Origin of the sequence: Streptomyces sp. Sge12 (assembly GCF_002080455.1) — a bacterium.
Lineage (GTDB): Bacteria > Actinomycetota > Actinomycetes > Streptomycetales > Streptomycetaceae > Streptomyces.
The window spans coordinates 2970758-3027962 of the sequence record NZ_CP020555.1 but is presented as its reverse complement, the minus strand read 5'-3'; the positions used below and the strand labels follow the sequence as shown (position 1 = coordinate 3027962).

General features: G+C 71.5%; 53 protein-coding genes and 1 pseudogene (2 of these 54 cut by a window edge). 38 read left to right on the top strand and 16 right to left on the bottom strand.

The window, feature by feature from the left end; all coding sequences use genetic code 11:
* The 3 genes from B6R96_RS13115 to B6R96_RS13105 form a co-directional block, all read right to left on the bottom strand.
* Positions 1-693 carry the 5' portion of an EamA family transporter gene (locus tag B6R96_RS13115; protein ID WP_081522534.1) on the bottom strand. The gene continues 255 nt to the left of window position 1, outside the view, so only the first 693 of its 948 coding nucleotides appear in the window; its start codon is at positions 691-693; its stop codon lies beyond the left edge, outside the window.
* Positions 694-737: 44 nt separating this feature from the next.
* Positions 738-1571 carry an isocitrate lyase/PEP mutase family protein gene (locus B6R96_RS13110; protein WP_081522533.1) on the bottom strand — a complete coding sequence of 278 codons (834 nt, stop codon included), beginning with the start codon at positions 1569-1571 and terminating at the stop codon, positions 738-740.
* A 188-nt stretch (positions 1572-1759) separates the two neighbouring features.
* Positions 1760-2887, bottom strand: coding sequence for a threonine synthase (locus B6R96_RS13105; protein WP_081522532.1), 1128 nt, complete (start codon positions 2885-2887; stop codon positions 1760-1762).
* Between the two features lie 196 nt (positions 2888-3083).
* Between B6R96_RS13105 and B6R96_RS13100 the strand changes: the two genes are divergently transcribed.
* The 7 genes from B6R96_RS13100 (at position 3084) to B6R96_RS13070 (ending at position 11361) form a co-directional block, all read left to right on the top strand.
* Positions 3084-4655, top strand: a complete 1572-nt coding sequence (locus B6R96_RS13100; protein WP_081522531.1) for a S8 family peptidase — start codon at positions 3084-3086, stop codon at positions 4653-4655.
* A gap of 156 nt (positions 4656-4811) precedes the next feature.
* Entirely contained in the window at positions 4812-5981 is a 1170-nt protein-coding gene (locus tag B6R96_RS13095) for a DUF4190 domain-containing protein (protein WP_159396321.1), read from the top strand.
* Positions 5982-6118: 137 nt separating this feature from the next.
* Positions 6119-6871 (top strand): GntR family transcriptional regulator, encoded by a 753-nt coding sequence (locus B6R96_RS13090; protein ID WP_052873914.1) that lies wholly within the window; start codon positions 6119-6121, stop codon positions 6869-6871.
* A 441-nt stretch (positions 6872-7312) separates the two neighbouring features.
* A complete protein-coding gene (locus B6R96_RS13085) occupies positions 7313-7498 on the top strand; it encodes an SPOR domain-containing protein (protein ID WP_030385841.1) in 186 nt (61 codons plus the stop codon).
* 39 nt (positions 7499-7537) lie between these two features.
* Entirely contained in the window at positions 7538-7960 is a 423-nt protein-coding gene (locus B6R96_RS13080; protein ID WP_030385842.1) for a (deoxy)nucleoside triphosphate pyrophosphohydrolase, read from the top strand.
* 154 nt (positions 7961-8114) lie between these two features.
* Entirely contained in the window at positions 8115-8543 is a 429-nt protein-coding gene (locus B6R96_RS13075) for an ATP-binding protein (protein ID WP_081522529.1), read from the top strand.
* 208 nt (positions 8544-8751) lie between these two features.
* Positions 8752-11361 carry a SpoIIE family protein phosphatase gene (locus B6R96_RS13070; RefSeq protein ID WP_384684838.1) on the top strand — a complete coding sequence of 870 codons (2610 nt, stop codon included), beginning with the start codon at positions 8752-8754 and terminating at the stop codon, positions 11359-11361.
* 92 nt (positions 11362-11453) lie between these two features.
* On the opposite strand, the gene B6R96_RS13065 is transcribed toward B6R96_RS13070, so the two are convergent.
* The 6 genes from B6R96_RS13065 to B6R96_RS13040 all read right to left on the bottom strand — a co-directional run bounded on the left by B6R96_RS13065 (position 11454) and on the right by B6R96_RS13040 (position 18292).
* Positions 11454-12173: a PspA/IM30 family protein gene (locus B6R96_RS13065; RefSeq protein ID WP_053168816.1), complete on the bottom strand. Its 720-nt coding sequence runs from the start codon at positions 12171-12173 to the stop codon at positions 11454-11456.
* A 40-nt stretch (positions 12174-12213) separates the two neighbouring features.
* Entirely contained in the window at positions 12214-14403 is a 2190-nt protein-coding gene (locus B6R96_RS13060; protein ID WP_081522528.1) for a TPM domain-containing protein, read from the bottom strand.
* 70 nt (positions 14404-14473) lie between these two features.
* Positions 14474-15244: a succinate dehydrogenase/fumarate reductase iron-sulfur subunit gene (locus B6R96_RS13055; RefSeq protein WP_030385848.1), complete on the bottom strand. Its 771-nt coding sequence runs from the start codon at positions 15242-15244 to the stop codon at positions 14474-14476.
* Positions 15241-17139: a fumarate reductase/succinate dehydrogenase flavoprotein subunit gene (locus tag B6R96_RS13050; protein ID WP_081522527.1), complete on the bottom strand. Its 1899-nt coding sequence runs from the start codon at positions 17137-17139 to the stop codon at positions 15241-15243. The genes B6R96_RS13055 and B6R96_RS13050 overlap by 4 nt, the downstream gene beginning before the upstream one ends.
* Position 17140: 1 nt before the next feature.
* Positions 17141-17965, bottom strand: a complete 825-nt coding sequence (locus tag B6R96_RS13045; protein ID WP_053167964.1) for a hypothetical protein — start codon at positions 17963-17965, stop codon at positions 17141-17143.
* A 102-nt stretch (positions 17966-18067) separates the two neighbouring features.
* The gene (locus B6R96_RS13040; RefSeq protein WP_030385851.1) at positions 18068-18292 is read right to left on the bottom strand and encodes a hypothetical protein; all 225 of its coding nucleotides are present in this window, start codon (positions 18290-18292) and stop codon (positions 18068-18070) included.
* A 347-nt stretch (positions 18293-18639) separates the two neighbouring features.
* Between B6R96_RS13040 and B6R96_RS13035 the strand changes: the two genes are divergently transcribed.
* The 21 genes and pseudogenes from B6R96_RS13035 (at position 18640) to B6R96_RS12925 (ending at position 44109) form a co-directional block, all read left to right on the top strand.
* Entirely contained in the window at positions 18640-20955 is a 2316-nt protein-coding gene (locus B6R96_RS13035; RefSeq protein WP_030385852.1) for an ABC transporter family substrate-binding protein, read from the top strand.
* 346 nt (positions 20956-21301) lie between these two features.
* Positions 21302-23208, top strand: a pseudogene (gene typA / locus B6R96_RS13030) (translational GTPase TypA).
* A 472-nt stretch (positions 23209-23680) separates the two neighbouring features.
* Entirely contained in the window at positions 23681-25336 is a 1656-nt protein-coding gene (locus B6R96_RS13025) for a peptide ABC transporter substrate-binding protein (protein ID WP_237291408.1), read from the top strand.
* A gap of 231 nt (positions 25337-25567) precedes the next feature.
* On the top strand, positions 25568-26461 hold the full coding sequence (locus tag B6R96_RS13020) for an ABC transporter permease (RefSeq protein WP_234431721.1): 894 nt from the start codon (positions 25568-25570) through the stop codon (positions 26459-26461).
* A 23-nt stretch (positions 26462-26484) separates the two neighbouring features.
* The gene (locus tag B6R96_RS13015) at positions 26485-27408 is read left to right on the top strand and encodes an ABC transporter permease (protein ID WP_030385856.1); all 924 of its coding nucleotides are present in this window, start codon (positions 26485-26487) and stop codon (positions 27406-27408) included.
* A 51-nt stretch (positions 27409-27459) separates the two neighbouring features.
* Entirely contained in the window at positions 27460-28509 is a 1050-nt protein-coding gene (locus B6R96_RS13010; RefSeq protein WP_030385857.1) for an ABC transporter ATP-binding protein, read from the top strand.
* On the top strand, positions 28502-29554 hold the full coding sequence (locus B6R96_RS13005; RefSeq protein WP_079406017.1) for an ABC transporter ATP-binding protein: 1053 nt from the start codon (positions 28502-28504) through the stop codon (positions 29552-29554). The genes B6R96_RS13010 and B6R96_RS13005 overlap by 8 nt, the downstream gene beginning before the upstream one ends.
* Before the next feature lie 162 nt (positions 29555-29716).
* Positions 29717-30643, top strand: a complete 927-nt coding sequence (locus B6R96_RS12995) for a GNAT family N-acetyltransferase (protein WP_053703038.1) — start codon at positions 29717-29719, stop codon at positions 30641-30643.
* Positions 30644-30750: 107 nt separating this feature from the next.
* Positions 30751-32388, top strand: a complete 1638-nt coding sequence (locus tag B6R96_RS12990; protein ID WP_081522524.1) for a peptide ABC transporter substrate-binding protein — start codon at positions 30751-30753, stop codon at positions 32386-32388.
* A 31-nt stretch (positions 32389-32419) separates the two neighbouring features.
* On the top strand, positions 32420-33343 hold the full coding sequence (locus B6R96_RS12985) for an ABC transporter permease (RefSeq protein WP_030385861.1): 924 nt from the start codon (positions 32420-32422) through the stop codon (positions 33341-33343).
* Entirely contained in the window at positions 33336-34358 is a 1023-nt protein-coding gene (locus B6R96_RS12980; protein WP_081522523.1) for an ABC transporter permease, read from the top strand. Before B6R96_RS12985 ends, B6R96_RS12980 begins: the two co-directional genes overlap by 8 nt.
* A 12-nt stretch (positions 34359-34370) precedes the next feature.
* Positions 34371-35354, top strand: coding sequence for an ABC transporter ATP-binding protein (locus B6R96_RS12975; protein ID WP_030385863.1), 984 nt, complete (start codon positions 34371-34373; stop codon positions 35352-35354).
* Positions 35347-36447 (top strand): ABC transporter ATP-binding protein, encoded by a 1101-nt coding sequence (locus B6R96_RS12970; RefSeq protein WP_081522522.1) that lies wholly within the window; start codon positions 35347-35349, stop codon positions 36445-36447. The genes B6R96_RS12975 and B6R96_RS12970 overlap by 8 nt, the downstream gene beginning before the upstream one ends.
* Before the next feature lie 351 nt (positions 36448-36798).
* The gene (locus B6R96_RS12965; RefSeq protein WP_030012369.1) at positions 36799-36993 is read left to right on the top strand and encodes a hypothetical protein; all 195 of its coding nucleotides are present in this window, start codon (positions 36799-36801) and stop codon (positions 36991-36993) included.
* A 24-nt stretch (positions 36994-37017) separates the two neighbouring features.
* A complete protein-coding gene (mshB, locus tag B6R96_RS12960) occupies positions 37018-37911 on the top strand; it encodes an N-acetyl-1-D-myo-inositol-2-amino-2-deoxy-alpha-D-glucopyranoside deacetylase (protein WP_030385864.1) in 894 nt (297 codons plus the stop codon).
* Positions 37908-38291 (top strand): DUF6113 family protein, encoded by a 384-nt coding sequence (locus B6R96_RS12955; RefSeq protein ID WP_037859919.1) that lies wholly within the window; start codon positions 37908-37910, stop codon positions 38289-38291. Before mshB ends, B6R96_RS12955 begins: the two co-directional genes overlap by 4 nt.
* A gap of 205 nt (positions 38292-38496) precedes the next feature.
* A complete protein-coding gene (locus B6R96_RS37680; protein ID WP_203351622.1) occupies positions 38497-40509 on the top strand; it encodes a peptidoglycan binding domain-containing protein in 2013 nt (670 codons plus the stop codon).
* Positions 40510-40639: 130 nt separating this feature from the next.
* On the top strand, positions 40640-41584 hold the full coding sequence (locus tag B6R96_RS12940) for an ABC transporter ATP-binding protein (protein WP_030385867.1): 945 nt from the start codon (positions 40640-40642) through the stop codon (positions 41582-41584).
* On the top strand, positions 41581-42321 hold the full coding sequence (locus tag B6R96_RS12935; protein ID WP_030385868.1) for an ABC transporter permease: 741 nt from the start codon (positions 41581-41583) through the stop codon (positions 42319-42321). The genes B6R96_RS12940 and B6R96_RS12935 overlap by 4 nt, the downstream gene beginning before the upstream one ends.
* A gap of 79 nt (positions 42322-42400) precedes the next feature.
* Positions 42401-43495, top strand: coding sequence for a sensor histidine kinase (locus B6R96_RS12930; RefSeq protein ID WP_053703079.1), 1095 nt, complete (start codon positions 42401-42403; stop codon positions 43493-43495).
* Positions 43492-44109, top strand: a complete 618-nt coding sequence (locus B6R96_RS12925; protein WP_053167941.1) for a response regulator transcription factor — start codon at positions 43492-43494, stop codon at positions 44107-44109. The genes B6R96_RS12930 and B6R96_RS12925 overlap by 4 nt, the downstream gene beginning before the upstream one ends.
* A 151-nt stretch (positions 44110-44260) precedes the next feature.
* Here B6R96_RS12925 and B6R96_RS12920 read toward each other — a convergent pair whose 3' ends face one another.
* Together B6R96_RS12920 and B6R96_RS12915 are read right to left on the bottom strand one after the other, a co-directional pair.
* Positions 44261-45055 carry a transglutaminase-like domain-containing protein gene (locus B6R96_RS12920; RefSeq protein ID WP_030385871.1) on the bottom strand — a complete coding sequence of 265 codons (795 nt, stop codon included), beginning with the start codon at positions 45053-45055 and terminating at the stop codon, positions 44261-44263.
* Entirely contained in the window at positions 45052-46038 is a 987-nt protein-coding gene (locus B6R96_RS12915; RefSeq protein WP_081522521.1) for a GNAT family N-acetyltransferase, read from the bottom strand. Before B6R96_RS12915 ends, B6R96_RS12920 begins: the two co-directional genes overlap by 4 nt.
* A gap of 117 nt (positions 46039-46155) precedes the next feature.
* Here B6R96_RS12915 and fdxA point away from each other — a divergent pair, with 117 nt between their 5' ends.
* Both fdxA and dapC read left to right on the top strand, forming a co-directional pair.
* Complete coding sequence (fdxA, locus tag B6R96_RS12910; RefSeq protein WP_030011906.1) at positions 46156-46485, top strand: ferredoxin; 330 nt, start codon at positions 46156-46158, stop codon at positions 46483-46485.
* A gap of 108 nt (positions 46486-46593) precedes the next feature.
* The gene (dapC, locus tag B6R96_RS12905; protein ID WP_081522520.1) at positions 46594-47688 is read left to right on the top strand and encodes a succinyldiaminopimelate transaminase; all 1095 of its coding nucleotides are present in this window, start codon (positions 46594-46596) and stop codon (positions 47686-47688) included.
* Positions 47689-47765: 77 nt separating this feature from the next.
* Here the strand turns inward: dapC and B6R96_RS38085 are convergent, their stop codons facing one another.
* Together B6R96_RS38085 and B6R96_RS12895 are read right to left on the bottom strand one after the other, a co-directional pair.
* Entirely contained in the window at positions 47766-48110 is a 345-nt protein-coding gene (locus tag B6R96_RS38085) for a hypothetical protein (protein WP_081522519.1), read from the bottom strand.
* A 250-nt stretch (positions 48111-48360) separates the two neighbouring features.
* On the bottom strand, positions 48361-49350 hold the full coding sequence (locus tag B6R96_RS12895; RefSeq protein ID WP_030385875.1) for a hypothetical protein: 990 nt from the start codon (positions 49348-49350) through the stop codon (positions 48361-48363).
* An 87-nt stretch (positions 49351-49437) separates the two neighbouring features.
* Between B6R96_RS12895 and dapE the strand changes: the two genes are divergently transcribed.
* Positions 49438-50517, top strand: a complete 1080-nt coding sequence (gene dapE, locus B6R96_RS12890; protein WP_081522518.1) for a succinyl-diaminopimelate desuccinylase — start codon at positions 49438-49440, stop codon at positions 50515-50517.
* A gap of 64 nt (positions 50518-50581) precedes the next feature.
* Positions 50582-51349, top strand: coding sequence for a TIGR00730 family Rossman fold protein (locus tag B6R96_RS12885; RefSeq protein ID WP_030385877.1), 768 nt, complete (start codon positions 50582-50584; stop codon positions 51347-51349).
* 91 nt (positions 51350-51440) lie between these two features.
* On the opposite strand, the gene folP is transcribed toward B6R96_RS12885, so the two are convergent.
* A complete protein-coding gene (folP, locus tag B6R96_RS12880) occupies positions 51441-52301 on the bottom strand; it encodes a dihydropteroate synthase (RefSeq protein WP_081522517.1) in 861 nt (286 codons plus the stop codon).
* 76 nt (positions 52302-52377) lie between these two features.
* On the opposite strand from folP, the gene B6R96_RS12875 reads away from it, so the two are divergent.
* Positions 52378-52743, top strand: coding sequence for a DivIVA domain-containing protein (locus B6R96_RS12875; RefSeq protein ID WP_051779183.1), 366 nt, complete (start codon positions 52378-52380; stop codon positions 52741-52743).
* Complete coding sequence (locus B6R96_RS12870) at positions 52740-53318, top strand: DNA-3-methyladenine glycosylase I (RefSeq protein WP_081522516.1); 579 nt, start codon at positions 52740-52742, stop codon at positions 53316-53318. Before B6R96_RS12875 ends, B6R96_RS12870 begins: the two co-directional genes overlap by 4 nt.
* A gap of 56 nt (positions 53319-53374) precedes the next feature.
* Here B6R96_RS12870 and B6R96_RS12865 read toward each other — a convergent pair whose 3' ends face one another.
* Positions 53375-54178: an enoyl-CoA hydratase/isomerase family protein gene (locus B6R96_RS12865; protein WP_081522515.1), complete on the bottom strand. Its 804-nt coding sequence runs from the start codon at positions 54176-54178 to the stop codon at positions 53375-53377.
* Positions 54179-54511: 333 nt separating this feature from the next.
* Between B6R96_RS12865 and B6R96_RS12860 the strand changes: the two genes are divergently transcribed.
* Both B6R96_RS12860 and B6R96_RS12855 read left to right on the top strand, forming a co-directional pair.
* A complete protein-coding gene (locus B6R96_RS12860) occupies positions 54512-54679 on the top strand; it encodes a DUF3117 domain-containing protein (RefSeq protein WP_003966491.1) in 168 nt (55 codons plus the stop codon).
* A 129-nt stretch (positions 54680-54808) separates the two neighbouring features.
* Positions 54809-55426 (top strand): hypothetical protein, encoded by a 618-nt coding sequence (locus tag B6R96_RS12855; RefSeq protein ID WP_030385882.1) that lies wholly within the window; start codon positions 54809-54811, stop codon positions 55424-55426.
* A gap of 29 nt (positions 55427-55455) precedes the next feature.
* On the opposite strand, the gene B6R96_RS12850 is transcribed toward B6R96_RS12855, so the two are convergent.
* Positions 55456-56118, bottom strand: coding sequence for an O-methyltransferase (locus tag B6R96_RS12850; RefSeq protein ID WP_030385883.1), 663 nt, complete (start codon positions 56116-56118; stop codon positions 55456-55458).
* Between the two features lie 178 nt (positions 56119-56296).
* On the opposite strand from B6R96_RS12850, the gene sigE reads away from it, so the two are divergent.
* Positions 56297-57076 carry an RNA polymerase sigma factor SigE gene (gene sigE / locus B6R96_RS12845; RefSeq protein WP_078626255.1) on the top strand — a complete coding sequence of 260 codons (780 nt, stop codon included), beginning with the start codon at positions 56297-56299 and terminating at the stop codon, positions 57074-57076.
* Positions 57073-57205, top strand: the 5' end (the start) of a protein-coding gene (locus B6R96_RS12840) for a zf-HC2 domain-containing protein (protein ID WP_081522514.1). Its footprint extends 524 nt past the window's final position; the window shows 133 of its 657 coding nt (coding positions 1-133); it begins with the start codon at positions 57073-57075; the stop codon falls past the right edge of the window. The genes sigE and B6R96_RS12840 overlap by 4 nt, the downstream gene beginning before the upstream one ends.

Genomic DNA, 57205 nt, shown 5'->3' with positions numbered 1-57205 from the left:
GAACGCCCCCGGGTCCAGGCCGCGGTGCTCGCCGCGCAGCAGGCCGACGATCACGTCGGCGGTCCCGCCCGCGACCATCTGGTAGGCGCTGCCCGTGAACGGATTGGCCGGCAGCGGCAGCCTCGCCGAGGAGAACGAGCCCAGCGACCACAGGACCGAAGCCGCCAGCACCAGCAGCACCCCCGACAGGCGCACCGACCCGCTGAACCCGGGGCCGGTCAGCACCGCGAGCCCGGCGAGTCCCACCAGCACCCCGCCCAGGGTGCTCCGCGGGGGCCGGTCCCCGGTGCTCGCCCGCAGCACCACCACCCACATCGGCACCGCCGCCACCAGCAGCGCGGCGAGACCGGAGGGCACCGAGGTCTCCGCGAGGGCGACCAGGCCGTTCCCGCCGAGGACGAGCATCAGGCCGACCAGGACCGCCGAGCCGAGCTGCGCGCGGGTGGCGCGCAGCGCGGCCGGACCGTACCGCCACGCGACGACGGCGGCCAGCAGCAGGCCGGCGGTGATGAAGCGGGCTCCGGCGGAGAGCAGGGGCGGCATGGTCTCGACGACGATGCGGATGCCGAGGTAGGTCGAGCCCCAGACCACGTAGACGACGGCGAGGGCGGCCCAGACCGCGCCGGATGTCCTGCCGCGCGTGGCGTCGGAGGCCGCGGCGGCCCTGCCGTCCACCGGAGTTGAGGTGCCCATGTTCGGATCCTAGGGTCGTCGGGCCCCGCGGGCCCGCGGGTGTCTCAGCCCTTGAGCAGGCTGTTCAGCTCGCTGTACGGGAGGGAGTGCGCGAGCGCCCCGTACGTGCCGTCGGTGATCAGCTCCTCGGCGGCGCGGCGGACCAGGGCGTACGCGGCCTCGGCGACCCAGGAGCCGAGGCTCACGCGGGACACGCCGAGGGCGCCGAGAGCGGCGACGGTCGGGGCGTCGGGGCCGAGCAGGACGTTGAGGGGCGCGTCGATGCCCTTGGCCAGCTCGGCGACGGTGCCCGGGTCCAGGACGCCGGGCACGAAGATGCCGGTGGCGCCCGCGCGGAGGTAGGCGGAGGCGCGGGCGAGGGTGTCGTCCAGGCGGGTGGCGCTCGCGCCGAAGCCGCGGAGGTAGGTGTCGACGCGGGCGTTGATGTAGAGCGGTACCCCGGCGGCGTCGGCCGCGGCGCGGGCCGCGGCGAGGCGCTCGATCTGCTCGGCGGGGTCGCGGTGGCCGTCCTCGATGTTGATGCCGACCGCGCCGGCGGCGATGACCCCGGTGACGGTCTCGCCCACGGCGGCCGGGTCGGCGCCGAAGCCGCCCTCGATGTCGGCGGTGACGGGGACGGAGACGGCGGAGACCACCCGGGCGACGAGGTCGAGGGCCCGGTCGCGGGCGAGCGCGTCGCCGTCGGGGGACCCGAGGGACCAGGCGACGCCGGCGCTGGTGGTGGCGACGGCGGGGGCGCCGGTGGCCTCGACGATGCGGGCGCTGGCGACGTCCCAGGCGTTGGCGAGGGCGAGGGGGGCGGTGGGGGTGTGCAGGGCCGCGAACGCGGTGGCCTTGGCGGCGGTGGCCTTGGCGGCGGGAGCAACGTTGTTGGTCATGGGGCCAGTTCACCAGACGTGGTCTGCCGGGGGCTCGCGGATTTCGGACATGTAGTGCGGTGTGGGGTGCGGGTGCGGGTGCGGGGGTGGGTGCGGCGCCGTTGCCGGGGGCGCTGCCCCCGGGCCCCCGCGCCTCAAACGCCGGCGGGGCTGGAGGGGTGCCGGTGGGGCTGGAGGGGGCCCGCGCCTCACCCGCTGGAGGGGGTGCCGGTGGGGTCGGATTTGGCGCCTGCGCCGCAGAGGGGGAGGACCGCCGTGCGGCCCTGGAGGGGGTCGCCGGGGGCGGAGGGGCCCACCGCGGCCCAGCAGGCCGCCGCCGTCGGCTCGACGAAGAGGCCGCGGCCGGCCAGATCCTGCTGGGCCTCGCGCAGCCGGGAGTCGGTGACGGTCAGGAAGGTGCCGCCGGACTTGCGGACCGCGGCCAGGATCTGGCGGGCGCGGGGCGGTGCCGGGATGGCGATGCCCTCGGCCACGGTCGGCCGTTGCTCCACCGGGTCGGCGTCCTCGGCGCCCGCCGCGAACGCCCGGGCCAGCGGGGCCACCGCCTCCGCCTGGACGGCGATCAGGGCCGGCGGCCTGACCCCGCGGCGAGCCAGTTCCTCCACGGCCAGCGCCGCCCCGAGCAGCAGGGTGCCGTTGCCGACGGGGACCACCAGCGCCTCCGGGAGCCGGCCGCCCAGCTCCTCCCACACCTCGTACACGTACGTCTTGGTCCCGTGCAGGAAGTACGGGTTGAACACGTGGCTCGCGTAGAAGACCCCGGGCGCGTCCGCCGCCGTACGGGCGGCCTGCGCCGCGGCCTCACGACCGCCCGGGATCACGCGGACCACCGCCCCGTGCGCCCGCATCTGTGCCGTTTTCTTCTCCGACGTGCCCTCGGGGACGAAGACTTCGCACGCCAGCCCGGCCCGCGCGCAGTACGCGGCCACCGACGTCCCGGCGTTGCCGCTGCTGTCCGCGACGACCCGCTCCGGGGCGAGCCGCCGGGCGAGTTCCACGAGCATCACCGCGCCCCGGTCCTTGAAGGACAGGGTGGGCATCAGGAAGTCGAGTTTGGCGTGAATCCGCTCCGCCAGCGAGACCAGCGGAGTGTGTCCCTCCGCCAGTGAGACGCCGAACGCCCCCGGCAGGGGCAGCACGGACCCGTACCGCCAGAGCGAATTCGGCCCCGCGGCCGGTTCCAGCACCGCGGCCGGATCCGGCGTGAAATCGAGGTCCCAGGGCCCGCCGCAGACGGGGCACCCCCAAGGCGCAGTCCGGACGTCCGCGCGTGTACCGTCCTCTGAGCAGACGTAACCGGGGGGTGCGTGCGTCATGTGTGGAGCACCTTCGCTCGATCATGGCCGGTGTATGGCACGGATGTTACGCGTCCGTTCTTCCCTTCTGGACGCTCCGTACGTGGGTCAACCGTTCGGAGTCGGCAGCCCGTTGGGCCGTCCGGGTTGTCATGGCCACGCTTTCGCGGCGCTGCCGCACCCCTCGCATTGCACCACTTAGGAGGAGGACCGTCACATGCCCGTGATGCGTCACACCCGCCGGAGATTCGCCGGCATCAGCGCGACCGCGGTCGTGGCCCTCGCGCTCGGATCGGCTTCCGCGCTTCCCGCGTCCGCGGTCGGCGGCGGTACGGCCGGCGTCGTCCAGAACGCCGGAGCCCCGGGGTCCATACCCGGCAGCTACATCGTGACCCTGAAGGACTCCGCGGCCCGGTCCACCGCCGCGAGCGGACAGGCCGTCGCGAAGCGCTACGGCGCGAAGATCGACAAGACCTACAGCGCCGCCCTCAACGGCTACGCCGTCAAGCTCTCCGAGGCGCAGGCCAAGAAGCTCGCCGCCGACCCGGCGGTCACGTCGGTCGTGCAGAACCGCACCTTCACCGTCAGCACCACCCAGCCCACCCCGCCGTCCTGGGGGCTGGACCGTGTCGACCAGGGCGCGCTGCCGCTGAACCAGAGCTACAGCTACCCGGACAAGGCCGGTGAGGGCGTCACCGCCTACATCATCGACACCGGTGTCCGCATCACCCACCAGGACTTCGGCGGCCGCGCCTCCTACGGCTACGACGCCATCGACAACGACAGCACCGCCCAGGACGGCCACGGCCACGGCACGCACGTCGCCGGCACGGTCGCGGGCGGCTCGTACGGCGTGGCCAAGAAGGCCAAGATCGTCGGCGTCCGCGTCCTCGACAACAGCGGCAACGGTACGACGGCCCAGGTCGTCGCGGGCATCGACTGGGTGACGCGCAACGCCGTCAAGCCGGCCGTGGCCAACATGTCGCTGGGCGGCGGCGCGGACTCCGCGCTCGACGCGGCGGTGCGCAACTCGATCGCCTCCGGCATCACCTACGCGGTGGCCGCGGGCAACGAGTCCTCCAACGCCTCGACCAAGTCCCCGGCCCGCGTCACCGAGGCCATCACGGTCGGCGCCACCACCAGCACCGACGCGCGGGCGAGCTACTCCAACTTCGGCACCGTGCTGGACATCTTCGCGCCGGGCTCCGCCATCACCTCCGCGTGGGGCACCGGGGACACCGCCACCAACACGATCAACGGCACGTCGATGGCCACGCCGCACGTGGCCGGCGCGGCCGCGGTGTACCTCTCGCAGAACCCGGCCAGCACCCCGACCCAGGTGGCCACGGCCCTGGTCGGCTCGTCCACCCCGAACGTGGTGGGCGGCGGCGGTACGGGTTCCCCCAACCGCCTGCTCCGCGTCGTCGCCCAGGGCCCCGTCCCGCCGGGCAAGCGCTTCGAGAACACCGCCGACCAGGCGGTGGGCGACAACGCGACCGCCGAGTCGTCCATCACCGTCAGCGGTGTCGTGGGCAACGCCCCGTCGGCGCTGCAGGTCCCGATCGACATCAAGCACCCGTACATCGGTGACCTCAAGGTGGACCTGGTCGCGCCCGACGGCAGCGTCTACACGCTGCACAACCGTGCCAACGGCGGCGACGACAACATCATCAGGACCTTCACCGTGAACGCCTCGGCGGAGACGGCGAACGGCGTCTGGAAGCTGCGCGTGAACGACAACTCGACCGGCGACACCGGGAAGATCGACTCCTGGGCGCTGCAGTTCTGAGCTCCTGAGCGGCGGGACCCGCGGGCGCCGAACGGGCCGTGGGCAACAGCGGGGGTGACCGGTCGGCCGGTCACCCCCGCTGCGTACTATTTCGCGCATGCGTTCGCGCCCCGCGGGGCGCGCCCCGCGATGCCCCCTGCGATGGAGTCCACGCCCGTGAGCACCCCGCCGACCCCTCCTCCCGGACCGGGCCACTCCTGGCCCCCGCCGTCCCCGTGGCCGGGCTGGGGTCCGCAGCCCGGCCACGGCCAGCATCCGCCCGCGCTCAACGGCTTCGCGCTCGCCTCGCTCCTCTCCGGGCTGCTGTGCTTCCCGCCGCTCGGCGTGGCCTTCGGCATCGCGGCGCTCGTGCAGATCTCGAAGAGGGGGGACCGGGGCAGGGCCATGGCGATCACCGGTCTGGTGGTCTCGGTGCTGATGACCGGTGCCCTGGTCCTCGCGGCGGAGCGGGTCCTCGCGGCCGTCGACGACCGGGTCGCCCCGCTGAGCGAGTACGCCGACGTCGAGGGCGACCTGACGGACCTGAGCGACCTGCGGCCGGGCGACTGCTTCAACGTTCCCGGCGGTGACCTGATCGACGAGCGGCCGGTGACCTACCGGATCGACTGCGCGCAGGTGCACCACGGTGAGGTCACCGCGTCGAAGGTGCTGGAGACGGTGGACGGACCCGAGTCGGCCGACTCCGACCGGGACTCCGAGGACGCGTGCTGGAAGGCCCAGGACGAGTATGCGATGGACACGTGGGCGCTCCCCGAGTACGCGGAGATGTTCTACTACGCGCCCTCGCGCCAGTCCTGGCACCAGGGGGACCGGGTGCTGCTCTGCGTGATCGGGACGACCGACGAGGAGTGGCGGGGCAGCCTGCGCCGGGACGCGGGGATGCTGAAGCCCGAGCAGTCGGCCTTCCTGCGGGCCGTCAACGCCGTCGAGTTCGTGATGAGCCGGCCCCCCGAGGACGACGTGGAGGACGCGCTGCCCGAGTACCAGGCGTGGGCGCGGGCGGTGAGCGCGGCGCTGGGCACCGAGGCCAAGCTCCTCCAGGGCGACGTGGCGCGGGCCGGGCTGGAGAAGGCGGCCCCGGCACAGCTCAAGGAGATCGAGGCGGCGCGCGCGGAGTGGCAGCGGGCCGCGCAGGCGAAGACGGCGCAGGAGTTCGACCGGCAGTGGGACCGGGCGCTCGCCGCGATGTCGGTGGAGACGGAGAAGGAACTGCGCGGTGCGTACGGGCTTTCGACGGTGATCCCGCAGTGGCTGCAGGACGGTCAGGACGACCTGGAGGAAGGGGACGACGGGTCCCTCGACGGCCCCTCGGCCGAGTCGGTGTGACGTCGTCCGGGTAACGCAGGGTAACGGGTTTGAGTGACCTGGCTTCATCACTTCGGGTGAAACTCTGGCCCTTGCTTGCGGTCTTCAACCGTCGGTTGCCAGGGTGTAGCTGTCTGTCAACCTGATGGGAGTGGCCAGTGACTTTCGGTGAGCAGCCGGCCTATCTGCGCGTGGCCGGGGACCTGCGACGGAAGATCGTCGACGGTTCTCTGCCCCCGCACGCCCGGCTCCCCTCTCAGGCACGCATCCGCGAGGAGTACGGGGTCTCCGACACCGTGGCTCTGGAGGCGCGCAAGGTCCTCATGGCGGAGGGGCTGGTCGAGGGCCGGTCCGGATCCGGCACATACGTACGGGAACAGCCGGTCCCGCGGCGGGTCGCCCGCGCCGGGTACCGCACGGGCGGCGCCTCGACGCCGTTCCGGCAGGAACAGGCCGACGCGGGCGCGCGCGGCACCTGGGAGTCGAGCAGCGAGCAGACGGGCGCGCCCACGGAGATCGCCAAGCGGCTCGGCATCGAGCCGGGCGAACGGGTCATGCGCACGCGGTACGTCTTCCGGGACGCGGGGGAGGCCATGATGCTCTCCACCTCCTGGGAGCCGCTCGCCGTGACCGGCCGGACCCCCGTGATGCTGCCGGAGGAAGGGCCGCTGGGCGGCTCCGGCGTGGTCGACCGGATGGCCGCGATCGACGTCGTCGTGGACAACGTGGTGGAGGAGGTCGGCGCGCGGCCCGGACTGGCGGAGGAGATCATGCTCCTCGGCGGGGTCCCGGGGCACGTGGTGCTGGTGATCGGCCGCACCTACTACGCGTCCGGCCGGGCCGTGGAGACGGCCGACGTGGTGGTCCCGGCGGACCGGTACCGCCTCGCGTACCACCTTCCGGTGCGGTAGCCGCACGCGCCGGCGCGTGAACCCCCGGGCGCTGTCCGGGGGTTCACGCGCGCCCGGCGCGACGCCGTCCACCCGGCGGGTTTCGGCGCGATGGTGATCGGCTGCGCCGCCCCGGTCCCCGCGTCCTCGGACCGTTCGGTCCGCATGCCGGGACCCGCGCCCCGCTCCGCACGGCCGGGCCCGTTCCGCACGCCCCGCCGCCTCCTCGGCGCCACCTGCGCGGACGCCCCCGGTGCGGCGGCGCGGTGGCCCCGCCCGGGCCTCCTGTGCGCCCCGTTCGAACCGGCGCGCACGGCCCGCTCGTACGCATGGCCGGATGCGTACGCCTGTGAGGTACCTCTTCGTGAAAAACCGTATCCGCTCCGTAAAGGTCGGGCGTAAGCTCGGGCATATGCGCAATGCGGTTTCCCGGGCAGATACGTCGGCGGAGGGTGAAACGCGATGAACGACAGCGGTGCCCTGCTTCCGTGGCTGGTCATACGTGAGGACGACAACGGCAACCGCTACCGGGTGGGCCGGTACGCCACCCGGGCCGAGGCCCAGAAGGTCGCCGACAGCCTCGACGACCGAGGACACAAGCAGCTCTACTGGGTCGAGCGGATGGGTCGGACCGCCACGATGAACTGAGCGTCGCAGCGCCTGACGACGCTGACATAGGCTCCGCCCATGACGGTACGAGTGGTCGTGGGCGGAGCCCTTTGTCATGAGGGGCGCCTGCTGGCCGCCCGCCGCAGCGCACCGCCCGAGCTCGCCGGACGCTGGGAGCTGCCCGGCGGCAAGGCCGAACCGGGTGAGTCCGTCCCCGAGGCGCTGGTGCGCGAACTGCGCGAGGAGCTCGGCGTGGAGACCGAGCCGCTGGAGCGGATCCCGGGGGAGTGGCCGCTGCGGCCCGGTCTCGTCCTGCACGTGTGGACCGCCCGGCTGCTCTCGGGGGTGCCCGCACCGCTGGAGGACCACGACGAGCTGCGCTGGCTCGGGCCGGAGGAGCTGGAGTCGGTGGACTGGCTCGACCAGGACCGGCCCGCCGTCGCCGAGGCCGGCCGCCGACTGCTCCGGGACGGCGGCCGTGGCAGTGGTGGGGGCGCGTGACGCTCGCGGTCTAGGCCGTCTGCGCCACAGTGCGCCGGTGGGTGGGGGATCGAGTGGTACGACGCCCCGAATATCGGGTATGTCGCTATTAATCCCTATCTCGTCCCCCTTTCGTCCCCGACGAACCGGACTGGGGTCGCAGCTGGCCCGGGAAGTGATCGGCGTGATCGACACAGACGGTGAGTGCGCCGAGTGGGCCTTCCCCGCGGAGCCCGGTGCCGTCCGCACCGCCCGCCACGCCGTGCGCGGCACCCTGCACGCCTGGGGCCTGGAATCCGTCGGCGACGTGACCGTCCTGCTGGTCAGCGAGCTCGTCACCAACTCCCTGCGGTACGCCTCCGGCCCCATCGGCGTCCGCCTGGAACGGCGCAATCCGGCCGCCGACAGCGCCTCGGCCGGGCCCGCCCTCCTCGTGGAGGTTTCCGATCCGCTTCCGGATCCGCCCCGTGAACGGGTCGCGGACCACGACGACGAGGGGGGCCGTGGCCTGCACCTCGTCGCCGTCTCCTCACAGCGCTGGGGAACCCGCCACGGGAAGTCGGGCAAGACTGTGTGGTTCGAGTTGGCTCTTCCTGGTGAGTAACAAGGTGAACGGTGGTGTGTGACCTTCCGGAAACACTTCCCGGCGGCAGTCGGGGCAGGGGTCCGGAGGAGAACGCACGACATGGCTCGAAATCATCGAGACCGTGCTGTGATCGTGAACGCCGTGCCGTCCGGGGCCGTGGTGCTGAATACTTCGGTCATGGCCGGTCCGGTTGCGGTGAGCTGGAGGGGACGGTCGCGTGAGCGAAATACCTGCGCAGGCACATCAGACCGACGTGCCGCGAGAGACATGGCACGACGCCCTGTGGCACAGCAGTCCGCCTGGCTCGATATATGACTACATAAAGGTTGCTTCCTTCTCGATCGGACCCGACGGGTTCATCGACCAATGGAGTCTGCGCGCCGAGGAACTGTTCGGGCTGACGGCCTCCCAGGCCGTGGGACGCGACCCCGTCGACGCCTTCATGCCGCCCGAGCTGCGTCCCGACGCGCACCGCAAGGTCGCCGAGATCCTCGACGGCAAGGAATGGACGGGCCTGATCCCCTTCCGGATCCCGGGCGGGAACGGCGCGCACGGCGTGGCCGAGATCTATGTGATGCCCACTCAGACCGCGACCGCCGAGCGAGCCGCGCTGTGTGTCGTCGTGGACGTACGCGCCCTGCGGCGGATCGAATCCGATCTGGCGGCCTCACAGGCGATATTCGGCCAATCCCCCTTCGGCTTCCTGCTCTTCGGTACCGACCTCACCGTCCAGCGGGCCAACCGCCGGTTCGCCACCGTCTTCGGGGGCGCCGCCGAGGAGCACCGCGGCCGGACCGTGCACGACTACCTGCCCGCGCACGAGGCCGACCGGATGGCCGATGCCCTGCGCCGGGTACTCGACACCGGAGAGTCGGTGACCGATCTGCGGATCACCGGCGCCACCCCCGGCAGCCGGGAGAACCGCCACTGGTCCATCAACCTCTACCGCGTCCACGGCGGGAGCGGCCGCCCCATCGGCGTGGCCGGCATCGGCACCGACGTCACCCGCCGCCACCTCGCCGCCCGTGAGGCCGCCGGGGTCCGGCGCAACCTCGCCCTGCTCAACGAGGCCGGGCACCGCATCGGCAACTCCCTCGACCTGGAGACCACCGCCCGCGAACTCCTCGACGTCACCGTCCCCGGCTTCTGCGACCTGGCCGCCGTCGACCTCTACCAGGGCCTGCTGCTCGGCGACGACGACCGGCCCGCCCGACCACAGGGCCCGGGCGTGCCCAGCCTGCCCGGCCAGGGCCCGGCGCGGACTCCCTCGGCCGCCCTGCGCCGGGTGGCCTTCGCCTCCGCCGTCTCCGACGCCCCGCTGTCCGGTCCGGGCGCGCTGGTCTCCGTCGGCGACATCCACCGCTACCCGGCCGCGTCCCCGGGCGCCCTGGCCCTGCGTACGGCACGGCCGCGGCTGATCGAGGGCGGCGGACCGGAGGACCTCGTCCAGTCCACGCTGGTCGTGCCGATGGTCGCCCACGACACGGTGGTCGGGCTCGCGCAGTTCTCCCGCACCAAGGGCAGCGAACCCTTCGGCGAACGCGACCGGGCGGTGGCCGTGGAACTGGCCGCACGCGCCGCCGTGTGCATAGACAACGCACGCCTGTACCGGCGCGAACACGAGCGGGCGCTGATCCTCCAGCGCAGCCTGCTGCCCCCCGGCGACCCGGAGGCGGCCGGCCTGGACATCGCCTGCCGGTACCTGCCGGGCAACGCCGCCACCGAGGTCGGCGGCGACTGGTTCGACGTCATCGAGCTGCCCGGGCACCGTACGGCGCTCGTCGTCGGCGACGTCATGGGCCGCGGACTGCGGGCCGCCGTCGCCATGGGCGAACTGCGGACCGCCGTACGGACCCTCGCGCTGCTCGACCTCGAACCGGCGGAGGTACTGACCGCACTCGACGAGATCGCCCGCGGGCTCGGCGCCCCCGGCGGCTCCCAGCAGGCCTCCCGGGCGGCCCTGCACTCGCGGGACGCGGACCGCTCCGAGGTCTACCTCGCCACCTGCGTGTACGCCGTCTACGACCCGGTCACGCGGCGCTGCACGATCGCCAACGCGGGCCACATGCCGCCCGTCCTGGTCGAACCCCCGGACGAGGCCGGCGTACCGCGGCCCGCACTGCTCCTGGAGGTACCGCCCGGGATGCCGCTGGGCGTCGGCGGCGAACCCTTCGAGGAGGTCGAGGTCGACCTGCCGGAGGGCGCCCTGCTGGCCCTCTACACGGACGGGCTCGTCGAGTCCCGCGACCATCCCCTGGAGGAGGGCCTGCGGGGGCTGCGCGAGGCCCTCGCGGATCCGGTCCGCCCACTGGAGGACGTCTGCGACCACGTGCTGAACACCCTCGACACCCGGCACGGCGAGGACGACATCGCCCTGCTCATGGCACGGGTCCAGGGCCTGCCGGTGGACGCGGTCGGCGACTGGCAACTGCCGCGCGAGGCCCGCTCGGTGGGCCGCGCCCGGGAACTGGCCCGGGCCAAGCTCCCGGCCTGGGGCCTGGAGGGCCTGCTCGACACGACCGAACTGCTGGTCAGCGAACTGGTCACCAACGCCCTGCGGTACGGCGAGGGCGAGATCCGGCTGCGGCTGCTGCTGGACCGCACGCTGGTCTGCGAGGTCTGGGACGCGAACCTGGTCCAGCCCCGCCGCCGGCGGGCCCGGGACACGGACGAGGGCGGCCGCGGCCTCCAGCTCGTCGGCCTGCTCTCGGCGGGCTGGGGCACCCGGCGCACCCACCGCGGCAAGACCGTGTGGTTCGAACTGCCGCTGCCCGGCGCGGCGGCCGAGGCCGTCGCCGAACTGTCGGCGGAGCAGCTGCTGAGCATGTACGGCTGAGCGGGACCGCGGGTGACGGCCTGCCCCGGACCCGCCCGCCCCGGACCTTCCTGCCCCGGACCCGACGGGTCCGGGGCAGGAAGGTCCGGCCGTCAGGCCGCGCGCCCCTGCTTGAGGGCGGCCAGCCGGGCGTCGACCTCCGAGACCCTGTCGAGGTCGTCCAGGGCCTCGAACTGGGCGTCCAGGGAGGAGGCCGCCAGTTCCTGCTTGCCCAGCGCCATCGCCTCCTCGCGCCGGACCTTCTCCTCGAAGCGGTTCAGGTCGCTGGTCGGGTCCAGGACGTCGATGTTCTTCACCGCGTCCATCATCGTGTTCTGCGCCTGCGCCGTCTTCGCCCGGGCCACCAGCTCGTCGCGCTTCGACTGGAGCTCCGTCAGCTTGTCCCGCATCGAGCCCAGGCCCGACTTGAGCTTCTCCACGACCGACGTCTGGGCGGCGATCGTCGGCTCCGCCACCGCGGCCTCCTTCTCCGACCGGATCTGCCGGCCCAGCGCCACCTTCGCGAGGTTGTCGAACCTGTCGGCGTCCCCCGCCGACCCCGCCGCCCGCAGCTCGTCGGCCTTCCTGCTCGCCGCGAGGGCCTTGCCGCCCCACTCGGCGGCCGCCTCCACGTCCTCCTTGTGGTCCGCCTCCAGCATCCGCAGGTTGCCGATCGTCGTCGCGACGGCCTGCTCCGCCTCCGAGATGTTGTTCGTGTAGTCGCGGATCAGCTGGTCCAGCATCTTCTGCGGGTCCTCCGCCTGGTCCAGCAGGGCGTTGATGTTGGCCTTGGCGAGCTGGGTGACGCGGCCGAGGATCGTCTGCTTGCTCATGGTGGGTCTCTCCTGGTCGGGTCCGATGGGGTGTGCACGTTCAGAAGCGGCCGCCGCCGCCCATGCGGCCACGGGTTCCGCCGCCGCCGAAGGAGCCGGGGCCGCTCCCGCCGCCCCCACCGCCCCCGAAGCCCCCGCCCCCGCCGCCCCCGAAGCCGCCGCCGAAGCCCCCGCCGCCCCGGCCGCCCCGCAGGATCTCGCCGAGGATGATCCCGCCGAGCACCGCGCCGCCCGTACCGCCGCCGGCCCGCCGGCCCCCGTACGGGTCCTGGTACGCGCGGACGTCCTGCTCCGCCAGTTCCTGCGCCTGCCGCGCCAGCATGTCCGCCCGCTGGGCCTCCGCCAGCGCCCCCGCCGGATCGGCCTGCGCCACCGACTCCGCCCGCTCCAGGTGCCGGCCCGCCTCCGCCAGCCGGGTGCGGGCCTGGCTGCCCACCGCACCCCGGGTGGTGGTGATGTAGTCCGTGGCCGCGCCGATCGCACTGCGCGCCGCGAGCACGGCCTGGTCGAGCAGGGCCACCGCCCGCTGCCGCCCCGACTCCCGCTCCCGCGCCCCGGCCAGCGCCTCGTCGAGGGCCGCGTCGGCCTCCTCGACCCGGCGCAGCGCATCGATCGGGTCGTACCGGCCGGCCGCCTCCTCCCGCCGTACGTCGGCGAGTACGGCCTCCGCCCGGCCGATCCGCCCGCGCAGGTCGGCCGTGGAGGTGCCCTCGGCAGTGCCGGTGAGCAGCCCGCGGGCGTCGGCGAGGTCGGTGTCCGTCTCGGTCAGCGCGCCCGGCAGTTTCCCGGCCGCCTCCGCCAGCTCCTGCGCCCGCCGCTCGACCGCGTCCACCAGGGTCGCCGCCTGGTCGACCGCACCCTCGGCGGCCCGTACGTGCACGGCCGCCGTGCCGTTCTCTCCGGCGTCGAGTGCGGCGCGGGCCCGGCCCAGGTTGGTCGTCGCGAACAGCAGCCGGTCCTCGGCCTGTTCGGCGTTGGACACGACGGGTGCGGACGCGGAGTCCGCGTACCGCCCCGCCAGGGCGGTCAGGGTGGCCCGGGCGGTGGCGGTGCGCCCGGTCAGGTCGCCGACGTGCGCCTCCACGGTGGCGAGGGCCTGCGGAGCGTTCTTCTCCAGGTCCCGCAGCCGGTCGAAGTCCGCCGACTCGGCGTCGAGCCGCCGGTTGGCCTCCGTGCAGCGGGCCACGATCTCGTCGAGCATCCGGCGCCGGGTCGCGTCGTCCTCCGGGTAGGCGTCGTCGAGCTGCTGGCGCAGCCGGAAGGCGTGCGTCAGCTCGTCCTTGGCGTACTCCACCGCCGCGACGAAGGGGCGGGTCGCCTCCTCGCCGAACTGGGCGATGGCGAAACCGAGTTCCTCCGTACTGGTGCGGACCGCGTCATCGGTGTCCACCAGCAGGGCCTTGGCCCCGGCGTCCAGCTCCGGCAGCGGGAGCCGGTCCGGCGCTCCCTCCGGCCAGCCCGGCCCGGTGGTCGTACCGCGCCCGCCCCCGGCCGCGACCTTCCGCTTGCGGCGGGTGTACGTGTACGCGGCGAGCGCCCCGGCCGCGCCGACGGCGACCACCGGGAGCACGAAGTCACCCGCCCCGCTCTCGCCGCCCGCCTTGCCGCCGGGATCCGCCGGACCGGGGGTGATGGTGGGTACGGGTACGGGCTGCCCGCCGAGCACGGCGTTGTAGCCGTTGGCCGCACCGATGGCGGCGCCCGCCCAGTCGTTCTGCTTCAGGGCGGGCTCGATCGCGGTCCGTGCCACGGTGGCGAGCTGCTGCTCGGTGAAACCGGAGTCGACATCGGCCGAATAGGCGTACTGACGGGCCCCGGTCGCCACGGCCAGCAGGACGTCGTTCTGGCCGAGGCCGTTGCGCTGCGCGGTGGCGTCCGCCCAGCTCTGGGCGGAGCGCCCGGAGAAGTCCCGTACGTAGGCGACGAAGAGCTGGATCCTCCGGTCGGCGTACAGCTTGTCGAGCGCGGCGGTGACGGCGCCCTGCCGGTCCCCGAGCGCCCCGACACGGTCGGTGATCTGCCCCTGCTGCGACAGGGTGACGGGATCCTCGGCCCGTGCGGCCGGCGCCCCGGCGGTGGCCGCGCCGCCGAGCACCAGCAGCGCGCCGGCGAGGACGGTCGCAGGCGCGAGCGCGGCCCGTACGGATAGGGCGGCGGCGGTGCGTCCCTGCGTCCTGCTCCTCGGCGGCGTCACATTTGGGAGGGTATTTTGACCTTTATCCCCCCGCATCCGGAGCCATCACCCGCGACCGGCCCGCTGCCGGGCCCGGGCCCTCCCGAGGGGGCCCGGGTCCCGGTCGTCAGTCCCGCCGGCGGCCGATCTTGTTGCCCAGCCAGACCAGCGGGTCGTACTTGCGGTCCACCGCCCGCTCCTTCAGCGGGATCAGCGCGTTGTCGGTGATCCTGATGCCCTCGGGGCAGACCTCCGTGCAGCACTTGGTGATGTTGCAGTAGCCCAGCCCGTGCTCCTCCTGCGCGCTGCGCTTGCGGTCCAGGCCCGCCTCCGCCGCCGCGTCCAGCGGGTGCATGTCCAGCTCCGCCACCCGCATCAGGAAGCGCGGACCGGCGAAGGCCCCCTTGTTCTCCTCGTGGTCACGCACCACATGACAGGTGTCCTGGCACAGGAAGCACTCGATGCACTTGCGGAACTCCTGCGAGCGCTCCACATCGACCTGCTGCATCCGGTACGCGCCCGGTGCCACCCCCTCCGGAGGCACGAAGGCCGGGACCTCCCGCGCCTTCGTGTAGTTGAAGGACACGTCCGTCACCAGGTCCCGGACGACCGGGAAGGCGCGCAGCGGGGTGACCGTGATCGTCTCGGACCGCTCGAAGGTGGACATGCGCGTCATGCACATCAGCCGCGGCCGCCCGTTGACCTCCGCACTGCACGAGCCGCACTTGCCCGCCTTGCAGTTCCAGCGGACGGCCAGGTCCGAGGCCTGGGTGGCCTGGAGCCGGTGCACGATGTCCAGGACCACCTCCCCGTCGTGCACCTCGACCGTGAAGTCCCGCAGTTCCCCGCCCTCCGCGTCGCCCCGCCAGATCCGGAAGCTCGCGTCGTACGAACTCATTCGTAAAGCTCCTCTTCGGCGAGGTACTTGACCAGCTCTTCCTTCTCGAAGAGCGCGAGCAGGTCCGGACGGATGGGATCGGTGCGGGTGCGGACCAGCGAGATCCGGTCGGCCGCCGGATCCGCCGGGGGCGGGTCGACCGGCCGGCACAGCAGGTTCACCGGGCGCCAGGAGCGCTCCATCGACGGGCAGTCCTCGCGGGTGTGCCCGCCCCGGCTCTCGGTGCGCTCCAGGGCCGCGCGGGCCACGCACTCGCTGACCAGCAGCATGTTCCGCAGGTCCAGGGCCAGGTGCCAGCCGGGGTTGAACTGCCGGTGCCCCTCGACACCGGCCCGGGAGGCCCGTACGCGCAGGCCCGCCAGCTTCTCCAGGGCCTCGGCCATCTCGCCCTCGCGCCGGATGATGCCGACGAGGTCGTTCATGGTCGTCTGGAGTTCCTGGTGGAGCGTGTACGGGTTCTCCGCGCCCTCCACCGCGTGGAAGGGGGCCAGCGCCTCCGTCGCCGCCGCGTCGATCTCCGACCCGTCCACCGTCGGGCGTCCGGCGGAGGCGGCGTACTGTGCCGCGTGCAGGCCGGCCCGGCGGCCGAAGACCAGCAGGTCGGAGAGGGAGTTGCCGCCCAGCCGGTTCGAGCCGTGCATGCCGCCCGCGACCTCGCCGGCCGCGAAGAGCCCCGGGACCCCGACGGTGGCGGCGGACTCCGAGTCGACCGCGATGCCGCCCATCACGTAGTGGCAGGTCGGGCCCACCTCCATCGGCTCGGCCGTGATGTCCACGTCCGCCAGCTCCTTGAACTGGTGGTACATGGAGGGCAGCCGCCGCTTGATCCTCTCGGCCGGCATCCGCGTGGACACGTCGAGGAAGACACCGCCGTGCGGGGAGCCGCGGCCCGCCTTCACCTCGGAGTTGATCGCCCGCGCCACCTCGTCGCGCGGCAGCAGCTCGGGCGGGCGCCGGTTGTGGTCCGGATCCTCGTACCAGCGGTCGCCCTCCGCCTCCGACTCGGCGTACTTCTCCTTGAAGACGTCGGGGACGTAGTCGAACATGAACCGCTTGCCCTCGGAATTGCGCAGCACCCCGCCGTCACCGCGCACGGACTCGGTGACGAGGATCCCCTTGACCGACGGGGGCCAGACCATGCCGGTCGGGTGGAACTGCACGAACTCCATGTTCAGCAGGGGTGCGCCCGCGAGCAGGGCCAGCGCGTGGCCGTCGCCCGTGTACTCCCAGGAGTTGGAGGTCGTCTTGAAGGACTTGCCGATCCCGCCCGTGGCCAGCACCACCGCCGGGGCCTCCAGGACGAAGAAGCGGCCGGACTCGCGCTCGTAGCAGAAGGCCCCCGAGACCGCCTGCCCGTCCTTCAGGACCCGCGTGACCGTGCACTCCTGGAAGACCTTGAGCCGGGCCCCGTGGTCCCCGAACTCCTTGAAGTCCTCCTGCTGGAGCTGGACGATCTTCTGCTGGAGGGTGCGGATCAACTCCAGGCCGGTGCGGTCGCCGACGTGCGCGAGGCGCGGGTACTCGTGCCCGCCGAAATTGCGCTGGGATATCTTCCCGTCGGGCGTCCGGTCGAAGAGCGCGCCCCAGGTCTCCAGCTCCCAGACCCGGTCCGGCGCCTCCTTCGCGTGGAGTTCTGCCATCCGCCACTGGTTGAGGAACTTGCCCCCGCGCATGGTGTCGCGGAAGTGCACCTGCCAGTTGTCGCCCTCGTTGACGTTGCCCATGGAGGCGGCGATCCCGCCCTCCGCCATCACCGTATGGGCCTTGCCGAACAGGGACTTGCAGATCACGGCCGTACGGGCACCCCGCTCGCGGGCCTCGATCGCGGCGCGCAGCCCGGCACCGCCGGCGCCGACCACGACCACGTCCCACTGCTGCCGTTCCACTTGAGCCATGTCAGAAGAACCTCGGATCGGTGAAGGCGCCGCTCGCCAGCAGGTACACGTAGAAGTCGCACAGGGCCACGCTGATCAGGGAGGCCCACGCCAGCTGCATGTGGCGGGTGTTGAGCCGGCCGATCCAGCCCCAGAGCCGGTAGCGCACCGGGTGCTTGGAGAAGTGCTTGAGGCGGCCGCCCATGATGTGGCGGCAGGAGTGGCAGGACAGGGTGTAGGCCCAGATCAGCGTGATGTTGACCAGGAACAGCAGGGTGCCCAGTCCCATGTGGCCCCAGGCGTACTGCTCGTCGCGGAAGGTCAGCACGGTGTCGTAGGTGAGGATGCCCGCGACCGGGATCGCCGCGTAGAAGAAGTACCGGTGCGCGTTCTGGAGGATCAGCGGGAAGCGGGTCTCACCCGTGTACCTCGTGTGCGGTTCGGCGACGGCGCAGGCGGGCGGTGAGGCCCAGAAGCCCCGGTAGTAGGCCTTGCGGTAGTAGTAGCAGGTCAGCCGGAAGCCGAGCGGGAAGATCAGGATCAGCAGGGCGGGGGAGAGGCCCCACCAGCTGCCGAACACCTCCCAGTTGGGTCCGCCCTTCATCGGGACGCAGTTCTCCGCCAGACACGGGGAGTAGAAGGGGGAGACGTACGGGGCCGCGTAGTAGTCGGCGTTCGCGAAGGCCCTCCAGGTCGAGTAGACGATGAAGGCGAGCAGCCCGGCCGCGGTGCCGGCGGGGGCCAGCCACCACCGGTCGGTCCGCAGGTGCCGGGCCGCGATCGCGGCCCGTGAGGCGTCGTGGACGCCGCCGGGCCGCTGCTGGGGTCGTTCCGTGCCTGTGGCCAAAGAAGACTCCGGGAGGAGTGATGAGGGGTGCACCGGCCGGCCCGGCCGAGGACGGCCGGGCCGGTCGGGGCGTGGGTGGATGCGCGTCCGGGACGGGCGGGCTCAGGGGGCGCGGCGGTCGCGGGCGCCCAGGCCCTCGTCGTCGGAGTCCGTCCACAGGGAGCTGTCGTACGGGGTGTCCGGGACCGTCACCATGCGGGACGGGTCCGGACCGGCCGCCGTCGTCGACGGCTTCTGCCGTGCGGCCTGCTGCTCCAGCCGCTCGACCTTGCGCGTCAGCTCGTCCAGGTTGCGCCGGACGGCACTCAGATCGTCTTGCAGGGACATGATTTGCCCTCACTTCCGCCAGGGTGCGGTGGCAACGCTCATGTGCGCCTGCGAGTGTCGCGCTTCCTGTCCCCGGTTGTGAAGGGACGTGCAGCGATTGCGGGCGCGCAGGCGTGAATCGTGCGCCCCTCCCCGCCCCCCATTCTCATCCCTCTCCCGGGGGAACGCCCGCTGCCGCGCAACCGGGATTGGTCCGCACGGGTGGGGTTCGCGGCGTGGCGAGAGGCGGGTGCGAGGGGTGCGGCGGACCGTCTATTTCAGTGGGTTCCGGCAACCGGTGTGATCAGCTCCATATACCGCCGAACGTGATCATGCTTCCCCCACGCCCCGCCCCGGAGGTACCACCCATGTCCCAGAGAAGGCGCAGGTCATTGGCGCTCCTGACCTCGGGAGTCCTCGCACTGCCGCTGCTCACGGGCTGCGGCGCGGGTGATGACGAGGGCGGTCCGGCCGCCGCAGGGCAGGACATCGCCACGACCACCCGCGACAAGGTCGCGGACGGGGGTGTGCTCCGCTGGGCGGTGGACACGCTCCCCGACACCCTCAACACCTTCCAGGCCGATGCGGACGCCACCACCAACCGCATCGCGGGCGCGGTGCTCCCGCAGCTGTTCGTGCTGGACGCGAAGGGGCGGCCGGTGGCCAATCCGGACTACCTGGAGAAGGCCGAGGTCATCGAGCGGGAGCCGAAGCAGGTCGTCCTGTACAAGCTCAACCAGCAGGCGGTGTGGAGCGACGGCCGCGAGATCGGCGCCGCCGACTTCGTCGCGCAGTGGCGGGCCCTGAACGGCAAGGACTCGGCGTACTGGACGGCGCGCAACGCCGGCTACGACCGGATCGAGAAGATCGAGAAGGGCAAGACCGACCTGGAGGTCAGGGTCACCTTCAACAAGCCGTACGCCGACTGGCGCTCGCTCTTCACCCCGCTCTACCCCAAGCAGGTCACCGGAACCCCCGACGCCTTCAACGAGGGCGCCCGCGGCACGCTGAAGATCACCGCCGGTCCCTTCGCCCTCGGCGCGATCGACAAGAAGACCGGCACCGCCGCCCTGACCCGCAACGCACGCTGGTGGGGCCGTGCGGCCAAGCTGGACACCCTGGTCCTGACCGCGGTTCCGCGGGCCGAGCGCCCTGCGGCACTGGCCGCCGGGAAGCTCGACCTGGCGGAGATCGACCGCGCCGGGGCCGACCGCATCGCACTGGCCCACCGGGACGCCGCCGCCAAGAAGGGCCCGGGCGCGGGCGGCGCACCGGCCCACGGCCCGGGGGCCGCGCTGACCCCGGCGCAGGCCACGCTGTCCTGGGCCGTCGCCTTCGGGGCGGACGAGGACAAGGCCGCGGCGGAGACGGAGAGCCGCCAGAAGCACCTCGCCTCGGTGGAGCGGTACGCCGACGAGCAGAAGGCCCTGCGGGCCTTCGCCGTGCGCAAGTCCCTGGAGCCGGCCTACACGCAGCTCGCGATGAACGGCTCCACCGGCCCGCTGGCGGACGAGCGGGTGCGGCGGGCGGTGGCCCGCGCCCTGGACCGCCGGGCGCTGGCGGAGGTCGTGCTCAAGCCGCTCGGCCTGCCGGCGAAGCCGGTCGGCAGCCACCTGGCCCTGGCCGGGCAGCGGGCGTACGCCGACAACAGCGACGCGCTCGGCGGCCAGGACACCCAGGCGGCCCAGGCCCTGCTCGCGGACGCGGGCTGGCGCAAGGGCGGCAAGATCACTGAGCCGGCGGGTGCCAAGGCCGGCCCGGAGAGCGCGCCGCAGGACGATTCGAAGACCCCGTCCGGCCCGGGGACCGGCAACGACGGGCTCTACATCGTGGGCCAGGACGACGGGAGCAACGGCGATCCGCGGTCGGCGACCGGGACCCGCCCGAAGGCCGGCGCCGCCCCGGCCGCCGCCCAGGACGGGCCGTCCCCGGTGCTCGCCCCGGCCCCCTTCGGGGTCCAGCAGCAGGCGTCCCTGCTCGCCCAGGCCGCCCGGGCCGCGGCGGCCCGGCCCGAGGTGCTCGACGACGGCAAGGGAGCTCCGGCCCGCGACGACGCGGCCGACCCCGACAAGGCCTCCCCGGCTCCGGCCCCGGCCAAGCAGCCCGTCCGGACCTCCGGCAACATGCTCGCCAAGGACGGGAAGGCGCTCAGCCTGCGCTTCGTCCTCCCGGCGGGTCCCGGTTCGGAGTCGCTGCGCGCGGTCGGCGAGCGGATCTCCACGATGCTCCGGAAGATCGGCGTGAACACAGAAACGGTCAAGGTGGCCGACGACAGCTTCTTCAAGGACCACGTGGCCTCGGGCCAGTACGACCTGGCCCTGTACTCGTGGCCCGCGACGGCCTACCCGGCCACCGACGCCCGGCCCATCTTCGCCAAGCCGGAGCCGGCCGCGGACGGTTCCCTGCTCGTCGAACAGAACTACACCCGGGTCGGCACCGACCACATCGACCAGCTCTTCGACCAGGCCGTCGGCGAGCTGGACGAGGAGAAGTCCCGTGAGCTGATGCGCAAGGCGGACGCGCGGATCTGGGCCGCCGCCGGCTCCATCCCCCTCTACCAGCGGCCCGAGCTGGTGGCGGTCAAGCCCGGCCTGGTCAACGCGGGCGCCTTCGGCCTCGGCGCCCCCCGCTACCAGGACATCGGCTGGAAGAAGCCGCCCACCGCGAAGGACAAGAAGAAGTAGCGCGGGAGAAGAAGTGGTGACAAAGCGGTGCCTGTCAGGTTGACCGACGGAGCACAAGCTCAGATGTGACTCAAGTCCCTTGCCCGCCGGATCCCCGGCGGGCAAGGTCGTGACATACCCATTGACCACGCCCGTTGACCCGCATGAATACCGGTAGAACAGCCGCCGAGGCACCCCACGCAGCACTCGGCGGCGCTCATTCGTCCGGCCTCTTGACAGCCCCCCGGCAGGCGGTTCCCGCCACGCGACGTACGATGGGGTAAGGCCGTGGCAGGTTTTCGCCCGGCCGAGGCGCGCGTGCCAGGCCGTACGCGACGCCATCCACGATCCCGGGAGAAGCGCCGAAGTGCCCACGCGCCACGACATCCGTAACGTCGCCATCGTCGCCCACGTCGACCATGGCAAGACGACCATCGTCGATGCCATGCTCAAGCAGGCCGGTGCCTTCGCCGCCCACCAGCACCTCGACGACCGCATGATGGACTCGAACGACCTGGAGCGTGAGAAGGGCATCACGATCCTCGCCAAGAACACGGCGGTGAAGTATCACCCCAAGGACGGCGGGGCCCCGATCACGATCAACATCATCGACACGCCCGGCCACGCCGACTTCGGTGGTGAGGTCGAGCGCGGTCTGTCGATGGTGGACGCCGTCGTTCTGCTGGTGGACGCCTCGGAGGGTCCGCTGCCCCAGACCCGCTTCGTCCTGCGCAAGGCCCTGCAGGCGAAGATGCCGGTCATCCTCTGCATCAACAAGACCGACCGCCCGGACTCCCGGATCGACGCCGTCGTCAACGAGACGTACGACCTCTTCCTGGACCTGGACGCGGACGAGGACCAGATCGAATTCCCGATCGTCTACGCCTGCGGCCGTGACGGCGTGGCCTCGCTGACCAAGCCCGAGGACGGCACCGTCCCCGCGGACAGCGACAGCCTGGAGCCGTTCTTCTCCACCATCCTGGAGCACGTCCCCCGCGCCGGTGTACGACGAGGAGGCCCCCCCTCCAGGCCCACGTCACCAACCTGGACGCCGACAACTTCCTCGGCCGTATCGCGCTGCTCCGCGTCGAGCAGGGCGAGCTGCGCAAGGGCCAGACCGTCACCTGGATCAAGCGTGACGGCACCCAGTCGAACGTCCGCATCACCGAGCTGATGATGACCGAGGCGCTCACCCGCAAGCCGGCCGAGGTGGCGGGCCCGGGTGACATCTGCGCGGTCGCCGGTATCCCCGACATCATGATCGGTGAGACCCTGGCCGACCCGGAGAACCCGATCGCGCTCCCGCTGATCTCGGTCGACGAGCCGGCGATCTCCATGACCATCGGTACGAACACCTCCCCGATGGTCGGCCGCGGCGGCAGCGGCAAGGGCGCGGACGCCAAGTCCGCGGTCAAGGACCGCAAGGTCACCGCCCGCCAGGTCAAGGACCGTCTGGACCGCGAGCTGATCGGTAACGTCTCCCTGCGCGTCCTGGAGACCGAGCGTCCCGACGCCTGGGAGGTCCAGGGCCGTGGTGAGCTCGCGCTCGCCATCCTGGTCGAGCAGATGCGCCGCGAGGGCTTCGAGCTGACCATCGGCAAGCCGCAGGTGGTCACGCAGGAGATCGACGGCAAGGTCCACGAGCCGGTCGAGCGCATGACGATCGACGTGCCCGAGGAGCACATGGGCGCCGTCACGCAGCTCATGGGCGTCCGCAAGGGCCGCATGGACAACATGTCGAACCACGGCTCCGGCTGGGTCCGCATGGAGTTCGTCGTCCCGTCCCGCGGCCTGATCGGCTTCCGCACCGAGTTCCTCACGGGCACGCGCGGTACCGGTATCGCCCACTCGATCCACGAGGGCCACGAGCCGTGGTTCGGCCAGCTGGTGACCCGTAACAACGGCTCCCTGGTCGCCGACCGCGCCGGCTCCGTGACGCCGTTCGCGATGATCAACCTCCAGGAGCGCGGCGTCCTGTTCACCGAGCCCGGCACCGAGGTGTACGAGGGCATGATCGTCGGCGAGAACTCGCGCTCCGACGACATGGACGTGAACATCACCAAGGAGAAGAAGCTCACCAACATGCGTGCGGCTTCCGCGGACAACACGGAGAACGTGGTGCCCCCGCGCAAGCTCTCCCTGGAGCAGTCCCTCGAGTTCTGCCGCGACGACGAGTGCGTCGAGGTGACCCCGGAGGCCGTCCGCATCCGCAAGGTCGTCCTGGACCAGAAGGACCGCTCGCGCACCGCGTCGCGCGCCAAGTCCGGCAAGTAGCAGGAGCCGTACGGCCGTTCGCCCGAGTTTGCTCGGGCGGCCGGCCGCGGTGGCCGCAGTCGGCCGCAGTGCCTTGGTAACGCAGCAGCCCCTCCCTTCACGGACTCCGTGAGGGGAGGGGCTGTTCGCTTCTGTCAAGCGGATTTTTGCGTTCAGGTGTCCGCATACCGACCGTGACACTCCGGATGATGAGCTAACCGTCCGTTTCGCACGTGTCTGTCTCCTATCCGTTTGTCCGGATTTCGGGTTTCTGACGCGGATCGATGTTGTGAAAACGAGACCACTTAAGTGTGGTTTACGGCCTGGCAGTCCCTGAGGATGGCTCCATTGAGCTCGGGTCAATGGGTCACGCGATGTGGGGATCGCGCCGACTCACGAGCACACTATGGGCACAGAAATGCTCGCCGTCAGGGGTGTCGGCGAGGTTTTTTTGCCCCTCAAGTCGATCAGTGGACTCATGAGGAGGAAACCCATGCGCGGTGCCAAGAGCGCCAAGTGGGTCGTGGGCGCGGTTGTCGTCGCCCTGGCCGCTACCGCCTGTGGCGGCGGTGACGGTGACAGCAAGGACAAGGGCAGCGCTGCCAACGGTGGCGTGTTCAGGCTCGGTAGCACCGAGCCGGACACGATCGACCCGGGGCGCGCCCACGAGTCCACCGGCATCCTGCTGGCCAACGCCCTGTTCACCGGCCTGTACGGCAACACGCCGGACGGCCTGGCCGAGCCCGCGCTCGCCGAGTCGGCGACGTCGGACGAGGGTTGCACCTCCTGGACCTTCAAGGTCAAGCCCGACACCAAGTTCTCCAACGGCGAGGCCGTCGACGCCGAGGCGTTCGCCCGTGGTTGGGCCCGTGCCGCGCACAAGGCCGCCGCGTCCGACGTGGCGTACCACTTCGCCGGCATCAAGGGTTACGCCGAGCTGCAGGACGGCTCCGCCAAGACCTTCTCCGGCGTCACCACGCCGGACCCGACCACCATCAAGGTCGACCTGTCGAAGGCGGACTGCGAGTTCGTCCTGAAGACGGCGCACGCTGCCTACAGCCCGGTCCCGAAGGTCGCCAAGGTCGGCGAAGAGGACAAGGCGTTCGGCGAGGCCCCCATCGGTAACGGTCCGTTCAAGATGGACGGCACCTGGGAGCACAACAAGGCGATCAACCTGATCCGCAACGACGGGTACGGTCTCCAGAAGGCCTCCCTCGAGAAGGTCCAGGTCACGCTCCTCAACGACAAGACCGCGCAGCAGCTCGAGTACGACGGCTTCCAGGCCGGCACCTTCGACTACGCGCACATCCCGACGCCGATGCTGAAGACGGCCGAGGCGAAGTACAAGCCGCAGAACAAGTGGTTCGCCAAGGACACCAACGGCATGAACTTCGTTCTGCCGATCGGTGACAACGGTCCGACCAACAACAAGGACGCCCGTCTGGCGATCTCCTACGCGATCGACCGTCAGGCCATCGCCAAGGGTGTCTTCCAGGGCTACCAGACCCCGTCGACGACCATCGTGCCGCCGGCGTTCCCGAAGGCGTACCAGAAGGACCTGTGCGTCTCCTGCGTCAAGCAGGACGTCGCCAAGGCCAAGGAGCACGCCGAGAAGGGCGGCCTGAAGCCGGGTACCGAGATCAAGTTCAGCTTCAACACCGGTGCGGGCCACGAAGAGTGGGTCCAGGCCATCGCGAAGCAGCTCGAAGAGGTCCTGGGCGTCAAGGTCAAGCTCGACGGCAAGGACTTCCCCGGCATGCTCAAGGAGCAGCAGGGTTCCGGCGCGACCGGCATCTACCGCTTCGCGTGGGGCGCGGACTACCCGACCCCGGAGAACTTCCTGTTCCCGCTGCTGCACTCCTCCTCGATGTCGAAGGACGCCGAGGGCAACGTGACCGGTGACAACCGCGTCCGTTACAACAACCCGGAGTTCGACAAGCTGATCGACACGGCTCGTGCCACCAAGGACGAGGCCGCGCGTACGGCGATGTACAAGCAGGCCGAGAAGATGGCCATGGAGGACATGGCCCTCATCCCGACCTTCAACCGTTCCCAGTTCCGCCTGATGGCGACCGACAAGTTCAACGGTCTGGACGACATCAACTTCAACGAGGACCCGATCCTCGAGAAGATCTCGCTCAAGAAGTAATCGGTTCGGACGGTATATCCGTCAGGAGCGAACGTGCCGCGGCCCCCGGGTGACCGGTGGGCCGCGGCCCCGCTCGGCAGGCCGTTATTACTTCGGCACCCCTCACATCCGCGGGCAACCCCCGCAGGCCGAGAGCCGGCCCGTTTCCTTGGGCCGGAGGCCGCTGCTCCCAGAAGCGGCCAGGTAGAGAGGCAAAACATGGGAAGGTACGTCGCCCGTCGCCTCGGGCAGATGGTCATAGTCCTCATCGGCGCGACCATGGTTCTGTTCGCGTGTCTGTTCGTTCTCCCCGGCGATCCCGTGGGCTCGATTGCGGGCAGTGACAAGGCACGTGACCCAGCAGTGGTCGCGGAACTCAAGGCGCGTTACGGGCTCGACAAGTCGCTGCCCGAGCAGTATGTGAACTACGTGGCCAAGGTCGCGACCGGAGACCTCGGCGAGGACTTCGTCCAGCGCCGCGAGGTGTCCGAGATCCTCGCCCCCAAGCTGCAGAACACCGCGAAGCTGGCCCTGCTGGCCATTGCTCTCGTCACGGTGTTCGGTATGGGAGTCGGCATCATCGCCGCCCTCTACAGATACAGCATCTTGGACATGGCCACGACATTTTTTACGACCATGGCCGTCGGATTCCCGACGTTCGTGATCGGCATGCTGCTCATGAAGTACTTCGCCGTGGAACTCCAGTGGTTCCCACAACTCGGCGGCGACAAGCTCGAAGGCATGGTTCTTCCCGCGGTCACCCTCGCCATCACCGACATCGCGTTCGTCGCCCGCCTCACCCGCGGAACGATGCTCGAGGTGCTGCGTGCCGACTACGTGAAGACGGCCGTGGCCAAGGGACTTCCGCGCCGTCGCGTGCTCTTCAAGCACGTGCTGCGCAACTCGTCCATTCCCGTGGTCACCTACCTGGGCATCTCCTTCGGTGCGCTCCTCGGTGGCGCGCTCATCACTGAGGCGATCTTCAACTGGGACGGTGTCGGTCTGGCACTGGTTCAGGCGATTCAGCAGCAGAACAACCCGATCGTGATCGGTGTGGTGACGTACAGCGTCGCCATCTTCGTCGTCCTCAGCCTCATCGTGGACCTGCTGTACGCGGCCCTCGACCCGCGTATCCGCCTCAGCTGACCGCCCCCAAGGAGGATTTCCTCATGTCTGAGCTCGCAACGAGCCCGGCGATCGGGGACGAGAACCCCGTGTCGTCCGCTTCGGCCCCGGCCGAACCCCGACCCAAGCAACTGAGCCAGTGGGGCGAGATCCGCCACCGGTTCGTCCAGAACAAGCTGGCCGTCGTCGGCCTCGTGATCATCACGCTGCTGTTCCTGACGGCCGCGTTCGGCGAGATGCTCGCGCCGTTCGACCCCAGCGCGCAGGACCTCGAGAACACCCTCGCGTCGCCCAACGGCACCCACTGGATGGGTACCGACGCCCTGGGCCGCGACATGTTCTCGCGCCTCATAGCCGGAACCCGCGTGGCCATGTTCGTCGGCCTCGCCTCGATCTTCTTCGCGGTGCTGATCGGTGTCGCCCTGGGCGCCATCGCCGGCTACTTCGCCGGTTTCGCCGACACCCTGGTCATGCGCATCGCGGACGTGTTCCTCGCGTTCCCGCTGATGATCGGTGCCGTCGTCATCATCCTGGTCACCGGCCGCGGCATCACCCCGGTGATCATCTCGCTCGCGATCTTCTCGTGGGCCACCGTCTCCAGGCTGCTGCGCAGCTCGATCCTGTCGGTGCGCGAGATGGACTACGTCCACGCGGCCAAGGCACTCGGCGCGAGCGGCTGGCGGATCGTGCGCACGCACATCCTCCCCAACTCGATGACCGCGGTGCTGGTCTACGCGACCTTCAACGTCGGCACCACCATCGTCGGTGTGGCAGCACTGTCCTTCCTCGGCGCCGGCGTCCCCGTCGACGTGCCGGAGTGGGGCAACATGCTGGCTGCCGGCCAGGGCTTCATCGGCGTCAATGACTACCTGTGGGTGTTCCCGAGCCTGTTCGTCGTCGTCACCGTGCTCGGCTTCGCCTTCGTCGGCGACGGCCTGCGTGACGCGCTCGACCCGAAGCTCCGGTAGGGCCGCCCGATGCCCCGAGACAACATCAGCAAGCAGGACGAAGGTGGCGGCGTGACGACGTCGGAGATTCTCAGCGTTGCGGAGACGGGCGGCGGATCCGCCGTGCCGCTGCTGGAGGTGGACAACCTCCAGGTCGAGTTCAAGACCCGTGACGGGGTCGCCAAGGCCGTCAATGGCGTGAGCTACAGCGTCAGCGCCGGCGAGACCCTCGCCGTGCTCGGCGAGTCCGGCTCCGGCAAGTCCGTGACCGCGCAGGCGATCATGGGCATCCTCGACAGCCCGCCCGGACGCGTCTCCGGCGGCGAGGTGCGCTTCCACGGCAAGGACATCCTCAAGATGTCCGACGAGGAGCGCCGCAAGCTCCGTGGCAACAAGATGGCGATGATCTTCCAGGACGCGCTGTCCTCCCTGAACCCGGTCTACTCGGTGGGCGACCAGCTCGGCGAGATGTTCCGGGTCCACCGGGGCATGTCCCGCAAGGACGCGAAGCTCAAGGCCATCGAGCTCATGGACCGCGTGAAGATCCCCGCCGCCAAGGCGCGCGTGGGTGACTACCCGCACCAGTTCTCCGGCGGTATGCGCCAGCGCATCATGATCGCCATGGCGCTGGCCCTGGAGCCGGACCTGATCATCGCCGACGAGCCGACCACGGCCCTCGACGTGACGGTCCAGGCCCAGGTCATGGACCTGCTCGCGGAGCTCCAGCGCGAGATGAACATGGGTCTGATCCTGATCACCCACGACCTCGGCGTCGTCGCCGACGTCGCGGACAAGATCGCGGTCATGTACGCGGGCCGGATCGTCGAGACCGCTCCGGTCCACGAGATCTACAAGCGTCCGTCCCACCCGTACACCCGTGGCCTGCTCGACTCGATCCCGCGCCTGGACCAGAAGGGCCAGGAGCTCTACGCGATCAAGGGCCTGCCGCCCAACCTGCTCCGCATTCCCGCGGGCTGCGCCTTCAGCCCCCGCTGCCCCAAGGCGCAGGACATCTGCCGCACCGAGATCCCGGTGCTGCACCCGGTCACCGAGCAGGACGGCACCGAACTGCCCGGCCGCGGCAGCGCGTGCCACTTCTGGAAGGAGCAGATCCATGGCTGAGCTCACCAAGAACGCCACCGAGCGCGAGCCGATCCTCCAGGTCCGCAACCTGGTCAAGCACTTCCCGCTGACCCAGGGAATCCTGTTCAAGAAGCAGGTCGGCGCGGTCAAGGCCGTCGACGGGGTCTCCTTCGACCTCTACCAGGGCGAGACCCTCGGCATCGTCGGCGAGTCCGGCTGTGGCAAGTCCACGGTCGCCAAGCTCCTGATGAACCTGGAGCGGGCCACCGCGGGCGAGGTCTTCTACAAGGGCCAGGACATCAGCAAGCTGTCCGGCCGCGCGCTGAAGGCCGTGCGCCGCAACATCCAGATGGTCTTCCAGGACCCGTACACGTCGCTGAACCCGCGCATGACGGTCGGCGACATCATCGGGGAGCCCTACGAGATCCACCCCGAGGTGGCTCCCAAGGGCTCGCGCCGCCAGAAGGTCCAGGAGCTCCTGGACGTCGTCGGCCTGAACCCGGAGTACATCAACCGGTACCCGCACCAGTTCTCCGGCGGTCAGCGCCAGCGCATCGGCATCGCCCGCGGCCTGGCCCTGCAGCCCGAGATCATCATCTGCGACGAGCCGGTCTCCGCGCTCGACGTGTCGGTGCAGGCCCAGGTCATCAACCTGATGGAGAAGCTCCAGGACGAGTTCAACCTCTCCTACCTCTTCATCGCGCACGACCTCTCGATCGTCCGGCACATCTCGGACCGCGTGGGCGTCATGTACCTGGGCAAGATGGCCGAGATCGGCTCCGACGCCGAGATCTACGAGCACCCGACCCACCCGTACACCCAGGCGCTGCTCTCCGCCGTCCCGGTCCCGGACCCGGCCGCGCGCGAGGGCCGCGAGCGGATCATCCTCACCGGTGACGTCCCGTCGCCGGCCAACCCGCCGTCGGGCTGCCGCTTCCGCACCCGCTGCTGGAAGGCCGAGGAGAAGTGCTCCGTCGAGGAGCCGCTGCTGGCCGTTCCCGAGCGCTTCAAGGGTCTGCAGACCCTGGCCGCGCACGAGTCGGCGTGCCACTTCGCCGAGGAGAAGGCCATCCTGGCCGTCTGACCGACGCGTTCCGCCTCGACGGCCGGCCCCCGGCGCCCCACGGCGCCGGGGGCCGGCCGTTTTTCCCGTCATGCGTCCGGGAGCCCACCCCCGGGAGCGGCCGGCGACCGGGGCCGCGGAAACCGGTTGCGGCCCCGGGAGCCGGGGACGGAGAGTGACGGCATGACCCTCACCGTACGGCCCGCCGGGCCCGGGGACGCGGCCGACATCTGCGCCCTGCTCAATGCCGTCGACGTGATCGAGATCGGCCGCCCGGAGACCGACCTCGGCACCGTCGAGTCCGATCTCAACGCCCCCGACGTGGACCTGGCCACCGATTCCTGGCTCGCCCACCAGGACGGCCGGCTCGTGGCCTACGCCCTCGTCTGGGCGGACTCCGGCCCGGGCCGCGTCGACGGGGACCACTACGTACTGCCCGGCCACTCCGAGGCCGCCGACGTGCTGCTGGAGCGCATGGAGACCCGGGCCCGGGAGCTGACCGGCGGTCAGGGGGTCCTGAGACTCCAGCTCAACGTGAAGCCCACCCTCGACCTGTCCCTCCTCACCGGCCGCGGCTACCGCACCATCCGCCGCTACCAGGTCATGACCCGCACGGTGGCCCCGGACGCCGACCCGGCGCCGGCCCCTCCGGCCGGGCTCACCCTGCGCCACTGCGCCGACGACGAGGCCGACCGCCGCCGGGCCCACGCCCTGGTCGAGCGGACCTTCGCCGCGCACTTCGGCCATGTGGATCGCCCGTACGAGACCTGGCTGGACCACATAGACGGCCGCAAGCTCGACTGGTCGCTGGTGTGGATCGCGAGCCTGCCCGGCCACGGTGACGCGGCCGTGCTGCTCACCCGGGACGACCGTACGAGCATGGCCTGGGTCAGCCACATCGGCGTGGCCGAGGAGGCGCGCGGCCGCGGCATCGGCGGTTTCCTGCTGCGCCACTGCTTCGCCGCGTACGCGCGGCGCGGCCGGGACACCGTAGGCCTCGGCGTCGACACGCACAACGCGACCGGCGCGCTCGCGCTGTACGAGGCGCACGGCATGGGCCTGCACTACGCGGTGGACTCATGGGAGCTGGCTTTGCACCCCCAGGGGTGACAGGCGCGTGACGCGCGGGTGCAATCGGTCCAACCATGAGTGCACGGGACCCCACATAGGGTGACATTGGCCCCTAAGCGAGTCTTGGGATCCCTAGGAGGCACTCCATGCGCGGAGCCACCCACGCCACGTGGGCCGCATGTGCGGTGGCCGTCGCCCTCGCGGCGACGGCCTGCGGCGGCGGAAGCGACAGCGGCGGAGGCGGAGGCGGTGGCGAGGCGGGCATCGTCAGCTCCTCGTGGGGTGACCCGCAGAACCCGCTGGAGCCGGCCAACACCAATGAGGTGCAGGGCGGCAAGGTCCTCGACATGCTCTTCCGGGGTCTCAAGCGCTACGACCCGAAGACGGGCGAGGCCCTCGACATGGTCGCCGAGAAGATCGACACGACGGACAGTCAGAACTTCACGATCACCCTGAAGGACGGCTGGAAGTTCAGCAACGACGAGCCGGTCACCGCGCAGTCCTTCGTGGACGCCTGGAACTACGGCGCGGACGTGCGCAACAAGCAGAACAACTCGCCGTTCTTCTCCGACATCGTCGGCTACGCGGACGTTCACCCCGCCTCCGGTGAGCCCAAGGCCAAGACGATGTCCGGACTGGTCGTCAAGGACGCCAAGACCTTCACCGTCGCCCTGAAGAACAAGTTCTCCACCTGGCCCGAGACCCTCGGCTACCAGGCCTTCTCCCCGCTGCCCAAGGCCTTCTTCACGGACCACACCGGCTGGCTGAACAAGCCGATCGGCAACGGCCCGTACACGGTGGACTCGTACACCAAGGGCACCGGCATGAAGCTGCGCAAGTGGGACACCTACCCCGGCCCGGACAAGGCGCAGAACGGCGGCGTGGACCTGAAGGTCTACACCGACAACAACACCGCCTACACCGACCTGATCTCCGGCAACCTCGACCTCGTCGACGACATCCCGGCGCAGCAGCTGAAGAACGTCAAGAACGACCTTGGCGACCGGTACATCAACCAGCCGGCCCTGATCATCCAGACCCTCACCTTCCCGCTGTACGACCCGCAGTGGAGCAAGGAGGGGATGGAGAACGTGCGCCGCGGGATCTCGATGGCGATCAACCGCGACGAGATCACCAAGCAGATCTTCCGCGAGACCCGCACCCCGGCCAAGGACTGGACCTCCCCGGCCCTCGGCGAGGCGGGCGGCTTCTCCTCCACGGCCTGCGGCGACGCCTGCGTCTACGACCCGGCGGCGGCCAAGAAGCTCATCACGGACGCCGGCGGGCTCCCCGGCGGGAAGGTCACGCTGACCTCCAACGTGGACACCGGCTCGCACCGCGACTGGATGGACGCCGTCTGCAACAGCATCAACAACGCGCTCGGCGAGGGCCCGGTCTGCACGGTCAACCCGATCGGCACCTTCGCCGACTTCCGCAACCAGCAGAGCAGCTTCAAGCTGACCGGCCCCTTCCGCTCCGGCTGGCAGGCCGACTACCCGCTGATCCAGAACTTCCTCCAGCCCCTCTACTACACGGGCGCCTCCTCCAACTACGGCAAGTTCAGCAACCCGGAGTTCGACAAACTCGTCGACGAGGCCAACCAGGAGAGCGACCAGGCCAAGGCGGTCGCGAAGTTCCAGGACTCCGAGAAGATCCTCGCCGCGCAGATGCCGTCCATCCCGCTCTGGTACCAGAACGGCAGCGCGGGCTACGCCGAGCGGCTCACCGACGTGGCGCTCAACCAGTTCAGCGTCCCCGTCTACGACCAGATCAAGGTCGGCTGACCCACGTTTCGGATCGATCCTGGAGCAGTCCATGGGACGTTATGTGATCCGGCGGCTGCTCCAGATGATCCCGGTGTTCATCGGCAGCACGTTCCTGATCTTCTTCATGGTGTACGCGCTCGGCGACCCGGTCGCCGCCCTCTTCGGCGACAAGGCGCCCGACCCCGCCACCGCCGCCCGCATCCGCAAGGACCTCTACCTCGACCAGCCGCTGTGGAAGCAGTACCTCCACTACATGGGGCAGATCTTCCAGGGCGACTTCGGAACGGCCTTCAACGGCCAGCCGGTCACCGAGCTGATGGCCAGCGCCTTCCCCGTCACCCTGCGCCTGACCATCGTCGCGATCTTCTTCGAGATCGTCATCGGCATCACCCTCGGCGTGATCAGCGGTCTGCGCCGCGGCAAGTCGGTCGACACCACCGTGCTGGTGCTCACCCTCGTCGTCATCTCCGTGCCGACCTTCGTGACGGGCTATCTGCTCCAGTACCTCTTCGGCGTCCAATGGGGCTGGGTCCGCCCCACCGTCTCCCCGGACGCCCCCTTCGGCGAGCTGATCCTGCCCGGCATCGTGCTCGCGCTGGTCTCCCTCGCCTACGTCACCCGGCTCTCGCGCACCTCCATCGCCGAGAACGTCAAGGCGGACTACGTGCGCACCGCCGTCGCCAAGGGGCTGCCGCGCCGCCGGGTCGTCACCCGCCACCTGCTGCGCAACTCGCTCATCCCCGTCGTCACCTTCATCGGTACCGACATCGGCGCCCTGATGGGCGGCGCCATCGTCACCGAGCGGATCTTCAACATCCACGGCGTCGGCTACCAGCTCTACCAGGGCATCCTGCGCAACAACTCGCCCACGGTCGTCGGCTTCGTGACCATCCTCGTCATCGTCTTCCTGCTGGCGAACCTGCTCGTGGACCTGCTCTACGCGGTCCTGGACCCGAGGATCCGTTATGCCTGACCCCGAGCGTCCCGAAGGGCCCGGCGGCTACGATCCCGTCGGCCCCCGCCCGCACGAGGCGGTCTCCCCCACGGGCCAGGGAGGTCCCATGGATCTGGCCCTGGAGGAGGCCGAGAGCGTCGAGGGCATCGAGAAGGACGGCCCGCCCGGCGGGACCGGGCCCGGCGAGAAGCCCCGCTCCCTGTGGTCCGACGCCTGGCACCAGCTGCGCCGCAACCCCGTCTTCATCATCTCCTCGCTGATGATCCTCTTCCTCGTGATCATCTCGATCTGGCCGCAGCTCATCGCGAGCGGCGACCCGCTCCAGTGCGACCTGTCCAAGTCGCAGCAGGGCTCCTCCCCGGGGCACCCCTTCGGCTACGACACCCAGGGCTGCGACGTGTACACCCGTACCGTCTACGGGGCCCGCGCCTCCATCACCGTAGGCGTCTGCGCCACCCTCGGCGCCGCCTTCCTCGGCTCGCTGCTCGGCGGTCTCGCCGGGTTCTTCGGCGGCTGGAGCGACGCGCTGCTCTCCCGGGTCGCGGACATCTTCTTCGGCATCCCCGTCGTCCTCGGCGGCCTGGTCTTCCTGTCCGTGGTCACCAGCACCACCGTCTGGCCGGTGGTCGGATTCATCGTGCTCCTCGGCTGGCCGCAGATCGCCCGCATCGGCCGCGGCTCCGTCATCACCGCCAAGCAGAACGACTACGTCCAGGCCGCCCGGGCCCTCGGCGCCGGCAACAGCCGGATGATGCTCCGGCACGTGGCGCCCAACGCCATCGCCCCGGTCATCGTCGTCGCGACCATCGCGCTCGGCACCTACATCGCCCTGGAGGCCACCCTGTCCTTCCTCGGCGTCGGCCTGCGCCCGCCCACGGTCTCCTGGGGCATCGACATCTCCAACGCCGCCTCGCAGATCCGCAACGCCCCCCACATGCTGCTCTGGCCGGCGGGCGCGCTGAGCCTGACCGTGCTCGCGTTCATCATGCTCGGCGACGCGGTGCGCGACGCCCTCGACCCCAAGCTGCGCTGAGGAGCCCCGCACATGCTGCTCGAAGTCCGCGACCTGCACGTGGAATTCAAGACGCGCGACGGAGTCGCCAGGGCCGTCAACGGCGTCAACTACTCGGTGGCCGAGGGCGAGACCCTCGCCGTGCTCGGCGAGTCCGGATCCGGTAAGTCGGTGACCGCCCAGGCCGTGATGGGCATCCTCGACATGCCGCCGGGCCGGATCGCGGGCGGCGAGATCCTGTTCAAGGGCAAGGACCTCCTGAAGATGAAGGAGGAGGAGCGGCGCAAGGTCCGCGGCGCCGAGATGGCGATGATCTTCCAGGACGCGCTGTCCTCCCTGAACCCGGTGCTGAGCGTCGGCGCGCAGCTGGGGGAGATGTACGAGGTCCACCGTGGGATGTCCCGCAAGGAGGCCAAGGGCAAGGCCGTCGAGCTGATGGACCGCGTGAAGATCCCGGCGGCCAAGGAGCGGGTGGGGGACTACCCGCACCAGTTCTCGGGCGGCATGCGCCAGCGCATCATGATCGCGATGGCGCTGGCCCTGGAACCCTCGCTGATCATCGCGGACGAGCCGACGACCGCCCTGGACGTCACCGTCCAGGCCCAGGTGATGGACCTGCTGGCCGAGCTCCAGCGCGAGCTCAACATGGGCCTCATCCTGATCACGCACGACCTGGGCGTGGTCGCGGACGTGGCCGACAAGATCGCCGTCATGTACGCGGGCCGGATCGTCGAGGCGGCCCCCGTCCACGAGATCTACAAGGCGCCCGCCCACCCGTACACGCGCGGCCTGCTCGACTCGATCCCGCGCCTGGACCAGAAGGGCCAGGAGCTGTACGCCATCAAGGGACTGCCGCCGAACCTGCTGGCCATCCCGCCCGGCTGCGCCTTCAACCCGCGCTGTCCGATGGCGCAGGCGGTGTGCCGCACCGACGTCCCGCCGCTGTACCGGGTGACCGAGTCCCCGGTGGAGCGCACCAGCGCCTGCCACTTCTGGAAGGAGTGCCTCCATGGCTGAGTCCCTTCTGGAAGTGAAGGACCTGGTCAAGCACTACCCGCTGACCCGGGGCATCGTCTTCCGCAAGCAGGTCGGCGCGGTCAAGGCGGTCGACGGGGTCTCCTTCGACCTGCGCGCCGGCGAGACGCTGGGCATCGTCGGCGAGTCCGGCTGCGGGAAGTCGACCGTGGCCAAGATGCTCGTCAACCTGGAGCGGCCCACGGCCGGTGCGATCTCCTACAAGGGCGAGGACATCACCAAGCTGTCGGGGCGCGCGCTGAAGGCGGTGCGCCGCAACATCCAGATGGTCTTCCAGGACCCGTACACGTCGCTGAACCCGCGCATGACGGTCGGCGACATCATCGGGGAGCCCTACGAGATCCACCCCGAGGTGGCTCCCAAGGGCTCGCGCCGCCAGAAGGTCCAGGAGCTCCTGGACGTCGTCGGCCTCAATCCGGAGTACATCAACCGCTACCCGCACCAGTTCTCCGGCGGTCAGCGCCAGCGCATCGGCATCGCCCGCGGCCTGGCCCTGCAGCCCGAGATCATCGTCGCCGACGAGCCCGTCTCGGCACTGGACGTCTCCGTCCAGGCGCAGGTCATCAACCTGCTGGACCGGCTCCAGAGCGAATTCGACCTGTCCTACGTCTTCATCGCGCACGACCTCTCGATCGTCCGGCACATCTCCGACCGGGTCGGTGTCATGTACCTGGGCCGGATCGTGGAGATCGGCACCGACCGCCAGATCTACGACCACCCGACCCACCCGTACACGCAGGCGCTGCTCTCGGCCGTTCCGGTCCCGGACCCGCAGGCCCGCGCGCACCGGGAACGGATCATCCTCACCGGCGACGTGCCCTCCCCGGCCAACCCGCCGTCGGGCTGCCCCTTCCGCACCCGCTGCTGGAAGGCCGAGCCCCGCTGCACGGCGGAGGTCCCGCTGCTCGCGGTGCCGCAGGCCTTCCCCTCGGGCCCGGCGGCGCACCCGTCCGCCTGTCATTTCGCGGCGGAGAAGCAGGTGGTGCCGCCGTCGGACGCGCCGCACACGCCACGGCCCACACCACGGTCCACGCCACCGCCCCCGCCGCCCGCGGATCCGCTGACGAAGGAATAGCCTCCGGGCGATCATTTCCGGCCACCGCTGTGCGCCCGGCGGGGGAGCGCCCGCCCGGCCCGCAACTCCGTTTACGTGGGGGCAACTTGACCGTTTCTGCCCCGAGATCTGGGGCGTGCAACCTGAATGCCGTGCGGCCGTGCGGGTGCCGACAGCCGGCCGGGGAGGCGTACAGCCTCGCCGGCCGGCCTCCCCGTGACCCCACTCATGCGCGGCGTGCGCCCCTCGTGCTGCCGGATTTCGATCGATGCGCTGGTACGGATAGTTATGATCCGTAGCGCACGGTGGGTATGACTCCTGCCGAGCACGAATACGCGTACCGATGTCCGCTCGACGTGGAGGTGAAACGCCGTGGCACTCTCGATCTCCGCCGTGGTGCTGCTGGCGATCATCGTCTTCCTGCTGGTCCGAAGGGCGGGCCTGAAGGCGGGACATGCGGTGGTCTGCGTACTGCTCGGCTTCTACCTGGCGAGTTCCACCATCGCCCCGACGCTCAGCCAGCTCACCTCGAACGTGGCGAGCATGATCAGTGGCCTCAAGTTCTAGGCCCCGCCTCGTAGGCTGGGCCCCATGAACGGACTTCCCGCCCGTCGTCTGCTCCTCGTGCACGCGCACCCCGACGACGAGTCGATCAACAACGGCGTCACCATGGCCAAGTACGCGGCCGAGGGTGCCCACGTCGCGCTGGTGACCTGCACCCTCGGCGAGGAGGGTGAGGTCATCCCGCCCGGCCTCGCCCACCTGGCGGCCGACCGTGACGACACCCTCGGCGCCCACCGCGTCCGAGAGCTCGCCGCGGCCATGGCCGAACTGGGGGTCCACGACCACCGGTTCCTGGGCGGCCCCGGCCGCTTCCGCGACTCCGGGATGATGGGCGCCCCGCAGAACCACCGCCCCGAGGCCTTCTGGTCCGCCGACGTGGACGAGGCCGCCGCGTACCTCGTCGAGGTGATCCGCGAGCTGCGCCCGCAGGTGCTCGTCACCTACGACCCGGACGGCGGATACGGGCACCCCGACCACATCCAGGCCCACCGGGTCGCCATGCGCGCCGCCGAACTGGCCGCGGAGACCGCCTTCCGGCGGGACCTCGGGGCACCCCACACGATCGGGAAGATCTACTGGAACCGCGTCCCGCGGTCGGTGGTCGAGGAGGGCTTCGCGCGGCTGCGCGCCGTCGGCGAGGTGCCCTTCCCCGGAGTGGGCTCGCCCGAGGACGTGCCGGGGGTGGTCGCCGACGAGCGGATCACCGCCGAGATCGACGCCAAGGACACCTTCGTGGCGGCGAAGGCGGCCGCGATGCGCGCCCACGCCACCCAGATCGCCGTGGACGGGCCCTTCTTCGCCCTCTCCAACGATCTGGCGCAGCCGCTCTTCACCCGCGAGTACTACGAACTGGTCGAGGGCCGGGCGGGCGCCGCGGCGGGCGAGCGCGAGCACGACCTCTTCGCGGGAGTGCAGGCATGAGCGGCGCGGCGACGGCCGGACGGATCGCCGGCTGCGTGGCCCTGCTGGTCCTCGGTGCGCTGACGGGTGCGGCCGGCTGGCTGGTGGTGGACCTGTGGTTCCCCGGCGGTCTGCTGCTCGCCCTGCTGGCCGTCTTCGGGCTGTTCCTCGGTGGCCGGATCGCCCTCGGCACCGGCTTCGGCGTGGGTGGCGCGGCGGCGGGCTGGTTCCTCTCGTACGTGATGCTCAGCGTTCCGCGCCCGGAGGGAGACTTCCTCCTCAGTTCGTCCGGAATCAGCATGTACGTCTACCTTTTGGGTGGAACGGTGCTGGCTGTGATCTGTGCCACGATGCGCGGCCCGCTGGATCGGCCGGTTTCGGCCGCGCGGCCCGCCAAGTGACGTGGTGTCGGACCTCGTAGGGACGTCCGCCGATGCACGCGCGCAGGGGCACACCGGGCGGTTCAGAGGGGTTTGGCGGGGGCTATGAGGAACCGCTGATTCCCGGCAGTCAGTTGCCTGCGGGCGGCGGCCAGTATGGTGGACGGGCCGCCGAGCTGCCCGCGCACGGTATGACGGGCGGCGGAGCCAACCGGGAGAACCTGCCTTGAGTCGTGAAACCGACAGTTCGTCCTCCGGGCCCAAGGGGCACGGTGGAGCCGCCTACCCCTCGGGGACACCGCCGTATGGAACCGGCCAGTACCCGTCCACGGACGCTGCGGCGACCGCTCCGGAGGAGAACTCTGTGACCTCGAAGCCGTCCACGCCCGATTCCGACGGGCCCAAGACCGAGACCACGCTGACGACCCGGATCCGGATCAACATCCCGGGTTCGCGGCCGATCCCGCCGGTGGTCGTGCGCAAGGCGATGGGCACCAACTCCGGCCCGGCCGGTGCCGGTGAGCAGACCGCGCCCGAGCCGGCGGCCGAGCCGCCGCTCGCGCAGCGGCGGGGCCCGCAGCCGACCCGTATCGAGGCCGCGCCGGAGCCGGACCACGCCCGGCCGCCAGCGCCCGCCCCGGCCGAGGAGCCGGCCACCAGCAACTGGTTCGCCCCGCGCAAGCCGGCCGCGCAGGCCCCGGCGCCCGCACCGGCCCCCGCCGCGGACCGGATGCCGCCCGCGGCCGCCGCGCCGCCGCTCGCGCAGCGGCCGCTGCCCACCCGGACGCCGTCCCCGACGCCGACTCCGACGCCCACCCCGCCGCCGGCCGGCCCCGGCGCGGGCTACGCCGCGCCCCCGCGCACCCAGGCCCCGCCGGTGCCCGGGCCGGACGCCGCCTTCGCGCCGCCGCGCACCTCCGTGCCGCCGCCGGTGGCGGACTACGGCCAGGGCTTCGCCCAAGCCCCCGCACCCGCCGCCCCGATGCCCGGCGGCCCGGGCGTCGGCGCGACCCAGGGCTTCCCCGCGTACGGCGACGACATGGTCGACGCCGGCCCCGTCACCGAGGCCTTCCCGGCCTACGGCAGCGGCCCCGCCGGTCCCACCGGCGGCCCCGGCTTCGGAACCGGCCCCGGCGGCGGCCCGGCCGGCGCGCCCGGCTTCGACGGCTCCGCGCAGTGGCCCGGCCCCGACCTGGACGGCCCGCTGCCCACCCCGGTACCCGCGCCCGGGCCGGGCTCCCCGCGCCCCGCGCAGCCGAAGGCCACCGACACGCCCGCCAAGGGCGCCAAGGCCGCCAAGAAGGGCCGCTCCAAGCTGGTCCTGCTCGGCGGCGCCGTCCTCGGCCTCATCGGCGTCGCCTACGGCGCCGGGCTGCTCCTGAACCACTCCGACGTCCCCAAGGGCACCACCGTGCTCGGCGTCGACATCAGCGGCAGCCGCGACGAGGCCGTCTCCAAGCTCCAGACGGCCTTCGGCACCCGCGCCGCCGCCCCGATCCAGCTCAGCGTCGGCGGCAAGCAGGTCGAGCTGAAGCCCGAGAAGGCCGGCCTGACCCTGGACGCCCAGACCACCGTCCGCAACGCGGCCGGCAGCGACTACAACCCGATCACGGTCATCGGCTCCCTCCTCGGCAACGAGCGCGTCGCCGACCCCGTGATGCCGACCGACGAGGAGAAGCTCCAGGTCGCCCTCCAGGAGCTCGCGGGTACGGCCGGAGCGCCCACCGAGGCCACCATCAAGTTCGACACCGGCAAGGCCGTCGCCGTCCCCGGAACCCCCGGCACCACCCTCGACATGGACGCCTCGATCCCGTTGGTGTCGAAGGCCTTCAAGGACCAGGTGGCCACCGGCAAGGCGGCCGTGGCCGCCCTGCCCACCACCACCAAGGACCCCTCCGTGGGCCAGGCCGAACTGGACCGGGCCATGAAGGAGTTCGCCGAGCCCGCGATGTCGGCCAACGCCGTCGTCAAGGTGGGCCCCAAGTCCCTCGCCTTCGGCAGCAAGTCCCTGCCGAAGTTCCTCAGCATGTCGCCCGTCGACGGCCGCATGACCGAGAAGTTCGACCTGGAGGCGCTGAAGGCGACCTACGGGAACACCTTCGACGGGATCCTGATCACCCGCGGCACCGGTGACAAAACGGCCGTCACGCCGCAGGACATCGCCGGCGCCCTCGGCAAGGCCCTGCGCGGCAAAACCACGGCCGAGCGCACCGTTGTCATCGACACGAACCCGAGCTGAGCCGTCGTGACAGTGCCCCCGCCCCGACCCGGGCGGGGGCACTGTCACGTCCACCGCATGACATCTGTCATCCGGCACGCACGACGCCCGACACTGCCGCGCGCAACCCCGTACGGGCGAACCTTTGTCCATGACGACGACGACCGCGACACGCACCGCGAGGCCCGCCACCGACAGCGTGGTCAGCTTCGAGAACGTGACCAAGAGCTACGGCACGGTCCGGGCGGTCGACGGCCTCTCCCTCGCGCTCCACCCGGGCGAGACCGTCGCACTCCTCGGCCCCAACGGCGCCGGCAAGTCCTCCACCCTCGACCTCCTCCTCGGCCTGCGCCCCGCCGACTCCGGCTCCGTCCGGATCTTCGGCACCACCCCGCGCGAGGCCGTCGCCGCCGGCCGGGTCGGCGCGATGCTCCAGAGCGGCGGCCTGATGGAGGAGGTGACCGTACGCGAGATCGTCGCCCTCGGCTGCGCCCTGCACCCCCGGCCGCACCCGGTCGACCAAGTGCTCTCCCGGGCCGGCATCGACAAGATCGCCGACCGCAGGGTCGACAAGCTCTCCGGCGGCCAGGAGCAGCGCGTGCGCTTCGCGCTCGCCACGGCCGGCGACAACGACCTCATCGTCCTCGACGAGCCGACCACCGGCATGGACGTCACCGCCCGCCAGTCCTTCTGGGCCACCATGCGGGAACAGGCCGACCAGGGCCGCACGGTGCTCTTCGCCACCCACTACCTCGAAGAGGCCGACGCGATCGCCGACCGCGTCCTGGTGCTCAGCAAGGGCCGGCTGCTCGCCGACGGCACCGCCGCCGAGATCAAGGCCAGGGCCGGCGCCCGGAAGATCTCCTTCGACCTGAGCGCCCCCGCCGACGGGGCGATCGAGCACCTGCGCGCGCTGCCCTTCCTGACGTCCTTCGAGCACCACGGCGACACCGTCCGCATCCAGTCCCGCGACGCCGACGCCACCGTCCACGCCGTATACGGGCTCGGGCTGTACCCCCGCAATCTGGAGGTCGCCGGCCTCGGCCTGGAACAGGCCTTCATCGCCCTCACCGAGGCCGAGGAGGCCACCCAGTGAACGCCCTGATCAAGCTGGAGATCGTCCGCGCCCTGCGGAACAAGAAGTACCTCTTCTTCACGGTCATGTACCCGGCCGCGCTGTTCCTGATGCTCGGCGGCACCCTGGACGGCACCACCAAGGTCATGGGCACCGAACTGACCATGCCCGCCTTCTACATGGTCGCCATGGCCTCCTTCGGCGCCCTGACCGCCGTCCTGATGGGCAACAGCGAACGCATCGCCAAGGAACGGGAGAAGGGCTGGGTCCGCCAGCTCCGCCTCACCGCCCTCCCCGGCCGCGGCTACGTCCTCGCCAAGACCGCGGGCGCCGGAGTGCTCTCCCTCCCCGCCATCCTGGTCGTCTTCGCGGTGGCGGCCGCCGTGAAGGGCGTACGGTTCGACGCCTGGCAGTGGCTCGCCCTCACCGGCTCGATCTGGGCGGGCAGCCTGGTCTTCGCGGCGCTCGGCGTCGCCCTCGGCTACCTGGCCAGCGGCGACAACGTCCGCCCCATCACGATGCTCGTCTACTTCGGGCTGTCGATCCTCGGCGGCCTGTGGATGCCCACCGCGAACTTCCCGCAGTGGCTCCAGAACATCTGCGAGTGGCTCCCCACCCACGCCTACGCCGGCCTCGGCCAGGCCATCGAGCTCGGTGGCGCGCCCCGGGCCGGGGACGTCGCGCTCCTCGCGGTGTACTTCGTACTGTTCACCGGTGCGGCTGCCTGGCTGTACCGCAAGGACTCTCTGAAGGCATGAACCCGTGGCGCTGACGAAGGAAGGCGAGGACCGGGACTTCCCCGAGATCGCCAAGGAGCCGGAGAACCGTCACCAGAAGATGGTGAAGATGCTCTGGATCAGCATCTGGCTGTTCTACCTGAGCGCCCCCGTCACCGACCTGGTCAGTGGCGGACACAGCCTCGGGACCAGGCTGCTGGGCGGTCTGGGCCTCGCGGCCTTCGTCGCCTGGTACCTGGTGCTGGTGTTCCGCACCGCCCGCCCGATGCCGGTCCGCCGGGTGCTGTTCTCCCTGGCGGTGCTCGCCACCCAGGCCATGGTCCTGTCGCTGACCCTGGGCCGCGAATGGCTCGTGCTCTTCGTCTACGTGGCGATCTCCTCCGGAGCCGCGCTGCCGGCCCGGTACGCCCGCTGGACGGTCCTCGGCACCACCGCCCTGCTGGCGGTCACGGCGAACGCGGTCCCGGGCGGCACCGCCTACCTGGCGGGGCTGCTCATCCCGGCCCTCATGGGCGGCTTCGCGATGGTCGGAGTCCGCGCGATGATCCGCACGACGATGGAGCTGCGCGAGGCCCGGGCCACGGTCGCCCAGCTCGCGGCCAACGAGGAACGGCTGCGGATGGCACGGGACCTGCACGACCTGCTGGGGCACTCGCTGTCGCTGATCACGCTGAAGAGCGAGCTGGCGGGCCGGATGCTGCCCGGACAGCCGCAGGAGGCGGCCCGGCAGGTCGCCGACATCGAGCAGGTCAGCCGGCAGGCGCTGGTCGACGTGCGCGAAGCGGTGAGCGGCTACCGGCGGCCCACCCTCCCCGGCGAACTCGCGGGCGCGCGCACGGCACTGGCCGCGGCGGGCGTACTGGCGGACCTCCCGTCGCCGCCGGCCGACGACCTCCCCGAGGAGGTGGAATCGGCCCTGGCCTGGTCCCTGCGCGAAGCAGTGACGAACGTGGTGCGGCACAGCGGCGCGAAGCGCTGCCGGGTCACGCTGGAGACGCGCCAGACCCTGGACGGGCCGGTTCTGGAGTTGACCGTCACGGACGACGGCCCGGCCGGCGGCCCGAGCACCTTCGGCAACGGCCTGACGGGCCTGACGGAACGTCTGACCGCCCTGGGCGGCAGCCTGTCGGCCGGTTCCCCGGGCCGGTCCGGCTTCGCCCTCACCGCCCGTGTCCCCCTAGGATCGCGCCCATGACCTCACGTCCCATCCGCATCCTCCTCGCGGAGGACCAGTCGATGGTCCGCGAGGCCCTCGCCGCGCTGCTCGGCCTGGAACCCGACATCGAGGTACGGGTCCAGGTGGCCCGCGGTGACGAAGTACTGGCGGCGGCCCGCGCGCACGACGTGAACGTGGCGCTGCTGGACATCGAGATGCCGGGCATGACGGGCATCGAGGCGGCGGCCGCCCTGCACGCCGAACTCCCCGCCCTGCGGATCGTGATCCTGACGACCTTCGGCCGCCCCGGCTACCTCCGGGGCGCGATGGAGGCCGGGGCCTCCGCCTTCCTGGTCAAGGACGCCCCGGCCGCGCAGCTGGCGGCGGCCGTGCGCAAGGTCCTCCAGGGGGAGCGGGTCATCGACCCCACCCTGGCGGCGGCCGCCCTCGCGGAGGGCGCGAACCCGCTGACGGACCGCGAACGGGAGGTCCTGCGGGAGGCGGAGACGGGCGCGACCAACGCGGAGCTCGCGGCGCGGCTCCACCTCTCCCAGGGCACGGTCCGCAACTACCTCTCGACGGCGATCCAGAAACTGGCGGCGCGCAACCGGGCCGAAGCCGTGCGCGCGGCCCGCGAAAAAGGCTGGCTCTAGCCCGGCCGCCCCACCTTCAGCCTCGCCGGCGTTTGAGGAGCGGGTCCGGGCGGAGCCCGGTGCCCGGCGGAGCCGGGTTTCCCGGGGCTCCGCCCCAGACCCCGCGCCTCACACGCCGGCGAGCCTGGGATTGCGGCGGGGCTGGGGCCCGTCAGTTCAGGAGGGCGCGGGCGGAGGCGGCTTCCGCGTGGATGCGCGCCGCCGCGTCGGCGTCCACCGCGGACACCACCCCGGCGTACGCGTCCAGCTCGGCCGCCCCCTCCTGGAAGGAGCCCCGCTCCACCAGCAGCCGCGCCCGCTCGTACCGCAGCGCCGCCGGGTGCGACGGCAGCAGCAGCGACAGCTCCACCGCCCACAGCGCCACCCCCGACTGCTCCGGGCGGGCCGCGGCCCACGCCCGGATGTTGGCCAGGATCCGCAGCACGATGTCCAGCGTCCGGGCCGGCTCGCGCGGCCCCGACGCCAGCTCCGCCGGCCCGGTGCCCAGGGAGGCGCCGCCCGCGAACGGGTCCACCACCACGCCCTCCTCCGGGTCGCCGAAGCCCACCACGAAGTGCCCCGGCAGCCCCAGCCCGTACACCGGCGCCCCGGCCCGGCGGGCCACCTCCAGCCACACCACCGACAGCAGGATCGGCAGCCCGCGCCGCCGTCTCAGTACCTCGTGCAGCAGCGAGGACGACAGCCGGTCGTAGTCCGCCGGGGTGCCGTGGAACCCGAGGCGCCCGCCCAGCAGTTCCGTGACCGCATTCGCCCACGCCCGCCCGCCGCGCAGCCCGTACGGGAGCATCCCGGCCAGCCGGTCCAGTTCGATCTGCGCCCAGTCCATGGCCCGCTCGTCCAGCTCCGGATCGCCCTCGGCGGCCAGCAGCAGGCACAGCAGTGCCAGGTCGGGCCGTTCGGCGCGGGCCTCGGCCGCGAACTGCTCGCGCCGGGCCGCCGTGCTCACGCCGCCGCCCGGTAGTGGTGGTAGGTGTGGTGCGTGGCGAAGCCCAGCCGGTCGTACAGCGCCAGCGCCCCGGGATTGTCCGTCTCGACCTGGAGCCACGCCGCCGACGCGCCCTCCTCCAGCGCCCGCCGGGCCAGCGCGGCCATCACCGCCGTCGCCAGGCCCTCCCGCCGGTGCGCGGGATCGACGGTCACCGCCGCGAAGCCGGCCCACCGGCCGTCCACCACGCAGCGTCCGACGGCCCGGCCGCCGGGCAGCGCCGCGAACCACACCGACGGGCCCTCCACCAGCATCCGCCGGGCCAGGTCCGGGTCGCTCACCTTGCCGTAGCGCCCGAGCCAGTCCTCGTCCGGGACACGGGTCAGACGTACGGCCTCGGCCGCGGGCGCGTCCACGTCGCCCACCGGCGCCAGCGCGCCGATCCGTACCTCCGCCGACACCTCGGACACCCAGCCACGACGCTCCAGCTCCGCGGCGAGCATCTCCTGGGTGCCGGCGGCCCCCGTCGCGACCTGCACATAGGCCGGAAGAGATCGTTCCGCATACCAGGCGGTCACTCGCGCGAGTGCATCGTCCAGCGGTATGCCCGGGTCGCCGAGCGCCAGCACGGAGTTGGCCCGCCGGGTGAATCCGGCGGCCGCCCGCAGCGTCCACCCGCCCAGCTGCTCGCTCTCCAGCGGCTGCCAGGCCCGCGCCGCCACCCTCGACAGCTCCTCGAAGGAGGCCGCGGGACCCCGCCGCCGGGCCGGCGCGGGAGGCACGATCTTGCCCGCCACCAGCGACGATTCCGCGATGCGGACGGACTGTCCGTTCTTCTTTGTGATCAGCAGCACACCCTGGTCCCAGGATGTGAGAACGCCGACCGTGTCCGTGAACTCGGGTGATCCGCTCAGTCCGGCCTCCACCCGTCGTACAGAGACTCGTTTACCCACGTCAGCCGGGGTGATTCGGACCTCCAGCAGCCCTCCGGCAGTGATTTCCACAGCTCTGTCCGCCCCTCCTGTTCGGATCGTGCCCGGGAACGGAGATACTAGGTGCGGGCATCGACGACGCCGCGCTCCCGCGCGATATGGAAAGCCCTACCGAGGAGGAACGAGAGCGTGACCTACGTCATCGCGGAGCCTTGTGTCGACGTCAAGGACAAGGCATGCATCGAAGAGTGCCCCGTCGACTGCATCTACGAGGGCCAGCGGTCCTTGTACATCCACCCGGACGAGTGCGTCGACTGTGGTGCGTGTGAGCCGGTCTGCCCGGTCGAGGCCATCTTCTACGAGGACGACACTCCGGAGGAGTGGAAGGACTACTACAAGGCGAACGTCGAGTTCTTCGACGAGCTCGGTTCGCCCGGTGGTGCCTCCAAGCTGGGCCTGATCGAGCGCGACCACCCCTTCGTCGCGGCGCTGCCCGCCGGTATCAACGGCGAGCACTGACCTTCACGTCAGACGCGCCCCTCGGTCCCGTACGGCCTTCCCGCCGCACGGGACCGACGTGTTTGTGCACCCCGTACACACCAGCACTCAGAGAGAGCAGAGACCACCGTGGCCGCAGTATCCGACCGTCTTCCCGCCTTCCCCTGGGACAAGCTGGAGCCGTACAAGGCCACGGCGGCGGCCCACGCGGACGGCATCGTCGACCTGTCGGTCGGCACGCCCGTGGACCCGGTCCCGCAGCTGATCCGGCGCGCCCTGATCGAGGCCGCCGACTCCCCGGGCTACCCGACGGTGTGGGGCACGGTCGCCCTCCGCGACGCGATCACCGGCTGGGTGCGCGGCCGCCTCGGGGCGAGCGCCGCCGAGCACCGCAACGTCCTGCCGGTCGTCGGCTCCAAGGAGCTGGTCGCCTGGCTGCCGACCCAGCTGGGCCTGGGCGCCGGGGACAAGGTCGCCTACCCCCGGCTCGCCTACCCGACGTACGAGGTCGGTGCGCGGCTGTGCGGCGCCGAGGCCGTCGTCTACGACGACCCGACCGAGCTCGACCCGGCCGGCGTGAAGCTGCTGTGGCTCAACTCCCCGTCCAACCCCACCGGCAAGGTCATCGCCAAGGAGGACCTCGTCCGGATCGTGGCCTGGGCGCGCGAGCACGGGATCCTGCTCTTCAGCGACGAGTGCTACCTGGAGCTGGGCTGGGAGGCCGAGCCCGTCTCCGTGCTTCACGACGACGTGTGCGGCGGCTCGTACGAGGGCATCGTCGCCGTCCACTCCCTCTCCAAGCGTTCCAACCTGGCCGGCTACCGGGCGGCCTTCGTCGCCGGTGACGCGGACGTGCTCGGCGAGCTGCTGGAGATCCGCAAGCACGGCGGCATGATGACCCCCGCCCCGGTGCAGGCGGCCACGGTCGCCGCGCTCGGCGACGACGCCCACGTCGAGGAGCAGCGCGAGCGCTACGCCGCCCGCCGCACGGCGCTGCGCGCGGCCCTGGAGGGCCACGGCTTCCGGGTCGAGCACAGCGAGGCCAGCCTCTACCTGTGGGTGACCCGCGACGAGCCCTGCTGGGACACCGTCGCCCACCTCGCGGGGCTGGGCATTCTGGTCGCGCCGGGCGACTTCTACGGCGAGGCGGGCGCGCGGTTCGTGCGCGTCGCGCTCACCGCCACCGACGAGCGCGTGGAGGCGGCGGTCAAGCGCCTGGGCTGATCGCCGGCCGGCACGGCGAGAACGCCCGAGGGGGCCGGGAGTTCGCACTCCCGGCCCCCTCGGTGGTTCCTGCGGCGTCAGCCGGCCGACGGCAGTCCACCGGCCAGTCCCGCCGGCAGGACACCGGAGGTCGGCAGCGCGGACACCGGCAGTTCCTGCGCCGCGGGCAGCCCGCCGATCAGGCCCTGCGTGGTGCCCGCCAGGTCGGCCGCGGGGGCCGGCAGGCTCTTGGTGGCGCCGCCCACGGCGTCCGTGGCCGCGTGCGTGGTCGCGGCACCGTCCGTGGCGGTGAGCTGGCCCAGCTGCGGCACGGACTCCAGACCGGCGGCACTGGCCGCGCCGGCCGCACCGACCACGGGCGCTGCCCCGGCTGCGATCAGCAGCGCGGCACGGGCGATCCGACGGGTCAGGGGGAGAGACATGTTGCTCCTAAGCGGTAGCGGCTGAGTACGCCGTGCTAACCGCTCCCGGGGCGGGTGGAGTTGCGGTGCCGGTGGGTAAAGGATCGGTAACGCATCGCATAATCGGCTTCCGCGAAAAGCGCATTGGATGCGCGCCGACCTGGGGTTCCGTCCGAATCCGGGATCCGTGGCCCGCTACACGGATCCCCCCGCAGGAGTGATCACTCGCACGTGCGCCCGGGCGCCCCCGGCGCGTGCCCCGGGGAGGGGATCAGCGGGCCATGAAGATCCGTACCTCGCCCGGCCGCGGGCCGTAGGGGTCCCCCTCGCCGTTCTTGGCCCCCGGCTCGCCCATGCCCTGCCAGCGTCCCCGGTCCTGTCCGCCGATCCAGCCGTGCCGGTCGTACGACACCCGGGAGATGCCCATCGCCTTCGCGTTGGCCACCGCCCAGTGGGCCATGGCCCGGCTGCGGCGGACCACGGCCTCACCGCCGCCCTTCTTCTCCACCAGCGTGACCTCGACCTCCGGGGCCGCCTGGCCGCCGCCGCTGTTCCGGCCGGCCTGGCCGGCCTGGCCGCTCGGCGGGGGCAGCGTGTGCATCCCGTCCTTGCCGAAGATCCGGATCAGGTCGGCCCGTACCCGCTCCGGGTCGCCCGGCCCCGCCGGCGCGGGCCCGCCGCAGTTCAGGGTGCCGCCTCCGGCGAAGGCCGCCGTCAGCACCGTCGCGTCCGGCTCGTGCTTCGCGTACGCCTGCGGGAACCCGCTGCGCTGCACCTTCTGCGCGGCCACCGTCAGCGGCAGCCGCGAGTACCCCTCCACGTCCACCAGGTGGTCGTAGAAGATTCCGGCCGAATAGACGGGGTCCGTGATCTGCTCCGGCGTGCCCCAGCCCATCGAGGGCCGCTGCTGGAACAGGCCCAGCGAGTCCCGGTCGCCGTGGTCGAGATTGCGCAGCGCGGACTCCTGCATGGCGGTCGCCAATGCGATCGTCACGGCCCGGTCCGGCAGGCCCTTGGCGACGCCGACGGCCGCTATCGTCGCCGCGTTCGCCGCCTGCTCCGGAGACATTTCGTACGATTCGGAGGTTCCGTCCTCCCCGACCGGATCCGCACTGGCCACGCAGAACGGGGCACCGCCACCACCGTTCGAATCGCGCTGCACGGCGAAGTAGCCGGCCACCGCAAGGAGAACGAACAGGCCGACGGCCGCCCGGAGCAGCCGGCGGCGGCGACGAGGACGGGGTTCACGGGTCTCGGACACGCGGCCCACCGTACTTGAGCCATATGACGCGTCCACCGGCCGGACGTACGAGGCTCCGCCGCAGCCCGGGGCGTTAGGGTCAGCTCCATGTCCGAATCCGAGCTGGACCTCACCCTGGACGCCGCCGAGCTGACCGCCCGGCTCGTCGACATTCCGTCCGTGAGCGGCGACGAGAAGGTACTCGCCGACCTCGTGGAACACGCGCTGCGCGGCCTGCCGCACCTCACTGTGGACCGCTTCGGCAACAACGTCGTCGCCCGCACGCACCTCGGCCGCGCCGAGCGCGTCGTACTCGCCGGCCACCTCGACACCGTGCCGATCGCCGACAACGTCCCCTCCCGCCTCGACGAGAACGACGTGCTGTGGGGCTGCGGTACCACCGACATGAAGTCCGGTGTCGCCGTGCAGCTGCGCATCGCCGCGACCGTGCCCGAGCCGAACCGGGACCTCACCTTCGTCTTCTACGACCAGGAGGAGGTCGCCGCCGACCTCAACGGGCTCGGCAAGGTCGCAGCCGCCCACCCCGACTGGCTGACCGGCGACTTCGCGGTCCTGCTGGAACCCTCGAACGCCGAGGTCGAGGGCGGCTGCCAGGGCACCCTGCGCGTCCTGCTGCGCACGGCCGGCGAGCGCGCCCACTCCGCCCGCAGCTGGATGGGCTCCAACGCCATCCACTCGGCGAGCCCGATCCTCGCCCGGCTCGCGTCCTACGAGCCGCGCAAGCCGGTCATCGACGGCCTGGAGTACCACGAGGGCCTCAACGCGGTCCGCATCGAGGGCGGCGTCGCCAACAACGTCATCCCCGACGCGTGCACGGTGACGGTCAACTTCCGCTACGCCCCCGACCGCACCGAGGCCGAGGCCCTGGCCCACGTACGGGAGGTGTTCGCGGACTGCGACATCGCCGAGTTCGTCGTCGACGACTCCTCGGGCGGCGCCCTCCCGGGCCTGTCCCACCCGGCGGCCGCGGCCTTCATGGAGGCGGTCGGGGGCCGGGCGATGCCCAAGTTCGGCTGGACGGACGTCTCCCGCTTCAGCGCCCTCGGCGTTCCGGCGGTCAACTACGGCCCGGGCGACGCCCTGCTGGCCCACAAGGTCGACGAACGCGTCGAGACGAAGGCGATCCTGCACTGCGAGGAACGACTTCGCGCCTGGCTGACCTCCTGAATTCCGCTTCTCGTCACCTTTGTGCGCCTACCCTGATCCAACGATCAGCAGGAGGGAGCACAGCATGGGCAACCACGGCAGTCCCGAGGGTTCCGCTCGTCGTCGGCCCGAGGAGCAGCAGCTCGGGCCGGTGCTGAGGAGGCGGAGTCAGGTGCAGGCGGGCAGTACGACGGACCAGCGGCTGCTGGATTCGGCGGGGCCCTCCGAGTGGGTGCACACCGATCCCTGGCGGGTCCTGCGCATCCAGTCGGAGTTCATCGAGGGCTTCGGCACGCTCGCCGAGCTGCCGCCCGCGATCAGCGTGTTCGGATCGGCCCGTACGCCGGAGGGCTCGCCCGAGTACGACGCGGGCGTACGGATCGGCAGCGCGCTGGTCGACGCCGGCTTCGCCGTGATCACCGGTGGCGGACCGGGCGCCATGGAGGCGGCCAACAGGGGCGCCCGCGAGGCGAACGGCATCTCGGTCGGCCTCGGCATCGAGCTCCCCTTCGAGCAGGGGCTCAACCAGCACGTCGATCTCGGCCTGAACTTCCGGTACTTCTTCGTCCGCAAGACGATGTTCGTGAAGTACAGCCAGGGCTTCGTCGTCCTGCCGGGCGGCCTGGGCACGCTGGACGAGCTGTTCGAGGCGCTGACCCTGGTCCAGACCCAGAAGATCACCCGCTTCCCGATCGTGCTGTTCGGCACGGAGTACTGGGGCGGCCTGATCGACTGGCTGCGGGGCACGGTGATCGCCCAGGGCAAGGCCTCGGAGAAGGACCTCTACCTGTTCCACGTCACGGACGACGTGGACGAGGCGATCGCGCTGGTGACGAAGGAAGTCGGCAAGTAGCACCCCCGGCCCGGGCCCCGTCCGGCCCGGGCCCCGCCCCTCAGGCCAGGCCGCGCCGGGCGACGGCTGCGCCGGCCTCCGGCCGTCGGGGTCAGGCCAGGCCGCGGCGGGCGACGGCCGGGGGGCGGTGGCCCTGGATCGAGCGGACCATGTCCAGGATCTGGCGGGTCTCCTCGACCTCGTGGACGCGGTAGACCTGCGCGCCGAGCCAGGCCGAGACCGCCGTCGTGGCCAGGGTGCCCAGCAGGCGCTCCTTGACCGGCTTGTCGAGGGTCTCCCCGACGAAGTCCTTGTTGGACAGGGAGACCAGCACCGGCCAGCCCGTCGCCGTCATCTCGTCCAGCCGGCGCGTGGCCTCCAGCGAGTGCCGGGTGTTCTTCCCGAAGTCGTGACCGGGGTCGATCATGATGGCGTCCCGGCGGACGCCCAGCGCCGCCGCCCGCTCCGCCAGCCCGACCGTCACGCGCAGGACGTCCTCCATGACGTCCTCGTACGCGATCCGGTGCGGCCGGGTGCGCGGTTCGACACCGCCCGCGTGGGTGCAGACCAGGCCCGCGCCGTGGCGTGCGGCGACCTCCGCCAGCTTCGGGTCCACGCCGCCCCAGGCGTCGTTGAGGACATCGGCGCCGGCCTCGCACACCGCCTCGCCGACCTCGTGCCGCCAGGTGTCCACGCTGATCACCACGTCCGGGTGGCGGCGCCGGACCTCGGCCACGAAACCGACCGTGCGCCGTGCCTCCTCGGCCGCGTCCACATGCTCGCCCGGGCCCGCCTTGACCCCGCCGATGTCGATGATCGCGGCGCCCTCGGCGATCGCGTGCTCGACCCGGTCCAGCGCCGGCTCGTCGCGGAACGTCGCGCCCTGGTCGTAGAAGGAGTCCGGCGTCCGGTTCACGATGGCCATGATCACCGGCTCGTGGGTGTCGAACTCGCGCCTGCCCAGTCGCAGCATCCTGCTCTTTCCTCCTTCGGCGACCCTTGCGCCTCGCCAGCGACCTTAACCTGGTGGCCGGAGTCTCTCAGGGGAGTTGATCGTGTTCTTCTTCTTGATGATCGCGCTGGTCGTGGTCGTGGCAGCGGTCACCCTGGCGGTGATCGGCGGCGGCTCGGAGGCCGTCCTGCCGGAAGCGGAGCCGGACCGGGTGGCGGACGGGCTGCCGGAGACCCGGCCCGTGGTGCGGGCGGACATCGACGCGCTGCGGCTGCCGGTCGCCCCGCGCGGGTACCGGATGGCCGAGGTGGACGACGTACTGGAGCGGCTCGCGGCCGAACTGGCCGAGCGGGACGCGCGGATCGCGCAGCTGACGGCCGCGCAGGCGCCCGCGGCGCCCGCCGACGCCGCTCCGCAGGACGCGCCCGGGCACGTCGACCTCAGCAAGGGCGGTGAGCGGTGAGCGGTCCGGTGGCGGGCGCGGACGGGCTGCTGCGCTGCCCGTGGGGGCTGTCGACACCGGACTACGTGGCCTACCACGACACCGAGTGGGGCCGGCCGGTCCACGGCGACGACGCGCTGTACGAGCGGCTGTGCCTGGAGGCGTTCCAGTCGGGGCTGTCGTGGCTGACGATCCTGCGGCGCCGGGAAGGGTTCCGCAAGGCCTTCCACGACTTCTCGATCGCGGCGGTCGCGGAGTTCGACGACCGCGACGCCGAGCGGCTGCTGGCCGACGAGGGGATCATCCGCAACCGCGCCAAGATCGAGGCGACGCTGGCCAACGCGAAGGTCCTCGCCGGATGGGAGCCGGGGGAGCTGGACACCCTGATCTGGTCCCACGCCCCCGAGGAGCCGGGAGCGGCCCCGGCGACGGTCACCGAGGTCCCCGCGGTCACCCCGCAGTCCACGACCCTCGCCAAGGCCCTGAAGAAGGCCGGCGTCCGCTTCGTCGGCCCCACGACGGCCTACGCCCTGATGCAGGCCTGCGGGCTGGTCAACGACCACCTGGCCGGCTGCGTCTTCCGCGACCCGGCCTGACCCGGCCCGACGGCCCGGCCCCGTCCGGGGCGGGCCGGGCCGCGGCGCGGGCGTCGTCAGCGGCCGAGGTACTTCGGCGGCTGCTTCGCGAGGAAGGCCTGGACGGCGATGCCGTGGTCCTCGGAGGCCCCTGCACGCGTCTGGAGGACGTCCTCGTGCTCCAGCGTCTCGGAGAGCGTGTGGGAGGCCCCGTAGGCCAGGGACTCCTTCAGCGCGGCGTAGGCGACCGTCGGTCCGGCGGCCAGGGTGCGGGCCACGGCCTCCGCCTCGGCGTGCAGGAACTCCGAGGGCACCAGGCGGTTGACGATGCCGAGCTCGTACGCCTCCTGCGCCTTGATCGAACGCGGGAAGAGCAGCAGGTCCGAGGCGCGGGAGGCGCCGATCAGCCGGGGGAGGGTCCACGAGACCCCGGAGTCGGCGGTCAGCGCCACCCCGGCGAACGAGGTGTTGAAGGAGGCGGTGTCGGCGACGACCCGGAAGTCCGCCGCCAGCGCGAAGCCGAAGCCCGCTCCGGCCGCCACGCCGTTCACCCCGGCCACCACGGGCTTGGGCATCTCGGTGAGCGCCCGCACGATCGGGTTGTAGTGGTCGGCGACCGTGTTCATGGTCAGCGAGGAACCGGTCTCGCGGTCCGAGGCCAGGTTCCCGATGTGCTCCTTGAGGTCCTGGCCCACGCAGAAGGCCCGGTCGCCGGCGGCGGTGAGCAGGACGGCCCGCACCGCGCCGTCCGCGGCCGCCGCCCGGACCGCGTCGCGCAGGGCGACCTTGGCCTCCGTGTTCATCGCGTTCATCGCGTCCGGACGGTTGATCGTGATGGTGGCGAGTCCGTCGGTCACTTCGTAGAGCACGCTGTCGGCCATGGCAGGGGGTCCCCCTTCGTCGCAGGCTTGGCTACCGGTCGGTACTGTCCGGTACAAGGGCCAGCATGGCGGACCGGACGTGGCACGCACATGTGATGTGCGTCAAAGAAAGCGGATGCCGCTTCCCGGCTGCGGCGGCGAAGTATCGCAGGCGGATCCCCGAAATGAGTGGTTTTGGTCGAGCGCGTTGCCCAAGCGTTCCCGGGCGATGTTGGTCATCGGGTCCTGACATGCGGGATAATGGCTGGGAAGCAATGTGTTCGATGCCGGGTATTAGGCGCCTGAATGGGGCCGTCGGCTGACGATGAGCTGGTTTCAGGAAGGGGAACGAGCATGGCGGCCATGAAGCCGCGGACGGGCGACGGCCCGCTCGAGGTCACCAAGGAGGGGCGGGGCATCGTCATGCGCGTACCGCTCGAGGGCGGCGGTCGGCTTGTCGTCGAGCTGACCCCTGATGAGGCGGACGCCCTGGGTGACGCCCTGAAGAAGGTCGTCGGCTGACCCCCCGGGGACACTGACAGCACTTCCACCTTCTGCGTTTCTGCATTCTCTGCACTGCCCCGACCGCGATCCGCGGCCGGGGCAGTGTTGTGTCGTCCTCCCCGGACCCGACCATTCCGGAGCCGTGCCGTGACCTTCACCCCGCCCGCGCCGCCCGCCTTCGCCGACTGCACGCCCCGCCAGAAGGCCGCCCGGGTCCTCTCCGACGTACTGGCTCCGGCGAACCTGGTCGTCGCGCTGCTGCTGCTCGTCGGATGGCACAGCACCACCTCGTGGGCCGGGCTCGGCTGGGGTCTGTTCGCCGCCCTGTTCTGCGGGGTGGTCCCGATCGGGATCATCGCCCTGGGCGTCCGCCGGGGTGCGCTGACCGACCAGCACATCCGGGTGCGGCGCCAGCGCGTCGTCCCGATGGCCCTGAGCCTGGTCTCCGTCGTCGCCGGGATCGCCCTCCTGCACGCCCTGGGCGCCCCCCGGCAGGTGTTCGCGCTCGTCGTCGCGATGCTGGTGGGCCTCGTGTCCTCGCTGCTGGTCACGGTCGTCTGGCAGATATCGATCCACATGTCGGTGGCCGGCGGCACCGTGATGATCCTGCTGCTCGTCCTCGGGGCCCCGGTGCTCCCCGCGGCCCTGGTCGCCGCCGCGGTGGGCTGGTCCCGGCTGGTGCTGAGGGCGCACACCCCGGCCCAGCTCCTCGCCGGCACCGCGCTCGGCGGCACGGCGGCCCTCACTTTCGCGCTCCTGAGCTGACCGCGGGGCCCGCGGGCGGGTCCGGGAGGTCAGCGGCGCACGGCGCACAGCAGGCCGTCGCCCACCGGGAGCAGCGCGGCCTCCAGGGCGGGGCTCTCGCGGACGCTGCGCAGCAGCTCGCGCACGCGCAGCACCTCCACCGGCTGGGCCGCGGAGTCGACCGTACGGCCGTCGGAGAAGACCCCCTCGAAGCACACCAGTCCGCCGGGGCGCAGCAGCCGCAACGATTCGGCGAGGTAGTCGAGGGACTCGGAGGGGTCCCCGTCGCAGAAGACGAGGTCGTACCCGCCGTCCGCGAGCCGGGGCAGTACGTCCAGGGCGCGGCCCGGGATGAAGCGGGCGCGGTTGCCCGCGAAGCCGGCGGCGCGGAAGGCCTGGCGGGCGAAGGCCTGCCGGTCGGCCTCGGGATCCACGGTGGTCAGCACCCCGTCGGGGCGCATTCCGTGCAGCAGGTGGATGCCGGAGACGCCGGTTCCGGTGCCGATCTCGGCGACCGCCTTGGCGTCCGCGGTGGCGGCCAGCAGGCGCAGCGCGGCCCCGGTACCGGGGGAGACGGACCTCAGGCCCGCTTCCCTGGACCGGTCACGGGCCCATCGCAGAGCGTCGTCCTCGGCGACAAACGCGTCGGCGAACGCCCAGCTCGTCTGCCGGTTGCCGGTAATGACCCTCTCCTGTCCCCATAGTTGGCGCAACGGTGACTGTATCCGTTGACGTCGGGAACCCGCAGATGGGACCGGGCGTTGTGCAGGGTGGAAGCGGGATCAGAAGGGACGCCGCCGGGCAGATCGACGGCCGGGAGCGCTCCTGGGCCTAAGTCTCGCGTAAAGATACTGCAAAAACGCTTATCCGGAGCTGACAGAGGGGGTGGCTATGGTAGGGACTCCGCTGGACACCACCAGAGCCGATAGGGGAGGTGCGGCTGCGCCTGTGGATCGTGGGGGCGTGTTCAGACGCCTCTTCTGGTCGGCCGGTGAGCCGAAATCCGTGACCTACATTGCTGACCGCTTCCACACCGCAGACACCGCAACCACCGCGAGCTTTGCCGCCGATGCGGGCTCCCAGGCGTGGACCCCTCCTTCGTGGGAGGAGATCGTCAGCACGCACAGCGCGCGGGTCTACCGCCTTGCCTACCGTCTGACGGGCAACCAGCACGACGCCGAGGACCTGACCCAGGAGGTCTTCGTCCGCGTCTTCCGCTCGCTGTCCACCTACACGCCGGGCACGTTCGAGGGCTGGCTGCACCGCATCACCACGAACCTGTTCCTGGACATGGTCCGCCGCAAGCAGCGCATCCGCTTCGACGCGCTCGGCGACGACGCCGCCGACCGGCTGCCGAGCCGTGAGCCGTCCCCCCAGCAGGTGCTGCACGACACGCACTTCGACGCGGACGTGCAGCAGGCGCTGGACACCCTCGCCCCCGAGTTCCGCGCCGCCGTGGTGCTGTGCGACATCGAGGGCCTGTCGTACGAGGAGATCGCCGCGACGCTGGGCGTGAAGCTCGGCACCGTGCGCAGCCGTATCCACCGGGGCCGCTCGCACCTGCGCAAGGCGCTCAAGCACCGGTCCCCCGAGGCCCGCGCGGAGCAGCGCGCGCTGGCGGGTGTGGCGATGGGCGCCCCCGGCGCCGGGGGAGAGGGCGGAGCCGAGTGAGCGAAGTCAGTCCGTCCCCCGCCGAACAGCACCTGGGCGACCGGCTTGCCGCCCTCGTCGACGGGGAGCTGAAACACGACGCCCGCGAGCGGGTCCTGGCCCACCTGGCGACCTGCGCCAAGTGCAAGG

Excerpts from the sequence above, each read along its gene's own strand:
- B6R96_RS13020 (WP_234431721.1), top strand. The coding sequence starts at position 25,568 with ATGGTCATAGTCCTCATCGGCGCGACCATGGTTCTGTTCGCGTGTCTG.
- mshB (WP_030385864.1), top strand. The coding sequence starts at position 37,018 with ATGAACGGACTTCCCGCCCGTCGTCTGCTCCTCGTGCACGCGCACCCC.
- B6R96_RS13065 (WP_053168816.1), bottom strand. The coding sequence starts at position 12,173 with ATGAGCAAGCAGACGATCCTCGGCCGCGTCACCCAGCTCGCCAAGGCC.
- B6R96_RS13005 (WP_079406017.1), top strand. The coding sequence starts at position 28,502 with ATGGCTGAGCTCACCAAGAACGCCACCGAGCGCGAGCCGATCCTCCAG.
- dapE (WP_081522518.1), top strand. The coding sequence starts at position 49,438 with ATGTCCGAATCCGAGCTGGACCTCACCCTGGACGCCGCCGAGCTGACC.
- B6R96_RS12975 (WP_030385863.1), top strand. The coding sequence starts at position 34,371 with ATGCTGCTCGAAGTCCGCGACCTGCACGTGGAATTCAAGACGCGCGAC.
- B6R96_RS38085 (WP_081522519.1), bottom strand. The coding sequence starts at position 48,110 with ATGTCTCTCCCCCTGACCCGTCGGATCGCCCGTGCCGCGCTGCTGATC.
- B6R96_RS12955 (WP_037859919.1), top strand. The coding sequence starts at position 37,908 with ATGAGCGGCGCGGCGACGGCCGGACGGATCGCCGGCTGCGTGGCCCTG.
- B6R96_RS12985 (WP_030385861.1), top strand. The coding sequence starts at position 32,420 with ATGGGACGTTATGTGATCCGGCGGCTGCTCCAGATGATCCCGGTGTTC.
- sigE (WP_078626255.1), top strand. The coding sequence starts at position 56,297 with ATGGTAGGGACTCCGCTGGACACCACCAGAGCCGATAGGGGAGGTGCG.
- B6R96_RS12865 (WP_081522515.1), bottom strand. The coding sequence starts at position 54,178 with ATGGCCGACAGCGTGCTCTACGAAGTGACCGACGGACTCGCCACCATC.
- B6R96_RS13015 (WP_030385856.1), top strand. The coding sequence starts at position 26,485 with ATGTCTGAGCTCGCAACGAGCCCGGCGATCGGGGACGAGAACCCCGTG.
- B6R96_RS12995 (WP_053703038.1), top strand. The coding sequence starts at position 29,717 with ATGACCCTCACCGTACGGCCCGCCGGGCCCGGGGACGCGGCCGACATC.
- B6R96_RS13100 (WP_081522531.1), top strand. The coding sequence starts at position 3,084 with ATGCCCGTGATGCGTCACACCCGCCGGAGATTCGCCGGCATCAGCGCG.
- folP (WP_081522517.1), bottom strand. The coding sequence starts at position 52,301 with ATGCTGCGACTGGGCAGGCGCGAGTTCGACACCCACGAGCCGGTGATC.
- B6R96_RS12980 (WP_081522523.1), top strand. The coding sequence starts at position 33,336 with ATGCCTGACCCCGAGCGTCCCGAAGGGCCCGGCGGCTACGATCCCGTC.
- B6R96_RS12940 (WP_030385867.1), top strand. The coding sequence starts at position 40,640 with ATGACGACGACGACCGCGACACGCACCGCGAGGCCCGCCACCGACAGC.
- B6R96_RS13060 (WP_081522528.1), bottom strand. The coding sequence starts at position 14,403 with ATGCGGGGGGATAAAGGTCAAAATACCCTCCCAAATGTGACGCCGCCG.
- B6R96_RS12970 (WP_081522522.1), top strand. The coding sequence starts at position 35,347 with ATGGCTGAGTCCCTTCTGGAAGTGAAGGACCTGGTCAAGCACTACCCG.
- B6R96_RS12885 (WP_030385877.1), top strand. The coding sequence starts at position 50,582 with ATGGGCAACCACGGCAGTCCCGAGGGTTCCGCTCGTCGTCGGCCCGAG.
- B6R96_RS13055 (WP_030385848.1), bottom strand. The coding sequence starts at position 15,244 with ATGAGTTCGTACGACGCGAGCTTCCGGATCTGGCGGGGCGACGCGGAG.
- B6R96_RS12930 (WP_053703079.1), top strand. The coding sequence starts at position 42,401 with ATGGTGAAGATGCTCTGGATCAGCATCTGGCTGTTCTACCTGAGCGCC.
- B6R96_RS13040 (WP_030385851.1), bottom strand. The coding sequence starts at position 18,292 with ATGTCCCTGCAAGACGATCTGAGTGCCGTCCGGCGCAACCTGGACGAG.
- B6R96_RS13080 (WP_030385842.1), top strand. The coding sequence starts at position 7,538 with ATGACGGTACGAGTGGTCGTGGGCGGAGCCCTTTGTCATGAGGGGCGC.
- B6R96_RS13035 (WP_030385852.1), top strand. The coding sequence starts at position 18,640 with ATGTCCCAGAGAAGGCGCAGGTCATTGGCGCTCCTGACCTCGGGAGTC.
- B6R96_RS13110 (WP_081522533.1), bottom strand. The coding sequence starts at position 1,571 with ATGACCAACAACGTTGCTCCCGCCGCCAAGGCCACCGCCGCCAAGGCC.
- B6R96_RS13050 (WP_081522527.1), bottom strand. The coding sequence starts at position 17,139 with ATGGCTCAAGTGGAACGGCAGCAGTGGGACGTGGTCGTGGTCGGCGCC.
- B6R96_RS12925 (WP_053167941.1), top strand. The coding sequence starts at position 43,492 with ATGACCTCACGTCCCATCCGCATCCTCCTCGCGGAGGACCAGTCGATG.
- B6R96_RS12860 (WP_003966491.1), top strand. The coding sequence starts at position 54,512 with ATGGCGGCCATGAAGCCGCGGACGGGCGACGGCCCGCTCGAGGTCACC.
- B6R96_RS13025 (WP_237291408.1), top strand. The coding sequence starts at position 23,681 with ATGCGCGGTGCCAAGAGCGCCAAGTGGGTCGTGGGCGCGGTTGTCGTC.
- B6R96_RS13085 (WP_030385841.1), top strand. The coding sequence starts at position 7,313 with ATGAACGACAGCGGTGCCCTGCTTCCGTGGCTGGTCATACGTGAGGAC.
- B6R96_RS13105 (WP_081522532.1), bottom strand. The coding sequence starts at position 2,887 with ATGACGCACGCACCCCCCGGTTACGTCTGCTCAGAGGACGGTACACGC.
- B6R96_RS12990 (WP_081522524.1), top strand. The coding sequence starts at position 30,751 with ATGCGCGGAGCCACCCACGCCACGTGGGCCGCATGTGCGGTGGCCGTC.